The organism is Thermopetrobacter sp. TC1 (genome assembly GCF_000746275.1).
Lineage (GTDB): Bacteria > Pseudomonadota > Alphaproteobacteria > Rhizobiales > Aestuariivirgaceae > Thermopetrobacter.
This window is the reverse complement of record NZ_KN050828.1, coordinates 933727-991397: the sequence shown is the minus strand read 5'-3', so window position 1 is coordinate 991397 and position 57671 is coordinate 933727. Positions and strand designations below refer to the sequence as shown.

Sequence of the window (57671 nt, the reverse complement as noted above, 5' to 3'; positions counted from 1 at the left end):
ATGTAGGGCAGGATGCCGTCGTTGAGGTAATAGTCGAGCTCATCCTCGGTATCGATGCGACAGAGCACGCGGGTACGCTTCTCCGTGCCATCGGGCGCGGTGAAGGTCACGGTGAGCTCCGCCCCCGGGCGCAGGCCTTCCGCGATGCCGGTGATGCTCACGGTCTCCGCGCCGGTCAGCCCCAGCGTCTTGCGGTTCTCGCCATTCATGAACTGCAGGGGCAAAACACCCATGCCGATGAGATTTGAGCGGTGAATGCGCTCGAAGCTTTCGGCAATGGCGGCGGCTACGCCCAGAAGCTTGGGGCCTTTCGCCGCCCAGTCGCGGGAAGAGCCCGTGCCGTATTCCTTGCCGGCGATGACGACAAGGGGCACGCCTTCCTGGCGATAGCGCATGGCGGCATCGAACATGGTCATGCGCTCGCCGGAAGGATAATGCACCGTCCAGCCGCCGCGCACATCCGGCGTCATCTCGTTCTGCAGGCGGATATTGGCGAAGGTGCCGCGCATCATAACCTCGTGATTGCCGCGCCGCGCACCGTAGGAATTGAAGTCCTTCGGCTCAACGCCATGCTCGATGAGGTATTGACCCGCCGGGCTGTCCACGGGGATGGCGCCGGCCGGCGAGATGTGATCAGTGGTGATGGAATCGCCGAACAAGCCGAGGATGCGGGCGTTCGTGATGTCCGCTGCCGCGGGCACCTCGCGCGACATGCCGTCGAAATAGGGCGGCCGGCGGATGTAGGTGGACGCCTCATCCCAGGCATAGGTCTCGCCACCGCCAGCGTCGATGGCCTGCCAGTCCTCATCGCCGGAAAAAACATCGGCATACTTCTCCTGAAAGGCCTCGCGGGTGACGGACTGGCGGATAGCTTCCCGCACTTCGGCGCTGCTGGGCCAGATGTCCCTGAGATAGACGGGATTGCCCGCCGCGTCGGTACCGATCGGGTGGGTGGCGAGGTTGACCTTCAGCGAACCGGCGATGGCATAGGCCACGACCAGGGGCGGCGAGGCGAGCCAGTTGGCCTTCACCAGCGGGTTGACGCGGCCTTCGAAATTGCGGTTGCCGGACAGCACCGAGCAGGCGACGAGATCGTTTTCCTCAATAGCCCTGGCCACGGGCTCCGGCAGGGGGCCGGAGTTGCCGATGCAGGTGGTGCAGCCATAGGCAACAACGGCAAAGCCCAGCTTCTCGAGATCATCGAGCACGCCGGCGCGCTTCAGATATTCGGTCACCACCTGCGAGCCGGGCGCCAGCGAGGTCTTCACCCAGGGCTTGACCTTCAGCCCCTTCTCGGCCGCCTTGCGGGCGAGAAGGCCGGCGGCCAGCATGACGGAGGGGTTGGAGGTGTTGGTGCAGGAGGTGATGGCGGCGATGACCACATCCCCGTGACCAAGGTCGAAATCCGCTCCCGGAGCGGCCATTCGCGCCTCGTCCTCGGGCTTGCCGAATTCCTCCTTCATGGCGCGGGCGAAGGCGGCCGGCGCCTCGCTGAGCAGAACGCGATCCTGCGGGCGTTTCGGCCCGGCGATGGAAGGCTGCACGGTTGAGAGATCCAGTTTCAGGCACTTGGTGAATTCGGGCACGGGCATTCCCGCCTCCCGGAACAGCCCCTGGGCGCGGGCGTAGGCCTCAACGAGCGCAATCTGCTCCTCGCTGCGGCCGGTCACGCGCAAATAGTCCAGGGTTTCCCGGGAAATGGGGAAGAAGCCGCAGGTAGCGCCATATTCCGGTGCCATGTTGGCGATGGTGGCCTGATCCTCCAGCGAGAGATGATCCAGACCATCGCCGCAGAATTCCACGAACTTGCCAACCACGCCCTCCTCGCGCAGCATCTGCACGATGGTGAGCACCAGATCGGTGGCGGTTACCCCTTCGGGCAGCTCGCCCGTAAGCTCGAAACCGACCACCTCCGGGATCAGCATGGACACCGGCTGGCCCAGCATGACCGCCTCGGCCTCGATGCCGCCCACGCCCCAGCCGAGCACACCAAGGCCGTTGATCATCGTGGTGTGGGAATCGGTGCCGACCACGGTGTCGGGGAAGGCAAGGACGCTGCCGTTTTCCTCGCGCGTCCAGACCGCGCGGGCCAGGTATTCGAGATTGACCTGATGGACGATACCCGTCTCCGGCGGCACCACCGAGAAGTTGGAGAAGGCCTGCTGCCCCCATTTGAGAAAGGTGTAGCGCTCGCGGTTGCGCTCGTATTCGCGCTTGCGGTTGAAGGCGAGGGCATCGGGCGTGCCGAAGCGGTCCACCATCACCGAATGGTCGATGACGAGATCGACCGGCGAGAGCGGATTGATGCGCTTTGGATCACCGCCGAGATCGCGCATGGCATCGCGCATGGCGGCGAGATCGACCACGGCGGGCACGCCGGTGAAGTCCTGCATCAGCACACGCGCCGGGCGGAAGGCGATCTCGCGCTTCTCCTTTGTGCCGCGATGATCAAGCCAGCCGACAAGAGCGCGGATGTCATCCGCGGTGACCGTGCGGCCATCCTCATGGCGCAAGAGGTTTTCCAGCAGCACCTTCAGGGTGAACGGCAGGCGGGAGATGCCGGACAGGCCGTTTTCCTCCGCCGCCGGCAGGGAATGGATGACATACTCGCGGCCGTTCACCGCAAGGGTTGTGCGGCTGTTGAAGGTGTTCGCCGTCTGCGTCATGAAAGGTCCTCCCATCCTTCATGGCGCAAGGGGACGGTGGAGAGTGCTCCGGTGGCTGCAGGATGGCCTGCGCCGCCTTCCGCCTCGCGGCCCGTTGAACTGTAGCATGCATCGCAGTTGCGCGGCCCGAGTGATAGCAGACAAGCCTGCATGTGTGCCACACTCCCTTTGCCGCAGGGGAAAAGCCAAGCCTTTTTCGCCTCAATCGCCGCCCATGTCACGGCTGAAAGCATGCGCATATGTCAGGGACGAAGGATGTTTTTTCAGTCCGAGTCTTGTCATGATCGGGCGGGCGGCCGATATGGCGGACAGGACATGCCCAGAGGAAAATCCTTTCAGGGAGTGATGCCGATGAATGATGCACAGGACGGCACGGTGCGCCCGGCGCGGGCTGAGATGGGAGACAATCTTGTCCTGCCCTTTACCGTGGATGCGCTGGATGTGCGCGGGCGCGTGGTGCGCATGGGCGAGAGCGTGAATGAGGCGATTGTGCGCCATGCCCTTCCCGAGCCGCTCGCACGGCTGCTGGGCGAGATCATGGCGCTGGCGGCGCTGATCGGTTCTTCGCTGAAATTTGAGGGCAAGCTGATCGTGCAGGCGGAGACCGACGGGCCGGTGCGTCTGCTGGTTGCCGATTTTTCAACGCCGCGGTTTGTGCGCGGGCTTGTGCGCTATGACAAGGCCCGCGTTGACGAGGTCCTGGCCCAGGGTGGAGACGAGCGCGCGCTTTTGGGAGAGGGGCGGATGGTCTTCACCATCGATCAGGGCGCGCACATGCAACGCTATCAGGGCATGGTGGCGCTCACCGGCACCCTTGCGGAAGCGGCGGAAACCTATTTCTCGCAGTCCGAACAGATCCCCACCCGCGTGAAGCTGGCGGCGGGCACCGTGCAGAACGATGGCGGGCCGCAATGGCGGGCCGGCGCGATCATGATCCAGCACATGCCGCCGGCCTCCGGCGAAAGCAGCGAAGAGGACGCCGCCGCAAAAAGGGAACAGAACGCGGAAAACTGGCGGCGGGCGGAGGCGCTGTTTGACACGGTGGAGGCGCACGAGCTGCTTGATCCCTCCCTCTCGCCGGAACGGCTGCTCTACCGGCTGTTTCATGAGGACGGCGTGCGCGTCTTCGAACCGCAGCCGCTGGAATGGCGCTGCGGCTGTTCGCGCGAGCTGCTGCATGGTCTCATCTCTCGCTTCTCCCCGGAGGAACGGGCGGAGATGGTGGAAGACGGGCGCATTTCCGCCCGCTGCGAGTTTTGCGGGGAAGAATACGTCTTCTCCCCGGAGGAGTTCGAAGGCGGCGATGAGGGGGGCGAAAAGGCATGAATACGGTGCGCGTGAAGGTGATGCGGCTTGCGCATGCGCAAGGCCTGCCCCTGCCCGCCTATCACAGTTCAGGTGCGGCGGGGATGGATCTGCGTGCGGCGGTGGCCGAGGATGCGCCGCTGGAACTGGCGCCGGGCGCGCGGGCGCTCATTCCCACCGGGATCGCCATCGCCCTGCCGGAAGGGTTCGAGGCGCAGGTGCGGCCGCGCTCCGGTCTGGCGCTGAAGCATGGCATCACCTGCCTGAATGCGCCGGGCACTATCGACAGCGACTATCGCGGCGAGATCGGGGTCATTCTCGCCAATCTCGGTGAAGCGCCCTTCGTTGTGAAACGGGGCATGCGCATCGCGCAACTGGTGATCGCCCCGGTGACGCGCGCATGCTGGGCGGAAGTGGATGATCTTGACGCCACCGTGCGCGGCAGCGGCGGCTTCGGCTCCTCGGGCACGCACTGACCCGTGCCAGGCCTTATCCCCGCAAAAATCTGGCTTCAGGACGTTTTGTCTTCCCCCTGCTTCTTTTCTTGTCGGGGCAGCAGGCCGGCCTGAATCAGGGCCTCTTTCTGGCGCTCGGCGATCTTGTCGGCGGGCTTGCGGCTCATGGCCGACATGAAAAGGCGATGGAAATTGAGCCGCGCGCCCAGGTGAATGAACACCGCGCCAAGGCCGATGGCGGCGCGATCCATGAAGACGAATTCGCGCGGGATGGTCACCGGCCCCTTCTCGCGCAAGAGCCGGTGCACCTTGAAGGCCTCCTGACGGCCGAACTGGATGGGATCGACACCATCGGCCATGGTGCGCACGCGATCCTCCAGCACCGGACCGTAGATGAAACGGGCCCAGATGTTGAGGATTTCGATGAGCTCGCGGTTGAGGCCCTTGAAGCCCCAGATGTCATAGGCATGGGCGCAACGGTCCAGGTCACCTTCCTTCAGGCCGTGATAGAGCTCCACAACCCCGCCAACGAGATGGGGCGGGAAGATGCGGATACAGCCGAAATCCAGAAGATTGAGGCCCGTTACCTCGCCTTTTTCCTCGCGGGCGGCGTAATTGCCGAGATGGGGATCGCCGTGAATGACGGCGTAAGCATAGAACGGCTCCCACCAGGCGCGAAACAGCATTTCGGCCAGACGATTGCGCACGTCTTCCGGTGCATCGCGATAGGTCAGCAGGCCCTTGCCTTCCAGCCAGGTCATGGTGAGCAGGCGGCGGGTGGAGAGCGCTTCGATGGGCTCGGGCACATGCACCAGCGGATTGTCCGCCAGCATGTGGCGATAGAGCTTCATGTGCTTCAGCTCACGCTCATAGTCGAGCTCCTCGCGCAGCCGTTCGGTGATTTCTTTCAGCACCTCGCGGGTATCGATGGCGGGATCAAGCCGGCGGTGAATGGCGAAAATGACCTTGAGCTGCGCAAGATCGGCCTCCACCGCCGAGGCCATGTCCGGATACTGGAGCTTGACGGCGAGCAGCCGGCCGTCATGCGCGCGCGCCTTGTGCACCTGCCCGAGCGAAGCCGCCGCGGCGGCATCGAGATCGAATTCGGCGAACTTCTCCCGCCAGTCGGGCCCCAGCTCCGCCGCCATGCGCCGCCGCACGAAAGGGCGGCCCATGGGCGGGGCGTTGCTCTGCAGCTTGGCCAGCTCGGCCGCATATTCCGGCGGCAGAACGTCCGGCACGGTGGAAAGCAGCTGGGCCACCTTCATCAGCGGGCCCTTGAGATTGCCCAGCGCCTCGCGCAGGGCGCGGGCCTCCGCTTCGCGGTCGCCACGGCCGACAATGCGGGCGCCCCCAACGCGGGCGGCAATGCCACCGAGCGCGGCACCAACACGGGCATAGCGGGCCACGCGGCGGCTGAGGCGGCTGTTTTCCTCATCCCGCGCGTTCTGCGGTTCTCGTGTTTGTTTTTCGTCGCGATTCATGAAACCGCCAGGTCCTTCATTCATTCTCGCCATGACGGCCTTTTCATTGCGCCGCCTTGTTCTTCATGCCGAAAGGACTTTCAAGACGCTGACGACTTTATCCGAGTTTACCGCTTCCTGGCAGGCGTTTTCTTTCAAGGCGCCTTCCCAAAATCCGTTACAGAATACAAACCCCGTCAATCCGTTGTCCGGCCTGTATCTTGAGCCGCAAATGCATGTATTCAGGGGGGCGACCCCGGCTGACCTACAGGGTGATGAGTATGGCGGCGGCAGCGTGTCGTGTGATGTTCTCCGCGTGGCGATGCATGGCATCAAGCATTTGAAATTATTCAAAAAGCATGAGAAATATCAGATGGCCGACAGGCGGCACTCACGGAACCGGCACTCTTCGTTCTCACAAGTTCTGGCACCGAGAACCTGAATTTCATGCTGGCAAGCACATGCACATGCCATGTCCACAGAATTCGGACAGGACACCATGCTGCGGATATGCTGAAACAATAGTCCAGGAAAGACATCGCGGGCAGTGATCGCCAGCAAAAAACCGGGCTGGCATCACTGATTGCAGGTGCCATCGCCAAAGAGCTTGTTGAGCAGGCAGGAGCGCGAAATCATGCGTTTCCAGACGCTCTTGGTGGCGTCCTTGTGCGCCTGCAGCGCCTGCATGCGCTCGGCAAAGCTGCCGCCTTCTGGAATGTCCAGCTTCGGCGGATCGATCAGCCCGGCCACCTCGCCGAGATCCCGCCCCAGACCCACGAAATCGAGCGGGCAATTCTCGCTCATGGTGACCACGAACTGCACCATGGGGTTCTTCTCACGCGAAAAGAAGAGATTCACGACATTGCCTTGCCCGGCATTCCCGGCGCGTTGTTCCACCGGAGAAATCGTGCCTGTTGTGAGCGAGTCGGTCTTCTGCCCGGCTTCCGCCGCCTGCGCGCCTGCAACCGCCAGAAGCAGCGCACCGCCAATCAGAACCGAGGAAAGTGTCGCCTTCATCCGTTTCATCGTCGCTTCTGCCCCCGTGTCATGGAATCGCGGATAGTGTTTTAAACGGAACGTATACAGGTGCGCAACCATGAAGTAACAGACATTCCGTCGCACAGTCATGAGTATATTATGATGTTGTCATAAAAGATGCGCGTGATTGCGAAAATCACAACCCCATGATCTTGAAGAAATTTTTCAAAGTCAGAGAAAAGGCCCGCCACGATCCGTGACAGGCCTTGATACATATCTGAGGACCATTCAGCGGCAATCAGGGCCGGTGGCCTTATTTGTTACCGCCCTTCTTGGTCAGATCCTCGCCGGTCTTCTGGTCCACCGCCTTCATCGACAGGCGCACCTTGCCGCGCGGATCGATGCCGAGAAGCTTCACCTTCACGACATCGCCCTCCTTGACCACGTCAGTGACCTTGGAAACCCGCCGCGGCGCCAGCTCGGAGATGTGCACCAGTCCGTCCTTGGAGCCGAAGAAGTTCACGAAGGCGCCGAAATCCACGATCTTCACCACGCGGCCTTCATAAATCGCACCCACTTCCGGCTCCTCTGTGAGGCTCTTGATCCACTCGATGGCCTTGCGGATCGCCTCGCGATCGGTGGATGCCACCTTGATGGTGCCATCATCGGCGATGTCGATCTTGGCGCCGGTCTTCTCCACGATCTCGCGGATGGTCTTGCCGCCGGCACCAATGACATCGCGGATCTTGGCCACCGGAATGGTGATCACCTCGATCTTCGGCGCACGCTCGGTCAGCTCAGGCCGGCTCTCGGCCAGCGCCTCCTTCATCTTGGCAAGGATGTGCGCCCGCCCCGCCTTGGCCTGATTGAGCGCGGTGCGCATGATCTCCTCGGTGATGCCGGTCACCTTGATGTCCATCTGCAGCGAGGTGATACCCTCCTCGGTGCCGGCCACCTTGAAGTCCATGTCGCCCAGGTGATCCTCATCGCCGAGGATGTCGGAGAGCACGGCAAAGCGATCACCCTCCAGGATCAGGCCCATGGCGATGCCGGACACCGGCCGCTTGATGGGCACGCCCGCGTCCATCAGCGACAGCGAGGCGCCGCAGACCGTGGCCATGGAGGACGAGCCGTTGGACTCGGTGATCTCCGACACCACGCGCACCGTATAGGGGAATTCGGTGTCGGACGGCATCACCGGATGAATGGCGCGCCAGGCCAGCTTGCCATGGCCGATCTCGCGCCGGCCGGTGAAGCCCACACGCCCCGTCTCGCCCACGGAGAACGGGGGGAAGTTGTAGTGCAGCAGGAAGTTTTCGCGATAGGTGCCTTCAAGCGCGTCGATGAACTGTTCATCCTCGCCCGTGCCCAGCGTGGTCACCACCAGCGCCTGCGTCTCGCCGCGGGTGAACAGGGCGGAGCCATGCGTGCGTGGCAGCACGCCCACTTCGGCGACAATGGGCCGCACCTCATCCAGCTTGCGGCCGTCAATGCGCGTGCCGGTCTCCAGGATCTGACCGCGGACGATCTCCTTCTCCACCTTCTTGAAGGCTTCAAGAACATGGCCGGGATTGCATTCGCCGGCCTCGGCCTTTTCCTCCGGGCAGAGCGCCTCCAGCACCTTCTGGCGCACGGCATCCACCGCATCGCGCCGCGCCAGCTTCTCGGTGATGGAATAGGCCTCCTTCAGCTCCGCACCGGCCATCTCCCGGATCTGCGCCACCAGATCGGAGAGATCCACCCGCTCGATCTCGCGCGGCGGCTTGGCGGCCTTTGCGGCCAGGCGCTCGATCGCCTCGATCACCGGCTGAAAGCCCTCATGACCGAACATCACCGCGCCCAGCATGTCATCCTCGGAGAGCTCCTGCGCCTCCGATTCCACCATGAGCACGGCCTCCTTCGTGCCGGCCACGACGAGATCCAGCTTGCTGTCATCCATGTCCTCAAGAAGCGGATTGAGGACATATTCGCCGTTGATCAGCCCGACGCGGGCGGCGCCGATCGGCCCCTTGAACGGCAGATTGGCAATGGCCAGTGCCGCGGAAGTCGCCACCATGGCCACGATATCGGGATCGTTCTCCAGATCGTGGGAAAGCACGGTGGCAATGATCTGGGTCTCGCACTTGAAGTCGGGATCGAACAGGGGGCGGATCGGCCGGTCGATCAGGCGCGAGACCAGCGTCTCCTTCTCGGAGGGGCGCCCCTCGCGCTTGAAATAGCCGCCCGGGATCTTGCCGGCGGCATAGGTCTTTTCCTGATAGTTCACGGTGAGGGGGAAGAAGTCCATCCCCGGCTTCGGCGCCTTTTCCGCCACCACCGTGGCCAGCACCGTGGTCTCACCATAGGTTGCGAGCACCGCACCGTCTGCCTGACGGGCGATGCGGCCGGTTTCCAGTTTCAGCGGCCGGCCTGCCCACTCGATTTCTTCTACGTGAATGTCGAACATGGCTTTATCTTCCTGCATGTCTTCGCATGTGCAGGAAGGGGATGGATTTTCTTCACCCCGCGCCCCATTCCGACCGTCCTTCATCCTGCAAGGATCGGTTCCCTATCAGGAGGTCGGGAGGAGGCCCGGGGCGAACGCATGAACATCCCCGTCCTGCCGTTCTTGGCGGGCCTTTCCGCGCTGCCAATGCGGCAAGGGCGAAAAGCCCGGGGCTTTTGACCAATGCCGTCGCCGGTCTTTGGCCCCTTAAGTCCGTCCTGTCCCGGCGACGGTCCGCAAACCCGGGAATAACGCCCTTCACCCGGGCGATCACGGCATGAACGGCCAGAGCCGTAATCGTGCGCAACGCACTGTCCATGCCGTTATCGGACAGGAAGGAAACAGGCATGCCGCCCTTGAAGGCAGAAACTGCATCTGCCCCAGGGGCGACATGCGAAAACGCGATCAGTGACGCAATCCCAGCCGGTCGATGAGCTTCTGGTAGCGGTCAAAGTCCTTGCGCTTCAGATAGTCCAGCAGCTTGCGCCGCTGCGAGACCAGCATCAGAAGCCCGCGGCGGGAGTGATTGTCCTTCTTGTGCACCTTGAAGTGCTCGGTGAGATTCTTGATCCGCTCGGTGAGAATGGCCACCTGCACCTCGGGCGAACCCGTATCGCCCTCGTGCGTGGCGAATTCCTTGATCAGTTCCTGCTTGCGCTCTGGCGTAATCGACATCTGCCTCTCCTTGGATATCACTGTTGGCAAGAGTTCTCGCCCGGCCCCTTCAATCACCCGGAAAAAAGCCGATGCGGAGGGTGAACCCTCAGTCCAGATTGAACACCCGTTTCGGCTTGAGCATTCCGCCTTCCACCGTACAGATGGCGACGGGCTTGCCCTTCCATGTGGCCAGCACCGTCTCTTCCGAAACCGGGGCATTTGCCCCGCGCAGAATGACCGGCTGACCACGCACGATGCGGGAAGCCTGATTGCCGTTCAGGGCCAGCGCCGGGATGTCGGCCAGCGCGGTCTCGACCGGCAACAGAACGGCCCGCAGGGCCGCGCGATCGGCGTCCTTATGGCGCAATTCCTCGAGTTTTTCCAGAGAAATCGCATCCTTTTCGCTGAAAGGGCCCACGCGCGTGCGGCGCAACTGCGCGATATGACCGAAACAGCCCAGCCGCTCGCCGAGATCACGCGCCAGCGCCCGCACATAGGCGCCCTTGCCGGTCACGGCGCGAAACACGGCGTGATCGGCATCGGGCATGTCCACAAGCTCAAGCTCGTGAATGACCACCCGGCGCGGCGAGAGCCGCACCTCCTCGCCGTCTCGGGCGAGATCATAGGCCCGCTCACCGTTGATCTTGATCGCCGAGAACCGCGGCGGCAGCTGCTCGATCTCGCCAATGAAGTCATCGAGCACTGCCTCGATCTCTTCCCGCGTCGGTCGCTTCTCTGAAGTGGTGATCACTTCACCTTCCGCATCGTCGGTGTCGCGGGCCTCACCCCAGCGCACGGTGAAGGTATAGCCCTTCTCGCCTTCCATCACCCACTGCACCGTCTTGGTGGCCTCGCCAAAGGCGATGGGCAGAATGCCCGTCGCCAGCGGATCCAGCGTGCCGCCATGGCCCGCCTTGCGGGCATTGAACAGCCGCTTGGCCTCCGCCACCGCCGCGGTGGAAGTCATGTCGAAGGGCTTGTCCAGCACAAGCCAGCCATGCACCGGCTCGCCTCTCGGTCGTCTGCGACCCATCGTTTTTCGTCTCTCCCGTTCACATTATTCATCGCCTGTCCGCCTGTGCCCGTCCTTCGTTGTCATGGACGATGCGCATCCAGACGATCGCTACATTTCATCCTCGCCTTCTTCGCCCTGCTCGCGCCGGCGCGCCGCCTCGATATCGCGCTGCACCCGCGGATCCTTGAGCAGCGCATCGATGCGCGCCGCCTTGTCCTGCAGGGTATCCAGCCGGAAGTGCAGCCGCGGCATGTATTTCATGCTGCGCAACGCCGGAGAGATCAGGCCGCGAATGCGTCGGGCATGGGCATTCAGGGCCTCTTCCAGCCCCGCCTTTTGCGTCTCGAGAAGCGGACGCACATAGACGGTGGCATGCCGCAGATCCGGCGAGACCGTCACCTCGGTGATGGTGACCGTGCTCGTGTCCAGATCGGGCTCGTCCAGCCGGCGGGCAACGAAGACCTCGCCAAGGGCATGGCGAATGGCCTCGCCCACCCGCAACTGGCGCTGCGTCGGGGGTTTGCGTCCTCTGCTCATGGGTCTTTCACTGAATTGCCGGAATTGGAGCAGCCGCCGCAAGCAACCGCCGGGCAGCAGCCGCTCCCAACCGACCGGGGAATGCCAAATGTCCTTCAGGCCTTACAGGCTGCGTTCCACCTTCTCCACGCGGTAGCACTCCACGATGTCACCCGGCTTGATGTCCTGCCAGTTCTCGAAGGCCATGCCGCATTCCTGTCCGGCCTGGACTTCCTTCACCTCGTCCTTGAAGCGCTTCAGCGAGGCAAGCTTGCCCTCGTAGATCACCACATTGTCGCGGATCAGGCGCACACCGGCCCCGCGCTCGACCACGCCTTCCGTAACCCGGCAGCCGGCCACGTTGCCCACCTTGGAGATGCGGAACACCTCCAGCACCTCGGCATTGCCGATGTGGGTCTCGCGGATCTCCGGCTCCAGCAGGCCGGACATGGCCTGTTTCATGTCGTCCACGAGGTCGTAGATGATGTTGTAGTAGCGGATCTCGATGCCTTCCCGCTCCGCCAGCTCGCGGGCCTTCTTGTCGGCGCGCACGTTGAAGCCGAGGATGACCGCGCCCGTCGTCGCCGCCAGCTGCACATCCGATTCGGAAATGCCGCCGACACCATAGTGCACGATGCGCGCGCGCACCTCCTCGTTGCCCAGCTTCTGCAGCGCCTGCACGATGGCCTCCGCCGAGCCCTGCACATCCGCCTTCACCAGCACGGGGAACTCCTTCAGCTCCCCTTCCTTCATCTGGTTCATCAGCTGCTCAAGCGAGGCCTTGCGCAGAGCCGCACCCTTCGCCTCGCGCTTCTTGCGCTCGCGGTATTCGGTCACCTCGCGCGCGCGCGCCTCCGATTCCACAACGACAAGAACGTCGCCGGCCTCCGGCACCGAGTGGAATCCCAGAATCTCCACCGGCATGGAGGGCCCTGCCTCCTTCACCTTGCGGCCGGTATCGTCGATGAGCGCGCGCACACGGCCCCAGGCCGTGCCGGCCACCACGATATCGCCCACGTGCAGCGTGCCGCGCTGAACCAGAACCGTGGCCACCGGCCCGCGCCCCTTGTCCAGCTTGGCCTCGATCACCAGGCCTTCCGCGCTGCGATCCGGATTGGCCTTCAGCTCCATCAGCTCGGCCTGCAGGTGAATGGCCTCGAGAAGCTCGGGGATGCCCTGGCCGGTCAGCGCCGAGACCTCGACATCCAGCGCATCGCCGCCCATGCTCTCCACGAACACCTCATGCTGCATCAGCTCGGAGCGCACCCGGTGCGGATCGGCCTCCGGCTTGTCGATCTTGTTGATGGCGACGATGATCGGCACTTCCGCCGCCTTGGCATGATTGATGGCCTCCACCGTCTGCGGCTTCACGCCATCATCTGCCGCCACCACCAGCACCACGATGTCCGTGGCCTTGGCGCCGCGGGCGCGCATGGCGGTGAAAGCCTCATGCCCCGGCGTGTCAAGGAAGGTGATCTTGCCTTCCGGCGTCTCCACCTGATAGGCGCCGATATGCTGCGTGATGCCGCCGGCCTCCTGCGCCGTCACCTTGGTCTTGCGGATGGCGTCCAGCAGCGAGGTCTTGCCATGGTCGACGTGGCCCATGACCGTCACCACCGGCGGCCGCGGTTTCAGGGTCTCTGGCGCATCTTCCGGCCCGATGAGGCCTTCCTCGATGTCGGCCTCCGAAACGCGCTTGACCTTGTGGCCGAATTCGATGGCAATGAGCTCGGCGGTGTCGGCGTCGATGACGTCGTTGATCTTATGCATCTGCCCCTGTTTCATCAGGAACTTGATGACGTCCACCGCCCGCTCCGCCATGCGCCGCGCCAGCTCCTGGATGGTGATTGCCTCCGGAATCACCACCTCGCGCGAGATCTTCTCACGCTGTGCGCTTGCGGCCTGCTGCTGCTTCTTCTGGCGCTCCATGCGCCGGCGGAAGGCCGCTAATGAGCGTGCGCGATCCTCTTCCGTCTCCCCGGAAAGCGCCTGGGCGATGGTCAGCTTGCCCCGCCGCCGCTCGCCACCGCCGCGCACGGGCTTCGGCGCAGGCCGCGCTTCGCGTTTCTTCTTCGGCGCCTCCTCGGCGGCGCGCTTGGGCGCGGCCGCTTCTGTCTTCGCCTTGGGCTTGGCCCCGGCCTCCTCGGCCTTGCGCCGGGCGGCCGCCTCCGCCTCGGCCTTGGCGGCCTCTTCTGCCAGCCTGCGGGCCTCTTCCTCGGCCTTGCGTTTTTCCTCTTCCGCCTTGCGCTTCTCTTCCTCCACGCGGCGGCGCTCTTCCTCGGCCTTGCGCTTCGCCTCCTCTTCGCGGCGGCGCTTCTCTTCCTCGGCCTTGCGCTTTTCCTCCTCAATGGCGCGCTGGCGCGCAAGCTCCAGCGCCCGCTCGCGGGCGGCACGCTCTTCCGGAGTCAGCTTCTCCCAGGCAATGGCCGATTCGCGCTCCTTGCTCTCGGGCGCTTTCGGCGGCGCCTTTTCCGCAGGCGCCTTTTCCGCGCCGGTCGCGGCACGGGCAGTGGCCTCAGGCTTCTTCTCCTCCCGCGGCTTTAGGCCCGCCTTCGCCTTCTCCGGCGGCAGGATCACGCGCTTGCGCTTGGTTTCCACCACAACGGTCTTGGAGCGGCCATGCGCGATGTTCTGGCGCACACGCCCCATTTCCGTGGTGGTGCGCCTCAGACTCAGCGTCGGCTTGCCGCCCTTTTTGTCAGAATTGCTCATCGTCCGCTCTGCTCACCTTGGTGTTTCCGGGCCGGCCGGTCCTCGCCGCTGTGCCCTTCCAGCCCCGCCAGCTTGCGCGCCAGCTTCAGGAAGGTCTTGCTCAGACCACCGCCCTGCATGGCAGCATGTATCACATTTGGCCGTGAAAATGCCAAACTCAAATCGTCCGAAGACAGAATATCGACGATTTCCGCCCGGATTCCCGCCCGTTTCAGCCGCGCAACCAGCTTGCGCCGCCCGTCACGGGCGCCTTCACGGGCCTCGATCAGCACCTTCACGCGCCGTTTGTCGATCCAGGCCGCCACCCGGTCGAATCCGCTTGTCGCCACGCCGGCCTTGCGCGCCAGGGACAGCGTCTGCACCATGGCCTGACGCAGCTGTGCCCGCACCTGATCGGCCAGGTCCGGCGGCACCGTCACCTTGCGCCGGAAGGCGCGGGCGAAGAGATTGCGCCGGATTGCCTCTTCCAGCACCGCCCGTTCCGGCTTTACCCATGCGCCGCGCCCCGGCAGCGCCGCCTTGATGTCAAAGACGACACGGCCTTCCGGATCGAGCACGAAACGCAGCAACCGATCGCGCGGCAGCACCTCGCGCGTGACGATGCAGGTGCGCATCGGCTCCGCCCGGGCGCGCCGCCCCTTCGGTTCCTCCACGGCCTCGGGCACCTCATCCGCCCCCGCAGCCTCTGCCGCGGGCGCAAGGGGGCCTTCAGCCGCCGTATCCGTTTCCTGCCGCGTTTTCGTTTTCTCATGCGTCATGGGTTTCCATACGCCCTTTCCGGGGGCAAAGGCAATGCCGCCTCAGCTCTCCCCGGCGGTCTCGGCCTTCTCCGTCTCGGCCTCCTGCTCCTCCGCGGCCGCCTGCTCCTCCTCATCAGGGATGAGGCCGATCTTGCGCCGCGCCTGCATGATGATCTGCTCCGCCTCCTGCGCGGAGAGATCACCGGTGAGGATGCCTTCGTGGAAAATGCTCTCGCCATCCTTGCGCTCACGCCAGCCCACCAGGTCGTCAGTGGCGCAATAGGCGAGATCTTCCAGGGTCTTCACCCCTTCCTCACCGAGCTTGACCAGCATCGCCGGCGTCAGCCCCTCGATCTCGAGAAGCTCATCGGAGACACCAAGCTCCTTGCGCTTCTCCTCCAGCTCGCGGGATTCGCGCTCCAGATACTCGCGGGCGCGGTTCTGGATCTCTTCCGCCACCTCCTCATCAAGGCCCTCGATGCTGGCGATCTCGGAGAGATCCACATAGGCAAGCTCCTCAACCGAGGTGAAACCTTCCGAAGCCAGAAGCTGCGCCAGCATCTCGTCCATGTCCAGCGCCTCCATGAACTGCTGGGTGCGCTCGGCAAATTCCTTCTGGCGCCGCTCGGCCTCCTGCTCCTCGGTCATGATGTCGATGTCCCAGCCGGTCAGCTGCGAGGCCAGACGCACGTTCTGCCCGCGGCGCCCGATGGCCAGCGACAGCTGATCCTCCGGCACCACCACCTCGATGCGCTTGGCATCCTCGTCCAGCACCACCTTGGACACCTCCGCCGGCGCCAGGGCGTTGACGATGAAGGTGGCGGCATCGGGCGTCCACTGGATGATGTCGATCTTCTCGCCCTGCAGCTCGTTCACCACCGCCTGCACGCGCGAGCCGCGCATGCCGACGCAGGCCCCCACCGGGTCGATGGAAGGATCGTTGGAGCGCACGGCGATCTTCGCCCGCGAGCCCGGATCACGCGCCACCGAGACGATCTCGACGATGCCGTCATAGACCTCCGGCACCTCCTGCGCGAAGAGCTTGGCCATGAATTCGGGCCGCGTGCGCGACAGGAAAATCTGCGGCCCGCGCTGTTCCCGCCGCACATCATAGATATAGGCGCGGATGCGATCGCCGGGCCGGAAGCTCTCGCGCGGGATGCTCTCATCCCTGCGCACGATGGCCTCGGCGCGGTTGGCCAGCTCCACGATGGTGTGGCCGAACTCGTTGCGCTTGACCACACCGGAAGCGATTTCGCCCACGCGGTCTTTGTATTCCTGATACTGCCGCTCGCGCTCGGCCTCGCGCACCTTCTGCACGATCACCTGCTTGGCGCTCTGCGCCGCCACGCGCCCGAACTCGATCGGCGGCAGCGGCTCGGAGAGCTCATCCCCGATCTGGGCCTCGGGATCGATCTTGCGCGCCTCTTCCAGCGAGATTTCGCGGTTGTCGTCCTCCACGTTCTCCACCACGGTCAGCACGCGCCTGAGCGTCGTCTCGCCGGTCTTGGGGTCGATATGTGCGCGGATGTCCAGCTCCGATCCGTAACGGGAGCGCGCCGCGCGCTGGATCGCCTCTTCCATGGCCTTCAGGACCACGGCCTTGTCGATGCCCTTCTCGCGGGCCACCGCATCGGCGATCTGCAGAAGTTCCAGTCTGTTGGCACTGACCGCACCTGCCATCGTTCTCTCTCCTGATCCTCGTTCCTAAAAACCCTGAAATTCCCGAAGTCCCGATACCTCACACCTCACATGCGCTACCGCCGCAATCCTGTCACTCGGCACGACAGACCGCAGCGGAATGAGGCTTTACCGTTTCCGGCGCGTGCGCCGTTTTCCGCTTTTCTCTTCGCCTTCCTCGCCGCCGGCGTCCATGGCCGCACCGTCCTGCGGGCCCTTGCCGCCCCGCGCCATGGCGCGCCGGCCGGCCTCTTCCAGCAGGGCATCGCTCATCACCAGCCGCGCCGAGGCGATGTCGGAAAAGGCAAGCCCGATGAGCACATCCTCCTCGCCCTTCTCCCCGCCGGCCTTCTCCGCCGGGATGAAGAGACGCACCTCATCACTCTCCGCGTCATAGCCTTCCAGCACACCGCGGAAGCGCTTCTGGCCCTCAATGGGCGTTTCCATCTCGATCTTGGCCTCGAAACCGGCCCAGCGCTCGAAATCCTCCGGCCGCACCAGGGGGCGGGCCACACCCGGCGAGGAAATCTCGAGATTGTAGGAGCCGGGAATGGGATCCTCCACATCCAGCACAGGCGACAGCGCACGGGTGATGGCCACGCAGTCGTCAATGGTCAGCGATCCGTCAGGGCGCTCGGCCATGACCTGCAAATCCTTTCCCGCCATGCGCACCCGCACCAGACGATAGCCCATATCCTCAAGCAGCGGCTCGGCGATGCGCGCCACGGCCGCCGCGGGCCCTGTCTCCCGCGCGATGCGTTTGTCCTTGTTTCTGCGCGCCTGCATTTCGCCTCGTCCCTGCACTCAGCATTCTGTGTCCGTCCTTCACGCCCCCGGCCTTTCCCCGCGGGCGAAAACGACGCCGGGGCTGCCGGTAACCGGCATGAAGGATAACAAAAAGAGCGGGCCCCGCGGGACCCACTCTCCCAACGTCCGTCTGCCTCACATTGAAGCTAAGGCATCCAGCTATGTGGAGAATGACCTCTGCCACCTATATAGGGCGGCGGCCGCCATGTTGCAAGCCAAAGCACACAGGCCAGCGCGTGTGCCCTTACGAGGCCTTTTTCACGTCGATGCCCAGCGCGCGGATCTTGCGATAGAGCGTGGAACGGCCGATGCCCAGCTTGCGCGCCACTTCCGACATCTGCCCGCGATAGCGCTTCAGCGCCAGGCGGATCATGTCGGCCTCCACCTCTTCCAGAGTGCGGATGTGCCCGCCCTCGGTCACCACCGGCACCCCCAGCGCCATGCCGTCGGCCACCGTGTCGGAAGACGCGGCCATGGGCATGCCGGCGCCGATGAGGCCCTGACGCGCCTGCGGCTGCGGCATGGTATTCTCTCCGCCACCGCCTGTTTCGCCCTCCGTTTCGGGCGCGCGCACGTCATAGCCCTCCACCAGCGAGGCGATCTGCGGAAAATCGTTCACCGTCAGCATATCGCCTTCCGCCAGGACAATGGCGCGAAACACCGTGTTCTCCAGCTGGCGCACGTTGCCGGGCCAGTCGTATTTCATCAGCATCTCAAGCGCCCGCCCGTCAATGCCGCGCACCTTGCGCCCTTCTTCCGCGGCGAAGCGATGGATGAAGTGATCAACAAGCGGCGGGATGTCCTCCACCCGCCGGCGCAGCGGCGGCACCATGATGGGAAAGACATTGAGGCGATAGAACAGATCCTCGCGGAACTGGCCCTCGCGGGTCATGGTGATGAGATCGCGGTTGGTGGCGGAGATCACCCGCACATCCACCTTCACCGGCCGGCGCGCGCCCACCGGATCCACCTCGCCCTCCTGCAGCGCGCGCAGAAGCTTCACCTGCATGTCCAGCGACAGCTCGCCCACCTCGTCAAGGAACAGCGTGCCGCCGGAAGCCTCCTGAAACTTGCCAAGGTGCTTGCTCACCGCCCCGGTGAACGCACCCTTCTCGTGACCGAACAGCGTGCTCTCCACCAGGGTTTCCGGAATGGCGCCGCAGTTGACGGCGACGAACGGTCCGCCGGCGCGTTTCGATTCGCCATGGATGGCGCGCGCCACCATCTCCTTGCCAACGCCGGATTCGCCTTCGATCAGCACCGGAATGTTCGATTCCGCCGCCCGGCGTCCCAACCGGATCACCTGGCGCATGGCCGGGCTTTCGGCAATGAGATCATCGAAGGTGAGCTCGCCCTTCACCTTCTTGTTCAGCCGCCGCACCTCCTCGGTCAGCGCATTCACCTTCAGGAGATTCTGGATGGAAACCCTCAGCCTCTCCGGGTTGACCGGCTTGACCACGAAATCATCCGCCCCGGCGCGCATGGCCTTCACCACCGTTTCGATGGAGCCTTCCGCCGTTTCCACGATCACGGGCAGCTCCCTGCGGCGGGCCGAGAGGTGTTCGAGAAATTCAAGACCCGTCATGCCGGGCATGTAAAGATCAAGAATGATGAGCGCGATGCGCTTGCCTTCTGGTCCGGCGAGGATTTCAAGCCCCTTGATGGCGTCTTCGGCCGGAAAGGGCTCATAGCCGAACTTGCGGACCAGCTCTTCCAGAATGCGACGCTGCGTGGGATCGTCCTCGACGATGAGAATGCCGGTAGCCATGAACTGCCGTCCCGTCTCTTGTTCTCTGCCGCGGCGAAACGCCCGCGGTATGGAAACTGACTTCCTGGCGGATGCAGCCCCCGGCCTCGTTCCAAATCTTCAAAACACCCGCCGCTGCCTGAACGCTGCCACATTGACACGGAACGGTTACCCAGCGGTTAAACACAAGCCCCCATTCGGGATGCACCCTGCGAAAAACCCCAGGCAAACGGGGAAAATCACAACCTGCCGGCCATCCCCTGCGCAAGAAATGTATGTATGCTTGTTATCGCTGCGAGATTACCAGCCTTGGACGCATCCGTTTGTGGCTTGAAAAAATTGATTCCCGCCGGCAGCCCATGGCGGGTCATGGACCATGAAATATTTGAGGTGAAAATGCAGGGGAATGGATGAAACTCAATAACTTCCCTGCCTCACTCCGCCGCTTCGCGCCGGATGGACCACAGGGGGGCCAGACGCTCGGGCAGGGCGGCCAGCACCGCATCGATGATGGTCTTTAAGGTCGCAAATCCTTCCGTGGTCTCACAGCGGCCTTCTTTCATGTAGAGCGTGCGGGAAATCTCGATCTGAATGGCCTGAAAGCCCAGGCCGCCCAAACCATAATGCCGGGTGATGAACCCGCCGGAATACACCCGGTTGCGCGAAACGTTCAGCCCGGCCTCCGAGAAAAGCGCCTCCAGCACGTCGGTAAGCAGCCGCGCACAGCTTGTGCCTTCGCAATCGCCAAGAATGATATCCGGCGGCCGGCTGCCCAGAGGCGTCATTGCCCGCACCGCCGTGGCCGGCATGGAATGACAGTCGATGAGAACGGCCTGCCCGTGTTGCCGCCGCAAGCTCTCCAGCAGGTTTTTCAGGCCGAGATGCCAGGGGAAATAGCCCTCTTCCAGCCGCCGCTTCGCTTCCGCCGCCGGGATCCGGCCGGCATAGATGCGCCGCCCCTCGCTGACCACCTCCGGAATCACGCCAAGGCCGGAGCGCACCCGCTCGCTGTCCATCAACGGCCCAAGCGCAAGCTCCCCCTCGAACATGGCCGGATCGAGCTCCCGCGCATCGCGGTTGAGGTCCAGCCAGCTGCGCGGCCGCTGCGCCGCATAGAGCCAGAAGCCCTTCTCCGGCGCGGCGGAAAAGAGCCGGTCCACCAGATAGTCCTCCGACAGGCGCAGTTCCTGCAGGGTAAGACACGTCTGTTTGACAAAGGAAACAGAATAGCACCGTCCCGAATGCGGCGAGCTGAACACCACGGGAAAAGCCGGCCGCTTTGGCGGCACAAGCCGCGCCACCTGGGCGCACGCCTCCCCGCCCTCCAAAGCCTCCGGCATAAAGAGGACCTTCTTTTCCGCGCTGTCCGCCTGCCGCCCGGTCATGGTCAGCCCATTATCCGTCTCTCATGCGCTCTTGCCTTGCGCATCCTTCGTGAAGAACAATTGCAGCAGCAGGTTCAGCCGTCAATTGCAGAATGCAGGAGGTGCCGCATGACGAAAGTGCAGCTCTGCAAGGGCGACATCACGAAACTTGACGTGGATGCCATCGTCAACGCCGCCAATGAAAGCCTGCTCGGCGGGGGCGGTGTCGATGGCGCCATTCATCGCGCCGCCGGCCCCGAGCTTTTAGAGGAATGCCGCACCCTTGGCGGCTGTCCCACCGGCGAGGCCCGCATCACCAAAGGCCATCGCCTGCCGGCGAAACATGTCATTCACGCCGTCGGCCCCGTCTGGCGCGGCGGCACGGCCAATGAAGACGCCCTGCTCGCCTCCGCCTATCGCCATTCCCTGAATCTCGCCCGCGAGCACGGGCTGCGTTCCATCGCCTTTCCCGCCATCTCCACCGGCGCCTACGGATTTCCCAAGGACAGGGCCGCGCGCATTGCCGTAACCACCGTGCGCGATTTCGTGCGGGAATATCCGGATGCCCTTGATCTTGTCATTTTTTGCTGTTTCGACGAAAGTTGCATAAAGGCACATGAAGAGGCCCTGTCCGAAATCTGGCCAGACAGGGATCAGCAGACGGCGGCATGAATGACAGCCCTCAAAAAGACAGCCGCCGTCCGCCCGCCGGAATGACTGCTTAAGGCGTCACCGCCGGCGGAAGGCATAATCGCCTGCGGTTTGATTTGAGAAAAGACCGGCGCGCTGAAACGTGAAAACGCGGCTGACAAGGAGGGGGGAAGGAAACCATGGCCTTATGGATCATCACCGGTGCCTCGCGCGGCATCGGTCTTGAGATGGTGCGTCAGCTCACCGCCCGCGGCGATGACGTGATCGCCGCCTGCCGCACCCGCACTGAGGACCTCGCGGCGGTGGGCTGCGAAATCGTGGATGGTGTTGATGTCACCAGCGACGAAGGCGCAGCCCGGCTGGCCCAGGCTGTGGGCGATCGCACCATTGACGTGCTTGTCAACAATGCCGGATTGCTGATTTCCGACAATCTCTCAAGCCTGGATTTCGACAATGCCCTGGCCCAGTATCAGGTGAATGCCTTGGGCCCCCTGCGCATCACCCGCGCCGTGCTTGACCGCCTGCAGGAAGGCTCCAAGATCGGCATCATTACCTCCCGCGTCGGCTCGCTGGGTGACAACAGCACCGGCGGCAATTATGGCTATCGCATGTCCAAGGCCGCCGCCAACATGGCCGCGCTCAACCTCAGTATCGAGCTGCGCGCCCGCGGCATAGCCGTCTTCGCCCTGCATCCCGGCTATGTGCGCACGGAGATGACCCGCCATCATGGCAACATCGACCCCGATGTCGCCGCCCGCGGCCTCATCATGCGTCTGGACGAACTGGGCATGGACCAAAGCGGCACCTTCTGGCACGCGGAAGGCTACCCCCTGCCGTGGTAATAACCAGTTCTCACATACCAGCCAGAAATACGGCCTTTGGCTCTTCACCTGTTCATGAATGGATGGGCGCGCCATAGGCGGCGGCCATGGCCGCTTCCCGCACCGCTTCCGACAGCGTGGGATGCGCATGGCAGGTGCGGGCCAGATCCTCGGCCGAGCCGCCGAATTCCATCAGCACCGCAATCTCGTGAATCAGCTCTCCGGCCATGGGGCCGACGATATGCGCCCCCAGCACCCGATCGGTTTCCGCATCGGCGAGGATCTTCACAAATCCCGCCGCCTGTCCCATGGCGCGCGCCCGGCCGTTGGCCATGAAGGAGAAATTGCCCTTTTTGTATGTAACACCGGCCTCCTTCAGAGCCTCCTCGCTTTGCCCCACGGCCGCCACTTCCGGCGCGGTATAGACCACGGCCGGAATGACATCGTGATTGACCTCGCCCGGCAGCCCCGCCAGGATTTCCGCCACGGCAACGCCCTCTTCCTCCGCCTTGTGGGCAAGCATGGGCCCGGCAATGACATCGCCGATGGCATAGATGCCGGAAATCGCCGTCTCGAAATTCTCATCCACCGGGATGCGGCCCTGCGCATCGGTCTCAAGGCCGATGTCTTCAAGCCCCAGCCCCTCGGTGAAGGGCCGCCGCCCGATCGCCACCAGAACCTTCTCCGCCTTCAGCGTCTCTTCCGCGCCCTCGCCCGCAGACGGCACCATGGTGAGGGACACGCCGCTCTTCATCACCTTCGCCGCCGTCACCTTGCGGCCGAGGCGGAAGGCAAATCCCTGCTTCTTCAGCTCCCGCTGCAGAACCTTGCCCACCTCGCCATCCATGCCCGGCAGGATGCGGTCGAGATATTCAATGACGGTCACCTCCGCTCCCAGCCGCCGCCAGACCGAGCCCAGCTCAAGCCCGATGACCCCGGCGCCGATCACCGCCAGTGATTTCGGCACCCGATCCAGATCCAGCGCACCGGTGGAAGAAAGAATGGCCTCCTCGTCAATGTCGATGCCCGGCAGCGGCGCCACGGTGGAGCCTGTGGCGATCACGATCGCCTCGCCTTCAAGCGTGATCTGCGCATCATTTTCCGGCGAGACCAGAACCCGCCCCGGCTCTAGGATGCGCCCCACGCCCTGATAGGAATCAATGCCGTTCTTGCGGAAGAGAAAGGCGATGCCCTTCACATTGGCCTCCACCACCGAGCGCTTGAACGCCTGCATGGCGGCAACGTCGATCTTCGGCTTGCCGCAGGAAATGCCGAAGGTGGCAAAGGCCTCCTTCGCCTCGTGGAATTTCTCCGAAACCGAAAGCAGGGCCTTGGAAGGAATGCAGCCCACATTCAGACAGGTGCCACCAAACGTGGGGCGCTTTTCCACCACCGCCACCTTCAGCCCCAGCTGGGCGGCCTTGATGGCGCAGACATATCCGCCCGGGCCCGAACCGATGATGATGACGTCATACGTCTTGGCCATGACCGGCACTCCCCATGATCAAAGATCGAGGATCAGGCGCTTGGGATCCTCCAGAAACTCCTTGACCCGCACCAGGAAGGTCACCGCCTCGCGCCCGTCGACAATGCGGTGGTCATAGGTGAGGGCCAGATACATCATCGGCCGCGCCTGAATGGAGCCATCGGGCATCACCATCGGCCGCTGCTGGATCCGGTGCATGCCGAGAATGCCTGACTGCGGCATGTTGAGAATGGGCGTGGACATCAGCGAGCCATAGACCCCGCCGTTGGTGATGGTGAAGGTGCCGCCCTGCATCTCCTCCATCTTCAGCTTGCCGGCCCGGGCCCGTGCCGCGAAATCGGCGATGGCCTTCTCGATCTCGGCAAGAGAGAGCGTGTCGGCCTCGCGCACCACAGGCACGACCAGCCCCCGTTCCGTGCCCACCGCCACGCCGATGTGATAGTAGTTCTTGTAGACGATCTCCTCGCCGTCCACCTCGGCGTTGAGAATGGGGATCTCCTTGAGCGCCTGGGTGACCGCCTTCACGAAGAAGCTCATGAAGCCCAGCTTGATGCCGTGCTTCTTCTGAAACAGCTCCTTGTAGGCATTGCGCAGCGCGATCACCTCGCTCATGTCCACCTCGTTGAAGGTGGTGAGCATCGCCGCGGTGTTCTGCGCCTCCTTCAGCCGCCGGGCGATGGTCAGCCGCAGACGCGACATCTTCACCCGCTCTTCACGCGCCGCATCCTCCGGCGGCACCGGCATCCGCGCCGAGACCACCTCGCTCGGCTGCGGCTGCGGCCGCGCCTGCTCGGCGAGATAACGCAGGATGTCCTCCTTCAGGATGCGCCCGCCCTTGCCCGTGCCACGCACCCGCGAAAGATCCACGTTCTTCTCCGCCGCCAGCCGCCGCACCGCCGGGGAAAGACCAGGGGCTGCCTTCCGGGCCGCAGGTTTTTCAACACCGGCCGTAGGCGAAGCCGCCTTCTCGCCCGGGGGAGAAACCGGCGCCTTCGGCTCCTGAACGGCCGCCGCCGCTTGCGAAGGCGCGGCCTTTTGCGCAGCAGCAGGTTGAGATGCACCCATTCCTTCCGCAGAGGACGGCTTGGCGGAGGCCTGGGCAGCCTGGGCAGCAGAGGATTCGGCAGCGCCCGCCGCGCCCTCCTCGATCACGGCAAGCACCGCGCCCACCTCCACCGTCTCGCCCGGCCTGGCCTTGATCTCCTTCAGAACGCCGCTGACCGGGCTTGGCACCTCAAGGGTCACCTTGTCCGTTTCCAGCTCCACCAGGGGCTCATCGGCCGAAACCGCCTCCCCTTCCTTCTTGAACCATTGCCCGATGGTCGCCTCGGTCACCGATTCCCCGAGCGTGGGCACCTTCACTTCCGTCGTCATGCCGTCCTCCCGGACCTGCCCCGGTTGATCATGGAATATCGATCTTCATCACGCCCTTAAAGCTCATGGCACTTCCGGCACGTCCGTCCAGCGCCAGGCATCGCCAACAAGCCGATCAGGCGAGAGCGCCTCGTCCACTAACCGGGCCTGCTCGGCCAGATGCTTGCTGAGAAGCCCCGTCGCCGGCGCGGCGGACGGCGGCCGCCCCACGTAGAACGGGCGCTTCTGATGCGCGCCGATCGTGGTGAGCGCCCATTCGATATGCGGCTCCACGAAACTCCACGCCCCCATGTTGTAGGGTTCTTCCTGACACCAGACGAACTCCGCCTCGGCCGGAAAACGCGAAAGCTCCTGCGCCAGAAGCCTGTGCGGGAAGGGATAGAGCTGCTCCAGTCTTAAGATATAGATGTCGTCGATGCCGCGCCGGGCCCGCTCCTGATAGAGGTCATAGTAGACCTTGCCGCTGCACAGGATCACGCGCCGGATCTTCTCCGCGGGCTTCAGCTTCAGCGGCGCGTCTTTCCTGCGCTCGGCATCGTCCGCCAGGATGCGGCAGAAATGCGTGCCCGGCCCCATCTCGTCGAGATCGGACACACACAGGCGATGCCGCAGCAGGGACTTCGGCGTCATCAGGATCAGGGGCTTGCGGAAATCCCGCTTCATCTGCCGGCGCAGAATGTGGAAGTAATTGGCCGGCGTGGTGCAGTTGGCCACCTGCATGTTGTCCTGCGCGCACAGTTGCAGATAGCGCTCCAGCCGCGCCGAGGAATGCTCAGGCCCCTGCCCCTCATAGCCATGGGGCAGAAGGCAGGTGATGCCCGAAAGCCGCTGCCACTTGCGCTCCGCCGAGGAAATGAACTGATCGAACACCACCTGCGCGCCGTTGGCGAAATCGCCGAACTGCGCCTCCCACATGACCAGCACGTTGGGATCCACCAGCGAATAGCCGTATTCGAAGCCGAGCACCGCCTCCTCGGAGAGGATGGAATTGATGAAATCGGCCCTGGCCGGCTGATTGGGATCGATGTGATTGAGCGGCACATAGGCCTCGTCGGTGAGCTGATCGATCCATACCGCATGCCGCTGTGAGAAGGTGCCGCGCCGCACATCCTGCCCGGAAAGACGCACGCGATAGCCTTCCAGCAAAAGCCCGCCCCAGGCCAGCTGTTCCGCCGTCGCCCAGTCAATCCCCCGGCCGGATTCGATCGCCTCGCGCCGGGCATCGATGATGCGCTTCAGGGTGGGGTGGATGTTGAAGTTCTCCGGCACCGTCGTCATCGCCCGCCCCACCTTGCGCAGGGTCTCGATGGACAGCGAGGTCTTGCCGTGGCGCGGATCCTCGATGGTGGAAAAGGACGGCGGCTTGAAGTTCTTCCAGTAGCCGGAAAGCCAGTCGGCCTTGGCCGGCTTGTAGGTGGTGGCCGCCTCGAATTCCGCCTCGAGAAGGTTGCGATAGTTCTTCTCGATGGTGCGCACCTCCTCCTCGGTCACCACGCCCTCGCGGATCAGCTGCTGGGCATAGATCTGCACCACGCTCGGATGTTCGCGGATGCGCCGATACATCAGCGGCTGGGTGAAGGAGGGCTCATCCGCCTCGTTGTGGCCATGGCGGCGATAGCAGAACATGTCCACCACCACCGGCTTGCCGAAGATCTGACGGAATTCGGTGGCGATGCGCGCAGCAAAGACCACCGCCTCCGGATCGTCGCCGTTCACATGAATGATGGGCGCGCCTACCATCTTGGCCACATCCGAGGGATAGGGCGAGGAGCGCCCCCAGATCGGCGAGGTGGTAAACCCGATCTGATTGTTGATGATGAAATGCACCGAACCGCCGAACCGGTGACCGGACACGCCCGAAAGCGCAAAACACTCCGCCACCACGCCCTGACCGGCAAAGGCGGCATCGCCATGCAGCAAGAGCGGCAACACCCGCTTGCGCTCCACATCACCGCGCCGGTCCTGCTTGGCCCGGGCCTTGCCCAGCACCACCGGATCGACGATCTCCAGATGCGAGGGATTGGCCGACAGGGAAAGATGCACCCTGTTGCCGTCGAACTCGCGGTCGGACGAGGCGCCGAGGTGATATTTCACATCCCCTGAGCCTTCCACCTCTTCCGGCGTTGAGGATCCACCGCGGAATTCATGGAAGATCGCGCGGTAGGGCTTGCCCATCACGTTGGCCAGCACATTCAGCCGCCCGCGGTGGGCCATGCCGATGACGATTTCCTCAACCCCCATCTGCCCGCCACGCTTGATCACCTGCTCCATGGCAGGGATGATCGACTCCGCACCCTCCAGGCCGAAGCGCTTTGTGCCGGTGTATTTCGTGTGCAGGAACTTCTCGAAGGTTTCCGCCTCGATCAGCTTGGCGAGAATGGCCTTCTTGCCCAGCGTGGTGAAGGCCACTTCCTTGTCCGGGCCCTCGATGCGCTCCTGAATCCAGGCCTTCTGGGCCGGATCGGAAATATGCATGAACTCATAGCCCAGATGCCCGCAGTAGGTGCGCTTGAGGATGGCGAGGATTTCCTCCACCGTGCCCCATTCCATCCCCAGCACGCCATCGAGAAAGATGCGCCGCTTCCTGTCCTTTTCCGTGCGGAAGCCATAGGTGGCGGGATCAAGCTCCGGATGCGGCTCCGGCTCGCGCAGCCGCAGCGGATCGAGATCGGCAGCCAGATGCCCGCGCACGCGATAGGCGCGGATCATCATCAGCGCCCGCACCGAATCCTTGGCCTTGGCCTTGATCTCCTCTTCCGAAAGCGGCATGCCCTTCTCGCCGCCCTTGCGCCTCAGGGCCTCGGCCTGTTTCGCTTCCAGCGCCGACCAGTCCTCCGTCAGCGCCGCCGTCAGCTCATCCACCGGCAGCTGCGGCCAGTCCGGCCGCTTCCAGGACGGCCCGGACAGCTCCTTCTCCACCGTCTCCGCATCATCGCCGAGAGCGGCAAACAGGGCCTGCCACTCAGCCGGCACAGAGGAAGGATCCTTCAGCCATTCGGCATAGAGCGCCTCGATGAACTGCGCGCTCGCGCCCGAAAGCAACGAGGCGCGCCGCAGAATGTCGCTATGGTCGATGGTGTTCATGGCTCACGTGCAACAGATCCGGCAGAACTCGAAGACGATCGGGATGGACGTCTCCTCGAATTCCGTGAACCTGCCTTCTCCCTGCCGTTGCGTGGAAACGAGCCTCTTGGATGCACATGCCCGGGCGAAACACGAAAGGAAACCGCCCAGGCCCTGTCGTTCAGCCTTTCACGAGAGCGGCCATGGCCTCGCCAATCTTGGCCGGATTGCGCACCACGGTGACACCGGCCGCCTCAAGTGCCGCGATCTTGGCCTCCGCCGTGCCCTTGCCGCCGGAAATGATGGCACCGGCATGCCCCATGCGCCGGCCCGGCGGGGCGGTCACGCCCGCGATATAGGCCACCACCGGTTTTGCGCCGTTCTGCGAGCGGATGTATTCCGCCGCCTCTTCTTCCGAGGTGCCGCCGATCTCGCCGATCAGCACGATCTGCTCCGTCTGCGGATCGTCGTAGAACAGCTCCAGACAGTCGATGAAATCCATGCCCTTCACCGGATCGCCGCCGATGCCGATGCAGGTGCTCTGCCCCAGGCCGACGTCCGTGGTCTGCTTCACCGCCTCGTAGGTGAGCGTGCCGGAGCGCGAAACGATGCCCACCGTGCCCGGTTTGTGAATGTGCCCGGGCATGATGCCGATCTTGCACTGCCCCGGCGTGATGATGCCCGGGCAGTTAGGCCCGATCAGGCGCGATTTCGAGCCGGAAAGCGCCCGTTTCACCCGCACCATGTCCAGCACGGGGATTCCTTCCGTAATGCAGACGATGAGCGGGATTTCCGCATCGATGGCCTCGAGAATGGCATCGGCGGCAAACGCCGGCGGCACATAGATGACCGTGGCATCCGCACCTGTGGCCGCCTTGGCCTCGCGCACCGTGTCGAACACCGGCAGGCCCAGATGCTCAATCCCGCCCTTGCCCGGGGTCACGCCGCCCACCATGCGCGTGCCGTATTCTAGGGCCTGCTGGGTATGAAACGTGCCCTGCGCGCCGGTGATGCCCTGGCAGATGACGCGGGTTTCCGAATCGATGAGCACAGCCATGGTTCACGCCTCCCTGCCCGCGGCCGCCACGGCCTTGCGCGCCGCATCGTCCAGATCGTCGGCCGGGATGATGTCCAGCCCCGAATCGCGAAGGATGGCCTTGCCCTTGTCCACGTTCGTGCCCTCCAGGCGCACCACCAGCGGCACTTTCAGCCCCGTTTCGCGCACGGCCGTGACCACGCCCTCCGCGATCACGTCGCAGCGCATGATGCCGCCGAAGATGTTGACGAGAATGGCCTGCACGTTGGGATCGGAAGTGATGATCTTGAAGGCCGCGGCCACCTTCTCGGCAGTGGCGCCGCCGCCCACGTCGAGGAAATTGGCGGGCTCCCCGCCATGCAGCTTGATGATGTCCATCGTCGCCATGGCCAGCCCGGCGCCATTGACCATGCAGCCGATATTGCCTTCCAGCGCGATGTAGTTGAGGCCGTATTCCGCCGCTTCCCGCTCCTTGGGATCCTCCTCATCCGGATCGCGCAGCTCCTGCACGTCGGGATGGCGGAACAGGCCATTGTCATCGAAGTTCACCTTCGCATCCAGACAAATGAGCCGCTCATCGGCCGTGATCACCAGCGGATTGATCTCCAAGAGGCTCATGTCCTTTTCGGTGAAGGCGCGATAGAGCGCGGCAACGAGCTGCACCGCCTGCTTGAACAGCGCCCCCTTCAATCCCAGCGCTGCCGCCACCGCCCGGCCCACATAAGGCGAGAAGCCCGCGGCCGGATCCACCGTGATGGTGAAGATCTTCTCAGGCGATTCCTTCGCCACCTCCTCGATGTCCATGCCGCCGGCGCGCGAGGCAATGAAGGCCACCCGCGAGCTTGCGCGATCCACCAGACAGGAGAGATAGAGCTCCTGTTCGATCTGCGTGCCTTCCTCGATCAGCAGCCGCCGCACCACCTTGCCCTTGGGCCCGGTCTGCTTGGTAACGAGCACCGCGCCGAGAAGCGCTTCCGCCGCCGCCTTCACCTCATCGATGGAGCGGCACAGCTTCACGCCGCCGGCCTTGCCGCGCCCGCCGGCATGGATCTGCGCCTTGACCACCCACACCGGGCCGCCCAGACGCTCCGCCGCCGCCACCGCCTCTTCCACGGAAAAGGCCGGATGACCGGCGGGAACCGGCACGCCGTAATCGGCAAGCAGGGCCTTGGCCTGATATTCATGGATGTGCATGCCTGCATCCTCCGGAAACGTCTCCGCGCCTCGCGCCCGCCATGGGCGAAAAGGCCTATGCCAGATCCGGCGCGATCGCCTTGGCCGCCTCGATCAGCCGCTCCACATGCGCCACCGATTTGGCGAAAGCGTCCTTTTCTTCCGAATTGAGGTTGATCTCCACCACCTTCTCGACACCATTGGCGCCGATGATCACCGGCACGCCCACATAGAGATCGCGCACGCCATACTCGCCGGTGAGATGCGCCGCACAGGGCAGGATGCGCCGCTGGTCCTTGAGATAACTCTCGGCCATGGCGATGGCCGAGGAGGCCGGCGCATAATAGGCGGAGCCCGTCTTGAGCAGGCCGACAATCTCCGCACCGCCGTCGCGCACCCGCTGCACGATTTCGGCGATGCGCTGCTCGCTGATCCAGCCCATGTCGACAAGATCCGGAAGCGGAATGCCGCCCACCGTCGAATAACGCGGCAGCGGCACCATCGAGTCGCCATGACCGCCGAGAACGAAGGCCGTCACGTCCTTGACCGAGACATTGAACTCTTCCGCCAGGAAATAGCGGAATCGGGCGGAATCGAGCACGCCCGCCATGCCCACCACCCGGTGATGCGGCAGGCCGGAATATTTCTGCAGGGCCCACACCATCACGTCCAGGGGATTGGTGATGCAGATGACGAAGGCATCCGGCGCATACTTGGCAATGCCGGCGCCCACCTGATTCATCACCTTCAGATTGATCTCCAGAAGATCATCTCGGCTCATGCCGGGCTTGCGCGGCACCCCCGCCGTAACGATGACGACATCGGCCCCCTCGATCGGGGCGTATTCGTTTGTGCCCTTGAAGGCGATGTCGAAGCCCTCAACCGGCGAGCTTTCCGCAAGATCGAGCGCCTTGCCCTGCGGCAGGCCTTCCACGATGTCGAAAATGACGACATCGCCCAGTTCCTTCATGCCGATGAGATGCGCCAGCGTACCCCCGATCATGCCGGCGCCGATGAGTGCGATCTTGTTGCGGGCCATGGAAGTCATCCCCGTGTTGGCGATGCGCGCCGTGTGCCGGCGCCCTTGCGGGACTTTTTCAAGACACCCGGCGGCGAAAGGATCTTTCTGCCGCCTCCTGTCGGTGAGACTTTTTGCCGCATGCGGCAAAATGCTCCGGCAGGATCAGCTCAAGAAGTAGCCTCTCCTTGCGCCGGGCGCAACCAAAAATGCTTTACGTTAACGTAAGCGCCATATGCGACATTGGATCAATATCCACGTATTTTTGACAGAAAGACCACGGGTGTCTGGCATGCCCCTGACATGATCACGCCGAAATCCCCGCAGAGAAATTCAGGCCCGGTCATTCATTTTCCGTGAAACTTTTCACATCCTGCACACAACCGCCTCGAACAAGGTGTGCACACTATGGCCGAATGACCAGTCATTATTGCCCGCCAATACGTTAGATTTGCGAAAATCGAAACGGGACGTTTCGGCCATGTCCATGCTGAAAAGGGAGGTGGACAGGTCAGTCGAGACATCAGCAACGGCGTGGGATTGGCGGGTGTCGAATAACGCATGAGCCCGCTGCCTTGCGCTGCATCGGATAATGACGGCGCGGACCGGTCGCCCCGCTTTTCGATGGTTAAGGACATCGATGATGTGGATGGGGCAGAATCGGCAGCCGAACGAGGCGGGAAAGCATGCCATGAACAGGCTCGCGGAATTCCATCTGGCGAGTGACCTTGATGAGCCGCTCTTCCACCTGCTGAAGCGCGTTGTGCAGCTCGCGGCGGATCTTCATGCCGCCCGCGGCGGCCGCAAGGGCCTGACCGAGCGTCAGTTCACCGTACTCTCCTCCCTCTCCGAAAACGAGGGAACGAGCCAGGCCGATCTCGTCCGCCGCACAGGGATTGATCGCTCCACCCTGGCCGATCTCGCCCGGCGCCTGGAGAAGAAGGGGCTGCTCACCCGCCGCCGCTGCCGTCATGATCGCCGCGCCTATCAGCTCTTTCTCACCGCGCAGGGCCGCAAGGCGCTGGGTTCCATGGCGCCGCTGATGGCAGAGGTCGATGCCCTGCTCCTCTCCGCCTTGCCGCGGGATCAGGCCCTCGTTTTCCGCGAATCCCTGCGGCTGCTCGCCAGCGAGGACACCGCCCGCCGCCTCATCCGCAAGGCCCGCGATAACGCCGAGACCAAGGCCCGCCCGCAGAACGGCAAGACGCATCTGCCCAGTGTGGAAATGCAAACGACGGCCCTTTTCCGGCCGCGCAACGCCCTGCGTCACAAACCCTCGCTGCAACGCGTGAAGCTGGATGGCTCCACCGCCCGCTGATCATCCGCAGCATCGCCGGGCCGGAAATTTGAATGAGCAGATCATCATGCTCTCGGCAGGGATGTCGCAGGTCTTCTCCCGCGCCCGGGCTTTCGCCGCCGCTTGTGCGGATGCGCTGTTGCCGCCTGCCTGCCTCTCCTGCGGCACACCCATCGCGCGGGCGCATGATCTCTGTGCCCGCTGCTGGTCGGATCTGCGCTTCATCGAGCCGCCCTTCTGCCCGATCACCGGCCGCCCGCTCGCCTATGAAGGCGAGGAGCTGAAAACACCAGACGCCTTCCTGCACGATCCGCCCTGGAATACCCTGCGCGCCGCCGTCGCCTATGAAGGACCGGCAAGAGATCTGGTTCGGCGCCTGAAGTTTCATGACCGGCATGATCCCGCCGCCTTCATCGCCCGCTGCCTGCACCGGGCGGGTCAGGCGCTGATCACGCCGGAAACCCTCATCGTTCCCGTGCCTTTGCATCCTTGGCGGCTCCTGCGCCGGCGCTATAATCAGTCCGCCGAGATCGCCCGCCACCTCGCCCGCTTAAGCAGCGGCATCTATCGCCCGGATCTGCTCCGGCGCCATCGGCACACCCGGCCGCAGACCGGCCTGGACGGCAAGGCGCGCCGCCGCAATGTGCGCCGCGCCTTTTCGGTTCCGGAAAAGAAGGCCCCGGTCCTGCTTGGCCGCCATGTCGTGCTTATCGATGATGTGCTCACCACCGGCGCCACCGCCGCCGCCTGCTGCCGCGCCCTGTTGAAGGCGGGAGCGGGCAGGGTGGATGTGCTCGTCTTCGCCCTTGCAGGACGCTCCGAGCCCCTTCATATTTGATGCGCCCCGGGCAAAAGGCTTCGAAAAGGCTTCAAGGAACAAGGGCTGATCGGCAATTTGCCTGCGTGAACCGAGGGAGGAGGAAAGATCGTCCATGGCCGAGGTCATCATCTATGCCACGCGCTTCTGCCCCTATTGTCATGCCGCCAAGCGCCTGCTGCGTGACAAGGGCGTCGAATTTCAGGAAATTGACGTGACCTTCGATCCCAAGACGCGCCGGAAGATGACCGAGCTGGCCGGCGGCCGCCATACCGTGCCGCAAATTTTCATCAACGGCCACCACGTGGGCGGCTATGATGATCTTTCCGCCCTGGACAAGGCCGGCAAGCTCGATCCTCTGCTCCGTGGCGAAGCCGCCGGCTGAAGAGACCGGCAAGCCCACTGACGAAAACAAGGAACCCGCGCGCCATGGCCAGGGGTGAAACGTTGCATGCGGCCTGTGTTCAGCTGTGTTCAGGGCTTGATATCGCCCGCAACATCCGCGCCGCCACCGCGCTGATCCGCGAAGCGGCCGGCAACGGAGCGCAATATGTGCTCACGCCGGAGAACACCGCCCTCATGGACGAGGACAAGGAGCGGGTGCGCGCCCTCGTCGGCACCATGAAGACGGACACCGCCGTTCGCGCTTTTGCCGATCTCGCCGCGGAGCTGAACATATGGCTGCATATCGGCTCGCTGGCCCTGCGCCCAGAAGAGGGCGATGCGAATGACACCCGCCTTGTCAACCGCTCCCTGCTGTTCACGCCACAGGGACGCCTGCACGCCTGGTATGACAAGATCCACCTGTTTGACGTGACCCTGAAGCGGGAGAAGGCCTATCGCGAATCCGCCTATATCCGCCCCGGTCAGGTGGCGGTGCTCACCGACGTTGCGGATTGGCCGCTCGGAATGAGCATCTGTTACGATGTGCGCTTTCCCGCCCTGTACCGCCGCCTTGCCAGGGCTGGCGCCATCATGTTTTCCGTTCCGGCCGCCTTTACCGTTCCCACTGGCGAGGCCCACTGGCATGTGCTGCTGCGGGCCCGCGCCATTGAGAATGGCGCCTGGGTCCTTGCCGCCGCTCAGGGCGGCAGCCATGAATCCGGCCGGCGCACCTACGGGCACAGCCTCATCGTCTCCCCCTGGGGCGAGGTCATGGCCGAATGCGGCTCCGAGCCGGGCGTGATATACTGGAAATTAGCCAAAGATGCGGTAGAAGAGGCAAGAACGCGCATTCCGGTGCTGGAGCATGACCGCGCGTTCGACCTCGTGCGGCGGCCCTGACTTGCCCCGATTGTCTGCCCGAACCAACGCCGCCTGCACGAGCTTCAAGGAGGAAACGCGAACGGCCGAGAGGCATAGGCGCATGATCCGTTATGATTTGACATGCAGCCGCGGCCACGAATTCGACGGCTGGTTTTCCGATTCCGCATCCTTCGAGGCCCAGCAGGCGCAGGGGCTGATTGAATGCCCCATCTGCGGGGATACGAACATCCGCCGCCAGCTTGCTTGCCCCGGCATTCCCGTCAAGGGCAATCGCCGGCCCGAGCCACAGCCGCGCCCCGCAGGCCAGGCGGCGCAAAAGGCCCCGCAGGCGCCCGCACCCCTCAGCGAGGGCGAGGCGGCACTCCTGCGTCAGTTCGCCCGTGAAATCAACACCCTGGTCAGGGAGCGCGCCGAATACGTCGGCGATCGTTTCGCCGAGGAAAGCCGCCGCCGCCATGCCGAGGGCACCGCTGCGGAACAGCCCATCTGGGGCGAGGCCTCGCCACAGGAAGTGCAGGAACTGCGCGAAGAGGGCATCGAGGTCATGCCTCTGCCGCCCATGCCCGATGAAAAGAACTGATCACCACGATCTGCAAAGCCACGAGAGAGAATTAAACCAGAGAGATTCAAAACTTCCGCAAGGGAACGAAAAACAGCGCCCCTGGTGGAGCATCCTTTCCATCCGCCCTCTCACGATGGTTGCGCCCGAATAAAGAAAAACGCCGCGAGCGGAAGCATCCGCGCGGCGTCTTTTCGTTTGTGCGTCAAGCGTCGGCTTCTTAGGCCGCCTTGCTCTCCTTGCCTTCCTCGGCCGGTTCAGCCTTGGCCTCCACCTCCTTTTCTACCGTGCCTTCGATGGTCTTCAGGCGGGCGGAGGTCTTGATCGGGATCTGCTTGGGCTTCATCGATTCGGGCAGCTCCCGTTTCAGCGAGATGTGCAGCAGGCCGTTCTCCAGCTCGGCATCGACCACTTCCACGTAATCGGCCAGCTGGAAGCGCCGCTCGAAGCTGCGCGCGGCAATGCCCTGATGCAGCACCTCGCCCTTGGCGAATTTCTCGGGCCGCCGCCCGGAAACGATCAAGGTGTTGTCCTTCACCTCGATCTTCAGATCCTCGGGCCCGAAACCGGCCACCGCCATGGTAATCCGGTACTCGTTCTCGCCCAGCCGCTCGATGTTGTAGGGCGGCCAGTTGGGCGCATTGTCACCGGCCATTTCGGCAAGGAGCTGCGCCAGCCGATCGAAGCCGACCGTCGTGCGATACAGAGGCGACAGATCGAACATGGCCACATCCTCCTTTCCAGTCCTGAGCAATGTGCCAACCCGCTTCTTGGAAGCCGGGTCATGCTTCCGCACCCGCCAGCGGACCCTTAAAAAGCGGCATCCGCCGCACAGACAGCACGGAAGCCCGCCTCACCCGAAGGTGAGGGCTCAATCCACCAAAGAGATAGGAATCATTTCCGCCATTTCAAGACCGCACTGCTTGCGCTATCACCGCAAGTATAGGAGCAAACGAAGGCATCATGACCACGCTCTATGAGACAGAATCCTTAAAGGCCCCGCCGGGCCTGTGTGCCGGGCGCCTGACCACGCCGGACGGCGCCATCTTGCGCTATGCCCTTGCCCGTCCTGAAAGGCGGCCCTTGCGCGGTACGGTCACGCTGCTGCAGGGTCGCGCCGAAAGTATTGAGCGCCATTACGAAACCATCAGTGCCTTGCTTGATCGCGGCTATGCTGTCGCCACCTTCGACTGGCGTGGTCAGGGCCTCTCCTCCCGCCTTGCCCGCAACCATTTGCGCGGACACATCCGTGCCTTTCGCCAGTATGACCAGGACCTCGCCACCTTCATGCGCCGGATTGTCTTGCCTGACTGTCCGCCGCCCCATTATGCAATGGCGCATTCCATGGGCGCGCATATTCTCTTGCGCAGCGCCTGGCACCATCCCTGGTTTGAGCGCGCCGTGCTCACCGCGCCCATGATCCGCATCCGCCCGCACCGCTTTGGCGAAGGCACCTGGCGCCTGCTGGCCCGTCTCGCCCATGTTACGGGCACAGGCCGCCTCTTCGCCCCCGGCGTACCAAAGCGCCTACCCGATCCCGAGGAAAGCACGGGCAAGGCCTTAACCCACGATCAGGCCCGCTTCCGCGCCATATTGGAGCTTCTGCATGCGCATCCGCAGCTGGCCACGGCCGGGCCAACCCTGGGCTGGATCCACGCCGCCTTGCGTTCCATGGACAGGCTGAACAAACGGGCAGACACACACATCCCGCCCCTTTATCCCATGCTGGTGATCGCCGCCGGAGATGACCGTCTTGTGGATCGCGAAGCCGCCCGGCGCTTTGCCGCCGCTGTGGGCGATATGGCCTTTCTCGTTCTCCACGGCGCCCGGCATGACCTGTTCATCGAGGCCAACCGCTACCGCAAGGCTCTCTGGGCCGCCTTCGACAGCTTCATGAACATTCAGCCGCCTCAGACAGACGTCACAGAGTCCCTGAAAAGCGATACGGATCGAAACGGTTCCGGAGATTCTTCAAGGACAGCTCAGCGCAGCCCGGCGGCCTTGAGCGCCTGATCCAGCAACGCCTCATTGGCGGCGGCGATGACATCGCCCTCTAGAGCGTCAGGAGCACCATCCCAGCCACAGAAAACGCCGCCCGCACCGCGCACGATGGGAATCAGCGCCGCCGTGTCGAAAATGTGCATCTCCGTATCGAAGGCAAGCTCCATGTGCCCGGCCGCCACCATGCAATAGAAATAGGCATCCGCATCATAGCGCAGCTCCCGCACACGGCTGCGCACACCATGGATGAACCGCTTCTGCACATCACTGCGGTAAATGTCGGGCAAGGTGGTTCCCGCCCGTGCACAGGCAAGATCCGTCACCGCAGACACCTGCAATACATCCCGCGCGCCATCACGATCGATCCGCCAGGCAGCAGAGCCTGTGCCGAGAAAGCTTTCGCCCACGAAGGGCTGATGACACACGCCAAGAACCACCCGCCCTTCATGTAGCAGGGCCACCAGCGTCATCCATGTCGGCAATCCGGTGACAAAAGCCCGCGTGCCATCAATGGGATCCAGCACCCATTCAAAGGCGGCCTCTCCTTTCGTGTCGGCCATTTCCTCGCCGCGCACGCCATGATCAGGAAAACGTGCCGCGATCATGCGCCGCATCACCTCTTCCGCTTCACGATCCGCCGCCGTCACCGGATCATAGGGCTGACCGGAATCGCCCGCGCCCTTGTTGGTCACGGCAAGCTCCCGTTTGCGGAAATGGGCAAGCGCCGCCGCGCCCCCGGCCTGTGCAAGAGCAAGGGCAAAATCCGCAAGCGTCTCGATCCGCTCTTCAGAAAGAGGCATCAGGGTCCTAAATCCATCGGCGGCCATGACCGGGACGCACGTTCATGCATCAGCGGCCAAAGCCAGGATCAGCCGGTCAGGCGATGCATGCAAGCCTCACCAGACGAAAGCACACGGGATCATGCCGCCTGTTTCTGCAGCACACCAGCGATGGAATCAACCACATCCCGGATCAGGCGCGAGTCGTCGCCCTCTGCCATGATGCGAATGACCGGCTCGGTTCCGGAAGGACGGATCACCAGCCGCCCCTTGTTTTCAAGGGCTTTCTCCGCCTCTGCGATGGCGGCCTGAACGTCAGCGGCATCCAGCGGATTGACGCCCGCATAGCGCACGTTGCGCAAAACCTGCGGCACCGGGTCAAACAGGTGGCACACCTCGCTCACCTTCTTGCCCTTTTCCCCCCCCACCGCCAGCACCTGCAGCGCCGCAATCAGGCCATCACCCGTGGTGGTGTGATCGGAAAGAATGATATGCCCGGACTGCTCGCCGCCCAGGTTATAGCCGCCCTCGCGCATGCGCTCCATTACGTAGCGATCGCCCACGCGGGTGCGCTCCAGCTTCAGGCCCAGACCATTGAGATAGCGTTCAAGCCCCAGGTTGGACATCACCGTGGCCACCACGCCGCCGCCAGCAAGCTGGCCCTTCTCCAGCATGGACGTGGCAATCAGCGCCAGCAGCTGATCGCCGTCGATCACCCGCCCCTTCTCATCGGCGATGATCACGCGATCGGCGTCGCCATCCAGGGCGATGCCGATATCGGCGCGCATCTCGCGCACCTTCTCGCACATGCGCTCCGGCGCTGTGGAACCGCACTTGTCGTTGATATTGTAGCCGTTGGGCTCCACCCCGATCTTGACCACTTCCGCGCCCAGCTCCCACAGCGCCTCCGGCGCCACGCGATAGGCCGCACCGTTGGCACAGTCGATCACCACCCGCAGGCCATCCAGACGCAATGCGCGCGGTAGCGTGCGCTTGGCAAACTCGATATAGCGTGCCTGTGCATCATCGATGCGCTTCGCCCGTCCCAGCTTTTCCGAAGGCGCCGCCAGCTCGGCAGGATCGGCATCCATCAGCGCCTCGATGCGCGCCTCCTGTTCATCGGATAGCTTGTAGCCATCAGGCCCGAAGAACTTGATGCCGTTGTCATGGAACGGATTGTGCGAGGCGGAGATCATGATGCCGAGATCCGCCCGCAGCGAGCGGGTCAGCATGGCCACCGCCGGCGTCGGCAATGGCCCGAAAAGCAGCACATTGGCCCCGGCCGAAAGCAGGCCCGCCGTCAATGCCTGTTCCACCATGTAGCCGGAAAGGCGCGTGTCCTTGCCGATCACAACGCGCGGCGCACCGCTTTCGCCCCTGAACAGGTGCCCGGCCGCCAGCCCGCAGCGCATCACCGTCTCGGGATCCATGGGCCGCGCATTGGCCCGCCCCCGGATGCCATCGGTCCCGAAATATTTCCGTTCCATTGGCGCGAAACTCCCCATCGAAACGTGCTCTCATCCTGCCCGTTTATCATGAAAGCCGCCACAAGGCGAAGGCCGGCGTGCGGTTTCAGTTAAGCACCTCTTCGCAAAAAAGGCATGTCCAACGCCGGCCCAACCAGTTCATGAATGGAAAACAGGCTGAAAATCAGGCATGAAATCGCTTCATCCCTCAGCAGGACTGTCTTTCCAGTGCCTCAATCATCCGCGCCATCTGCACTGTCTCTGCGACATCATGCACCCGCACGATCTGCACGCCCTGCCGCAAACCCTCCTGCGCCACCGCAAGCGAGCCAGCCAGCCGCTGATCCGCCTGCTCCACATCCGTAATCGCGCCAATGAAGCGCTTGCGCGAGGCCCCGAGCAGAAGCGGTCGTCCCAGCTGATGAAACAGGGCAAGGGATGCGATCAGCTCCAGATTCTGCGCGCACGTCTTGCCAAAGCCGATACCGGGATCGAGGATGATGTTCTCCTCCCGCACACCGGCCCGCACCGCCTGTTCCTTGGCCGCGGCCAGCCAATCGAACACATCCAGCACCACGTGCTCGTATGTGCATGGATCATCGGGATCAACCGGCGTGCCCCGCGAATGCATCAGCACCACCGGCACGTTCAGTTGCGCCGCCCGTGTCGCCGCATCCGGCGCGTAGTGCAAGGCCGCCACGTCATTGATAATGGCCGCACCAGCCTTCACCGCCGCTTCCATCACCTCGGGCTTGCGCGTATCCACGCTGACGATGAATCCTTCCGCCGCCAGCCGTTCGATGACGGGAATGACGCGCGCAAGCTCCTTCTCCACCGGCACCTCTTTCGCCCCCGGCCGCGTGGATTCGCCGCCCACATCGAGAATGTCCGCCCCGGCCGCCGCCAGCGCCCGCCCATGCGCCACCGCCGCCTCCGCATGCGCATGGCGCCCGCCGTCGGAAAAGCTGTCCGGCGTGACATTGACAATACCCATGATCAGGGCCGGCTTCTCAGGCAATGGCGCAGGCATTTCCCGCCGCCGAGCAAGCGCGGAAACAGCCGCGGCAATGGCTTCTGAACGCTCCGCCGCTTCCCGCAATGCGCGCACGCCCATCCACCGCCGCGAAATTTCACCAGTCGCTGCGCAGCGATGGAAAACACACGCAACCGTGTAGGCAAGGCGCTTCTCTCCGGCAAGCGGCAAGGCACACGAGGCGGCAATGGCCTCCTGCGCCGCCTGCCCATGCAGCAACCCGGCAGGCAGGATGTAGATGTTCTCCTCTTGCGCCATGCGAGATCCCCCGATCGAAAAGAGCCCAACCGAAAATCCAACTAACCGCCCCGTGTCCCCACCCAAGCACCTCGGTTAGGCATAATATCGGGTGGCCCAAGTGGGGGCGCGGGGCGGTGGATGGTGCGAAAATTCGCCTTCCGGCGAATTTTCGTTTGGACTCTAAGAGAGAATGGCGAGACATGCATTTATCATGCCTCGCCATTCCCGATGGGTCTTCGTTCACGCCCGCCCGTGCCGCGGCTCATTTGGCCCGCCATATCCGGGCACGGAACACGTGCCGTTCAGCAGCCGGGCCTTCAGGCCTGCGGCTGCGGCTCCAGCCCTTCCGCCCCGTCATCACCGGCATCCTTGGGCTTGGTCACCGGCACGATGGGCGATTTCTTCTTCGATTCGGACGAGCCATCGTCATCCCGGCGCGGCGGCTTGCCGTTCAGAAGATCGCGGATTTCATCGCCGGTCAGCGTTTCATACTCCAGAAGCCCCTGCGCCAGCGTCTCCAGATCCTTGCGCTTTTCGGTCAGGATCTTCTTCGCCGTCTGATAGGCCTCATCAAGAATGCGGCGCACCTCCGCATCGATCTTCTGCGCCGTGGCCTCGGAGATGTTGCGCTGCCGCCCCATGGTCAGGCCGAGGAAGACCTCATCCTGGTTCTCCTCATAGGCCACAAGCCCCAGCTCCTTGGAGAAGCCCCAGCGCGTGACCATGGCGCGGGCGAGTTTCGTCGCCTGCTCGATGTCCGACTGCGCGCCGGACGTGACGTTCTCCGGGCCGAACACCAGCTCCTCGGCCACGCGCCCGCCCATCATGATCGCCAGCCGCGAGGTCATCTGCCGGTATTTCATGGAGTAGCGATCCTCTTCCGGCAGCTGCATGACCATGCCCAGCGCCCGCCCGCGCGGGATGATGGTGGCCTTGTGCACGGGATCGGCATCCGGCACGTTCAGCGCCACGATGGCATGCCCGCCCTCGTGATAGGCGGTAAGCTTCTTTTCCTCCTCGGACATGGCCATGGACTTGCGCTCGGCGCCCATCATCACCTTGTCCTTGGCGTCCTCGAAGTCCTTCATCGTGACCATGCGCCGGTTGCGCCGCGCCGCCAGCAGCGCCGCCTCGTTCACGAGGTTGGCCAGATCCGCGCCGGAAAAGCCCGGCGTGCCGCGCGCCAGCACCTTCACATCCACATCCGGCGCCAGCGGCACGTTGCGCATGTGCACGCGCAGGATCTGCTCACGCCCCTTGATATCCGGGTTGGGCACGACAATCTGCCGGTCGAAGCGCCCCGGGCGCAACAGCGCCGGATCGAGAACGTCCGGACGGTTGGTGGCGGCGATCAGGATGATACCCTCGTTGGTCTCGAAACCGTCCATTTCCACCAGCAGCTGGTTGAGCGTCTGCTCGCGCTCGTCATTGCCGCCGCCCAGCCCGGCGCCGCGATGGCGGCCCACGGCGTCAATCTCGTCGATGAAGATGATGCAGGGCGCGTTCTTCTTCGCCTGTTCGAACATGTCGCGCACGCGCGAGGCGCCAACGCCCACGAACATCTCCACGAAATCGGAACCGGAGATGGTGAAGAAGGGCACACCCGCCTCGCCGGCAACCGCGCGCGCCAGCAGCGTCTTTCCCGTACCCGGCGGGCCGACCAGCAGCGCACCCTTGGGGATCTTGCCGCCCAGCCGCTGGAACTTCTGCGGATCCTTGAGGAATTCCACGATCTCCTGCAGCTCTTCCTTGGCTTCGTCCACACCGGCGACGTCATCGAAAGTGACCTTGCCGTGCCGCTCCGTGAGCAGCCGCGCCTTGGACTTGCCAAAGCCCATGGCCTTGCCGGAGTTGGACTGCATCTGCCGCATCAGGAAGATCCACAGCCCGATGAGCAGGATCATCGGGAACCAGGAGATCAGCAAAGAGGGCAGAAGCCCCGCGTCCTCCTGCGGCTTGACGCGGATCTCCACCTTCTTTTCGCGCAAGGTGCGGATCACGTCCGGATCATTGGGCGGCGCATAGGTGACGAACCCGCGCCCGTCGGCAAAACGGCCGGTGATCTGACCATCCTGGATGGTGACCGATTTCACCTCGCCCTTTTCCACCTGCTCCAGGAACTTGGTATAGCTCACCTCCGCCGATCCCCGCCTGTGGCCGGGGTTGCTGAAGAGGTTGAACAGGGCGAAGAGCAGTATGGCGATAACCGCCCAGACTGCGAAATTCCGAATGTTGTTCAAGGGCCGACCTCTGTCCTCTGTCCGTTTCGTCCTTTGGGGAGATTGCCTTCAAGCCGGTTGTAACCTGCGGCATCCATGCCTTTTCGCCCCCTCCCCTTCGGGGGAGGAAATCATGAAAGAATGGCCGGGTTATGAAACGCTCTTAACCCACGGTCAAGCAGCCATGCCCATTGCGGTAAAGATGACTGCCTTGGGAGCATGCGGGCCATCCGGTCACACGCTCCGGTACGTCTGCAAAGATAGGAGAATGCCGCCCCTTTGCCAAGCGCTCAGGACGTAACGGAGCGCGAACAGCCCATGAAAAGTTTTTAATCATTCCAATTTTCATATCTGTCATGCCCCCAGGCCGCATCCGGCTCCGCTTTGCGCACAAACCGGCAGAACACTGTTTCAAACGGCCGCTGAGGCAAAATCCGCCCTGCGGCAGGCAGCGCCACGATCTGAGCATTCCACACCACCGCCGGCTGCGACAGCCAGATTTCAACCGGAACCGCGCGCGGACGCTTTAACAATGACTCATGGCCTTCTTCTCCTGCCCTTTCCGGCAGGGGCACCGCTCCGAGCGCGCGCACTTCAACCGGCGCCTTAAGGCCCGCAAACGTTATGTCAAAACGTCTGTCCCACACCCCATGCGGCATATCGGGCGAAAGTTTCAGCACATCCGTTATGCGCCCCGTCTCCCGGCCAAAGATGAGATTTTGCCGCCGCAGAAGCACCACCGCACCGCCCAGCGTAAACCCGCCCGCAGAAAGGCTTGCATTTTCAATGCGCTGTTGCAGCCCGTGCCCCAGCCGCTCGATGTCGGCAAGGGAAGCGCCCTGCCCATGGCCATACAGCCGGATCACGAAGGCAAGAAAGCGCACGCGCAAGGCCTCATCCAGCGCATGAAATGCCTCACAAGGCAGCAGCCCCCAGCCAAGATCGGCATGATGAATGAAGCGCCCCGCCATTACCTCTTTCAGGCAGCGGTTCATGCTGTAGCGCACCATCTGCAAGCGCCGCATGGACCGCGCAATGGCCTCCGCGGACAGCCCCGCTTTTTCAAGCTGCGGCAACAGGGCGCGCATGCGCACCCTCTCAAACCGCACATCGCGGTTGGAAGGATCCTCCACCCAGCTCAGTCCGGCCGCCTTCACCGTTGCCGCCAGCCGCGCCCGCCGCACCGAAAGCAAAGGCCGCAAAAGCGGCACAAATCCTTCCAGAAACGGCACGGCGCCTTCAGCCGCCATGCCTGAAAGCCCGTCGATGCCGGAACCCCGCGCCAGCCGCATGAGAAAGGTCTCCGCCTGATCCTCCAGTGCATGCGCCGTGGCCAGAGCCGCGCCATGCTCGAAACACCATTGCCCGAGCAGGCGATAGCGCGCCCGCCGGGCCCGCTCCTGAATGCGGCTTGCCTGCGCCCCCAGCCCCTGCACACGCAAAATCGTGCAGGAAAATCCAAGAGCCTGCGCCTGTCTTTGCACCAGCGCCACTTCTTCCGCAGCTTCAGGACGCAATCCGTGATCCACGGTAAGAACGGTCATCCGGGGGGCATCCGCTCTCAGATCCGCAAGGCGCCGGGCGGCAATCATCAGGGCGGTGGAATCCGGCCCGCCGGAGACGGCCAGCGCCACGTGTTCATGCGCACAGAACGGAGAAAGCAGAGAAAGGATCTCTTCATCAGTGAGCGGGGCCAGGCTGGTGTTGCTTGCATCCGCCGTCATCCTATCCCCGGCATTTGGCCCGCCGCATTTCCACAGGCGCCAGCAAACGCGCAGCCCGTGAATCCGCATACCGCCCCTGCAAGAGCTTCCAGGTCTTGCAGGCCTGCTTCTTCTGGCCCAGCCGTTTCAGGCTGAGCCCCAGCTTGTATAAGGCCATTGGCGCCACGCGGCTGTTTTCATTCGTCTTGTAGGACTGCAGATAGGCCTTGCCCGCCTCGCGATAGCGCCCTTGCAGATAAAGCGCCTCGCCAAGTTCATATTCCGCCTCCGCCCGGGCCGGATGATGACCGGCCTGCCGCAGGAAGTCCTCATAGGCGGAAACGGCAAGCCCATACCGGCGGGCAAGAAAGGCATCACGCGCCCGTTTCAGCAAAGCATCGGGATTGACCCGCGCCACCTGCACCGACGGCGGCGTGAGCGGCGCTGCCTTCACCGGCGGCGGCACAAGATCGTTTGTCCGGGACGCATTCGCCGCCCCGTCCCCGCTCATGCCAGCGCCTTTGTTGCGGGCGCCATAAATACCGCGCACACCGGGCAGGGCCCGCGGTCCGCCCGAGCGAGATGAAGGCCTTTCCGCCCCGCTCCCGGAGGCTGGCGGCAGCGGATTGCCCGCATCATCCACGCGCAGGCGCCCGAGAAGCTGCTCCTTCTCCCCCTTGTCCGGGTAAGAAGGGGAAATCGTGGTCGTCATGCGCGGCGCGTTGGCGGTTCCGGCAAAGAGATCGGGATCATAGGCACCAGCACTCCCAAGACCATAGGCGCCCTCGTCAGTTTGATAGGTCTCCGTTCCGGCCAGACCGGAGGACGGCGCCTCGGCGCCACGCCCAACCCTGTTCCGTCGCGGCGTTTCTGGCAGAGGGGCTATGGCGCCCGCCTTCATGCCACGCTGCTTTTCCAGCCGCCGCAGCCGCGTATCGAGGGCCTTCAGCCGGCGGTTCATCACCCGGCGCAGGCTGGCGATTTCCGCTTCCAGGGCCTTCAGCCGCCCTTCCAGCCGCACGCTGCCCGCACCCGCAGCCGGCACGGCACCATTCTTGCGCAAGGCACGCACTTCATGCTCCAGACGGATCAGGCGATCGAACAGGGCATTCCAGCGCGCATCACTCGCCCCTTGCGCAAGAGCAAGATCGCTTCCGCCGGCAAGAATGCTCCATGCCAGCAACCCGGCGCATGCAAGGCCCAACCATTTCCCAGGCTGCCGCATGGTTTTCCTCCCTCGCATACGCGCCATGTCAAACGGCACCATCAACCCGCACACACACCAACAGACCATCGCCCGGCGGATGCCCCGATGACACTGACATCCGAGGACATCCGCCGATCGCGATCAGCCGGAAACTGCCCCGCCGGTGATCACCGTCACCGCGCGGCGGTTCTGCGACCAGCATTCTTCAGCATCACACAGGGCCACCGGCCGCTCCTTGCCATAGCCGATGGTGGAAATGCGCGACGGTGAAATGCCCTGCGACACCAGGAAGTTCTTCACCGCCACCGCGCGACGCGCCGAAAGGGCCAGGTTGTATTCACGGGTGCCGCGCTCGTCGGCATGGCCCTCAATCTGCACCGTCACATTGGGATACTGCTTCAGCCACGCCGCCTGCCGCATGAGGATCTGCTTGGCCTCCGGGCTTAAGGCCGCGCTGTCCACGGCGAAGTGCACCCGATCACCCACGTTGAGAATGAAATCCCGCTCCGATCCCGGGATGATCTTTCCCTGCCCGACGCCGGCACCCTGGCCGTCCAGGCTCGGCTTGTCGGACTGCGAACACGCAGCCAGCGCCAACACCCCCATCAGAGCCAGCACAAGTTTCAGTCGCCCCAGTAAGTGCATCATCGCTTCGTCCCGTTCATGGTTGAATTATTGGCTGTCCTGAAGTGTTCACTCCGAGATCACTCCGAAAAACGTGCACACCGGCCCGGGCGCCCATGGCGTCACCTGCCCTGGTTTCTAAGCCTTCCGTTCCGATTCACCCCGTTGCACGCAAGTCTTGACTGCAAATCTGACGACAATGGGCCCGCCCCTTTTGAGATGAAACCGCAAGGCCATGCGGCGAGAATAGGCAAAACCGCCTCATTTCAGCAAGGGCGACCAGGCCGGATCGGAGGCAAAATTGGGCGTGGGCACCCTGCGCTCGTTATAGCCGGTGATGTCCACGGTGTAGAGATGCGGCCCGCCATTGGGTCCGCGCGATTCCCTGAAGAACATCAGCACCCGTCCGTTCGGTGCCCAGGTTGGCCCCTCGTTGTGATAACCGGAGGTGAGAATGCGCTCGCCGCTGCCATCGGGGCGCATCACGCCGATGGAGAAACGCCCCTTGTACATCTTGGTGAAGGCGATGTAGTCCCCACGCGGCGACCACACCGGCGTGGAATAGCGCCCCGGGCCAAAGCTGATCCGCCGTACGCCGGAACCGTCCCGCGCCATCACGTAGATCTGCTGGCTGCCGTCACGGTCGGATTCGAACACGATCCAGCGCCCGTCCGGCGAATAGGAAGGCGCGGTGTCGATCGCCGGCGTGTCCGTGAGCTTGCGCAGGGCCCGCGTGCGCAGATCCAGCTCGTAGATGTTGCTGGCGCCGCCTTCCTGCAGGCTCATGATCACCTTCTGCCCGTCCGGCGAGAAGCGCGGCGCAAAGCTCATGTTGGGAAAGGTGCCGATGATCTCCCGCTGCCCCGTCTCGATATTGTAGATGTACACGCGCGGCTTGCCGTTGGTATAGGCGATGTAGGTGATCTCCTGGGCATTGGGAGAAAAGCGCGGCGTCAGCACCAGCGTGCGCCCGTCGGTAAGGCGGCGCAGGTTGTAGCCGTCCTGATCCATGATCGCCAGCCGCTTGATTCGCTTGTTCTTCGGCCCCGTTTCCTCGATGAAGACGATGCGGGTGTCGAAATAGCCCTCCTCACCGGTTACCGCCTTGTAGATGGCATCAGCGATCATGTGGCCGATGCGCCGCCAGTTGCGCGGCGTGGTCACGAATTGCAGGCCGACGATCTGCTTCTGGGCAAAAACGTCCCACAGCCTGAACTCCGCACGCAACCGCCCGTCCGGCTGCAGCACCACCCGGCCGGTGACCAGCGCCTGCGCCTTGATCACCCGCCAGGAGCCAAACTGCGGCACGGCATTGAAATCCCGGATCTGCTCGATGAACGAGGCCGGATCAAGCGGCCGGAACAGGCCGGAACGTTCCAGATCCGCCCGCACCACCTGGGCGATATCGGCACCAAAGCCGGATTCCCGCTCGCTGGCACCAAGAAAATCGACGATGGCAATCGGCATCGGCTCCACGCGGCCGCGGGTGATGTCCACCTCCAGCACCGCTGCTGCGGGCAACACCTGAATGACCGCCCCCAGCAGCAGGCCCAGCAGCGCAAGCCACCGCCGCCAGCTTCGGGCGATCATGCCTCTTTCTTTGCTCAGCGCCGTCATCCGCTCTGTTTTCGTCATGGTGCCCGTAATCCTGTCGTGCATCGCCTTTCAAGCATTCCGTCAATTGGTGGCCAGCATCCGCGCCGGATCGAAGTTCAGGATGACATCCTGCCACAGCTCATAATGCTCCGGCGGCAGAAAGTCATAGGGCTGACAGGCCAGCACCGCCCGCACCGCGGAATTGGCCGCTGCGTCGAAGGCAGGATGATTCATGCGGTTGAGCACCACCGGGCCGCCCACCACCTTGCCGCCCGGCCCCAGCTGAAACCGCACCTTCACTCTCAATCCTTGCGCATCCCGCACACCCACCGGCACATTCCAGCACTGCTCAATGCGGCTGCGCAGGGCATCCACCAGATCCGCCGCCAGCTGCGCATCCCGCCCGTCGATATCGGCCGGCCCCTTCATCGGCGTTCCTGCCCGGTCAACCGGCGTTTCCGGCGCTGCCCGCTCCTCATCCACCTTGTTGAGAAGGGCCGCAATCTCATCGATGGGATCCTGCGGTTTCTTCTGCGGTTTTTTCTCTTCGCGCTTCTGGCGCATCTGCCTGGCCAGCTGACGAATGGCCCGCGGACGCACCCGCGGACGCGGCGCCGGTTGTGTGCGTGGTTTCTCGGCTTTCTTTGGCTTTGTCTTCGGTTTTGGCTCAGGCTCCGGCTCAGGCTTCGCCGCAGCGGCCGCCAGCTTTTTCAGAGCGTCGGCATCAGGAAGCTCAGGCGCTTTCTTTGGCGCCGGTTCTGCCTTGGCCTTCTCAGCCGGTTGTGGTTTGGGCGCAGGAGCAGGCTTAGGCCTTGGCTTCGGTTCCGGCCGGCTTTCGCGCTTGGCCGGCTTGGGCGCGGGCTTGCGGGGCGTCTTGGCCTGTTTCTCGGGCTTGGGCGGGGCCGGTTTCTTCACTGGCTTCTCAGGCGCGCTTTTGCGCATGCTCACCCGCTTGGACACCTCCGTGATGTCCACGATCTCCACCGGCAGCGCCTCCTGCGGCTTGACACGAAAGGGATCGGGCCGCGGCAACACCACCACCGCCGCCAGCAGAATGGCCAGATGCATCAGGACCGATATGGGCAAGGACCAGCGCACGTTTCCTGTCTCAATGCTCCTTTTCTCAAACCGCTTTTGCCGCCGTATCGTTTTCCTTGCCGTCCGCGCCTCGCACCCCAGCATTCACATCAGGCACGGCATGAAAAGAGGCGCACAAACAGTCTGCAGCAGGCACATTCAGCGCCGCCTGTCGCTGCGGCCGCCCTTCTTGTTTCCCTTGCCGGAGCGACGCGCGCTCTTGCCGCCACCCGTATCATCGGCAGGCGCTGTCACCAAAGCCAGGCGCTTGAATCCGGCACCGGACAGCGCCCCCATCACCTTCATCACCGTGCCATAGTCCACATCCTTGTCCGCCCGCACATAGATGCGCTCGTCATAGCCGTTCTCGGCAATGGCCTTCACCTTGGCCGCCAGCGTCTCCGCATCCACGGGCGTATCCATGAGATAGACGGTGCCATCCTGCTTCACCGTCACCGTCACCGGTTCCTTCTCGCCCTGTAGCGGCTTTGCCTTTGTTTTGGGCAGTTCAATGGGCACCCCCACCGTCAGCATGGGGGCCGCCACCATGAAGACGATGAGCAGCACCAGCATCACGTCCACAAAGGGCGTGACGTTGATCTCGCTCATCGGCACGATGCGGGAGCGGCGCCTGCGGCCATTGCGCCTGCCGTTTCCCGGCATCAGCCCGGTGGTGTTCACGCCTGCGCCCATGTCTCACCCGCCTTCAAAATTGCTGCACCAAATGCCCGAAATGCCTGTCTCATCGCCTCTCGTCCGGGCGGCCGCACCTGCCCAGTTCTGTCCTATGTGCCTTTCTCCGCCTGTTTCAATAGGCCTCTTCCAGTTGCCGCGAGAGAATGGCCGTGAACTCCTCGATGAAGTTTTCCATCCGCGCGCCAATACGAGCGATGTCATTGGCAAACTTGTTGTAGAAGATCACGGCCGGAATGGCGGCAAGAAGGCCAAGCGCGGTGGCAAACAGCGCCTCCGCCAGACCCGGCGCCACCACCGCCAGGTTGGTGTTCTTGGAAATGGCAATGGCCTGAAACGAATTCATGATGCCCCATACCGTGCCGAACAGGCCGATGAAGGGCGAAACCGACCCCACCGTTGCCAGCACCATCAGCCGCTGCTCCAGCCGCGCGATCTGCCGCTGCAGCTCCACGTCCATCACCTTCTCGATGCGCTGCATCAGCCCGGCCACGCCGGCCCGTGCCGCCGCCGTCTGGGAGCGGCGCCACTCCTCCATCGCCGCCAGGAACAGCGCCACCGTCCCCACTCTTGGCCAGTGCAGCACCGCCGCCTCGATCTCATCAAGCGACTGGCCGGACCAGAACAGCTCCTCAAACCGGTCCATGGTGCGGCGTGCCTTGCGCAGGGCGGCGAATTTCTCAAAAACGATCGCCCAGCACAGGATCGAGGCGATAACGAGCCCGAGCATGACCAGCTTGACCACGAGGGTCGCGCGCATGAACATGCCGAAAAGGGAAAAATCGGGCGCGCCCGCCGGTGTTGCCAGTTCCACTTCCATGCCGCCCTCTCTGCCGGCCATGTCCGCGCCATCCGCCATGCACTTAGCCAGAGTGCCCTGTCAGGATGCGCGGCATGGACTTGCGCAATCATGTTGTCAAAACTGCGGCAGCGGTGCATCAGCGCCATTCGGCATCTCGGCATGATGCTAATGCCATCGGATACATGCCGCCGCCATCATCGCAGCATAAGGCCCCTTTTGGTTAACGCCCGGTTACGCGCCGTCTCAACAAGGGAAATTCGGCCATTCCGGCAAGAACACCCGGATGCCCATGCGTAAAAAATGACCGGTCTGCGGGTCAAACCAAAGTCTTTCTTGGGAGCGGCCTGAAGCCATTGCTAGCATCGGCTTATCACGAAATTCCCACGAAACAGAAAAACGGCAAGACCATGACCATCCGGCCACGCCGCTCCGTTCTCTACATGCCCGGCTCCAACACCCGCGCCCTTGAAAAGGGCCGCACCCTGCCCGTGGATGCCCTGATCCTCGATCTGGAGGATTCCGTCGCCCCGGACGCCAAGGACACCGCGCGCCAGCAGGTGCAGGACGCACTCGCTCAGGGCGGCTATGCTCCGCGGGAGGTCATCATACGCATCAATGCGCCGGATACCCCGTGGTTTGCAGACGATCTTGCCATGGTTGCCGCCGTCCGCCCCGATGCCGTTCTTCTGCCCAAGGTGCGAAACGGCGAGGATGTGCGCGCCATGAGCCGCGCCATGCGGGAAAACGGCCTTGGTGACACAGGCCTGTGGATCATGATGGAAACGCCGCTTGCCATCCTCAACGCCGGGGAGATCGCCGCAACCCGTAAGGAAACACCGCTTGCCTGCATGGTCATGGGCACCAACGATCTTGCGCGCGAAACCGGCGCTTCCCTTGCGCAAGAGCGGTTGGCCTTCCTGCCCTGGCTTGCAACCTGCGTTGCCGCGGCGCGCGCACATAACCTTGCCATCATCGATGGTGTTTACAACGATTTTCGCAACGAGGAGGGCTTTCGCGCGGAATGCCAACAGGGCCGCCTGATGGGCTTCGATGGCAAGACCCTCATCCATCCCGCCCAGATCGAGGCGGCCAACGCCATTTTCGCCCCGACGGAAGAGGATGTGGCCTGGGCGGAGGAGATCGTGAAGGCCTTCTCCCTGCCTGAAAACGCAGGCCGCGGCGCCATCTCCCTCAACGGCCGCATGGTGGAGCGGCTGCATCTGGAAATCGCCGAGCGCACATTGAGCCTTGCCCGCGCCATTGCCGAAAGACAACAGCACGTTTCGGGAGAGCAGTCATGAGCGAGACGGCCGGCAACTTTTTTGAGGATTTCAGCCTCGGTCAGGTGATTCGTCATGCCACGCCGCGCACCTTGAGCGAGGGCGAACGCGCGCTTTACACCGCGCTTTATGGCCCCCGTTTTGCCGTTCAGTCATCGGATGCCTTCGCCCGCGGCCTGGGCTATCCGGCAGCGCCGCTTGATGATCTCATCGTCTTTCACACCGTCCTCGGCAAGACCGTGCCGGACATCTCGCGCAACGCCATCGCCAATCTCGGCTATGCCGAGGGCCGCTTTTTAAAGCCCGTCTATCCCGGCACATCGCTCACAGCCACCAGCGAGGTCATCGGCTTAAAGCCCACATCCAACCGCAAGGCCGGCATCGTCTGGGTGCGCACCCGCGGCTATGACGAGGAAGGCGACTGTGTGCTCGAATACGCCCGCTGGGTCATGGTGGCACGCAAAATCCCTTTGCCCGAAGATGCGCCGCTGGAAGAGGCCACGGTGCCCACCCTTGCCGAGGCTGTCTCCCCGGAAGGTCTCGGTGCCGGCCTGCCGGAGGATTTCGATCTCTCCGCCTGGGATGATGCGCTTTCCGGCTCAGCCCGCCGCTGGGAGGACTATGAGGTGGGCGAATGCATCGATCATGTGGACGGCATGACCGTTCAGGAAGCCGAACACATGATGGCCACGCGCCTGTGGCAGAACACCGCCCGGGTGCATTTCGACGCCCTTCTGCAGAAGGACTCCCGCTTCGGCCGTCCGCTCGTCTATGGCGGACATGTCATTTCCATCGCCCGCGCCCTCAGTTTCAACGGGCTTGCCAATGCCTTTCACATTGCAGCCATCAATGGCGGCGTGCATGCCGCACCGGTCTTCGCCGGCGATACCATCTACGCCTGGTCGGAAATCATCGACAAGGCGCAGCTCCCCGAGAGAAACGATGTCGGTGCCCTGCGCATCATCACCTGGGCAGTGAAGAACCGCACCGCGGCAGATTTCCCCGGACATGCTCAGGAAGGCAAGGACTATGAGGATGGTGTGGTGCTGAAATTCGACTACTGGGCGCTGATGCCGAGAAGGGGCTGATGCCTTTTGCATTGCCGCCTGACCGGTTAGCCCCGTGCAACCACAGGCGGAAAAAGACGAATGGCCAACTGGAAGCCGGCGCCGCCATCGGATAAGTTCGCATGCGGGCATCGTTCTTGGGATGCCCGCGCCGTCAGACATCGGGAGCGACGATCATGAGCGACCATGATCCGCGACAGAACAGGCCTCTTTCGCCCCATCTGCAGATCTGGAAACCCAACCTCACCATGGCCATGTCCATCCTCCACCGCATCACGGGGGCGGCGCTTTATTTCGCCATGGTGCTGGCCGCCTGGTGGCTGGTGGCCCTGGCGTCCGGGCCGGACTATTTCGCCTTCGTGGACGGCATTTTCCGCTCCTGGTTCGGCCTGATCGTTCTTTTCGGCGCCAGCTACGCCCTGTTCCATCATGCCATGGGCGGCATTCGACATCTCGTGTGGGATACGGGCCGTGCCTTTGCCATTCCCGCCGCCGAGCACATGGCCATCATGTCGCTCATTCTCGCCGTCGCTTTCACGGTGATTCTCTGGCTGGCCGGGTTCGTCGCGTCATGACCGTGTATTCGCGCATTGAGGCATTGTTCTGTAAGGGAGCCGCAAGACCCATGGCCAGAAGCTTCGTCACGCCTCTTTCCCGCGCCCGCGGCAAGGGCAGCGCCCATGAAGGAACCCATCACTTCATCGCCCAGCGGGCCACCGCACTCGCCGCCATTGTGCTGACGCTTTTCCTGGCCGTGATCCTCGTCATGCTCGCCGGGCGCGATTATGCCGCCGCCCGCACCCTTATTGCCAATCCCTTTGTTGCCGCGGCCCTGACGGCCACAGCCGCCGTCTTCTGCTGGCACATGAAGCTTGGCATGCAGGTCATCATCGAGGATTACGTTCACGGCAGGATCCTGCGTCCCGCCCTGCTCTTTGCCAATGCCGCCTTCAGCGCCGCAATCTTCCTGCTGGTGGTGGTGGCCATCGGCAAGATCGCCTTCTCCTGAATTCCGATCGCAAGGAGCCCCAATCCATGGCCGACGCCGAATGGAAGAAGACCGTTGAGGGATCCCGCCCCGTCTTCGAGCTTCATGTCTCGGGCCGGGCCTATACCATCATCGATCACACCTATGACGTCGTTATCGTCGGTGCTGGTGGTGCGGGCCTGCGCGCCGTCGTCGGCTGTGCCCAGGCCGGGCTGAAAACCGCCTGCCTGACCAAGGTTTTCCCCACCCGGTCCCACACCGTCGCCGCCCAGGGCGGGATTGCCGCCGCGCTCGGCAACATGGGCCCGGATGACTGGCGCTGGCACATGTACGACACGGTGAAAGGGTCCGACTGGCTGGGCGATCAGGACGCCATCGAATATCTCGCCCGCAATGCGCCGGCTGCGGTCATCGAGCTGGAACACTGGGGCACACCCTTTTCCCGCACCGAGGAAGGCCGCATCTACCAGCGCGCCTTCGGTGGCATGACCACCCATTTCGGCGAGGGGCCGCCCGCGCAGCGCACCTGCGCCGCCGCCGACCGCACCGGTCATGCCATGCTCCACACCATGTATGGCCAGGCCCTCAAGCACAAGGCGGAATTCTTCATCGAGTATTTCGCGCTCGACCTGCTCATGGACGACGACGGCGCCTGCCGCGGTGTCATGGCCCTGTGCATGGAGGACGGCACCATTCACCGCTTCCGCGCCCATGCCGTCATTCTCGCCACCGGCGGCTACAACCGCGTCTATTTCTCCTGCACCTCCGCCCACATCTGCACCGGCGACGGCAACGCCATGGTCATGCGTGCCGGCCTGCCCGTGCAGGATATGGAATTCGTGCAGTTTCATCCCACCGGCATCTATGGCGCCGGCGTTCTCATCACCGAGGGCGTGCGCGGCGAAGGCGGCTATCTCACCAATGCCTTCGGCGAACGGTTCATGGAACGCTATGCCCCGCATGCCAAGGACCTGGCCTCGCGTGATGTCGTCTCCCGCGCCATGATGATCGAGATCCGCGAAGGCCGCGGCGTCGGCCCCAACAAGGATCATATCTATCTCCATCTCGATCATCTGGGCGCAGATGTCATCAACGAGCGCCTGCCCGGCATTGCCGAATCCGCCCGCATCTTCGCCGGTGTCGATGTCACGCGCGAACCGATCCCCGTCATTCCCACCGCGCACTACAACATGGGCGGCATCCCCACCAACTGGCGCGGCGAGGTCATCTGCCCGCGTGATGGCGATCCGGATGCCGTCGTCCCCGGCCTCTTCGCCTGTGGCGAGGCAGCCTGCGCCTCCGTGCATGGCGCCAATCGCTTAGGCTCGAATTCCCTGACCGACCTCGTCGTTTTCGGACGCGCCACCGCCCAGCGCGCGGCGGAACTCATCCGGCCGGGCGCGCCGCATCCAGACCTGCCAAAAGACGCCGGAATGCACGCCATCGAGCGCCTGGATGCCGTCCGCCATGCTTCCGGCGGCACCCGCACATCAGAACTGCGCATCGCCATGCAGAAGACCATGCAGCATGACTGCTCCGTCTTCCGCACCGGCGAATCTTTGAAAGAGGGCGTGCGCCGCATCACCGAGATCTGGAACGGGCTCGATGATCTCGCCATTTCCGACCGCTCCATGATCTGGAACACCGATCTCATCGAGGCCCTGGAGCTGCAGAACCTCCTGCTCAATGCGGCAGCCACCGTGGTCTCGGCCGAGGCGCGCACTGAAAGCCGCGGCGCTCATGCCCGCGAGGATTATCCGGAGCGCGACGATGCCAACTGGCTGAAGCACACCCTCGCCTTCGCCGATGCCGAAAAACGCAATGTGCGTCTCGATTATCGGCCGGTGCACACCTATACGTTGACCGACGAGGTGGAATACATTCCGCCCCAGAAGCGCGTCTACTGACAAAGATTAAGGAACGACGAGCGATGGTGCAGCTCACCTTGCCCAGAAAGTCCCGCCCTGTTCCCGGCCGCACCTGGCCGAAGCCTGAGGGCGCCAAGCGCATCAAGGAGTTCCGGATCTATCGTTATGATCCCGATGCCGGCGACAATCCGCGCATCGACACCTATTTCGTCGATCTGGACGCCTGCGGACCCATGGTCCTGAACGCGCTTCTCTGGATCAAGGACAATATCGATTCCACGCTCACCTTCCGCCGCTCCTGCCGCGAGGGCATCTGCGGCTCCTGCGCCATGAACATTGATGGGGAAAACACGCTCGCCTGCATCAAGCCCATCGACGAGATCAGGGGGGCGGTGAAGGTCTATCCCCTGCCGCACATGCAGGTCATCAAGGATCTCGTGCCGGATCTCACCCTTTTCTATGCCCAGCACCGGCTCATCGAACCCTGGCTGAAAACCGACACGCCCGAGCCGGACCGGGAATGGCTGCAGTCCAGGGAAGACCGGGCCAGGCTCGATGGCCTTTATGAATGCATTCTCTGCGCCTGCTGCTCCACCTCATGCCCCAGCTACTGGTGGAACGCCGACCGGTACCTCGGCCCGGCGGCGCTGCTGCAGGCCTGGCGCTGGATCTCCGACTCCCGCGATGAGGCCACCGGCGAACGCCTGGATGCGCTCGACGATCCCTTCCGCCTCTATCGCTGTCACACCATCCTCAATTGCGCCCGCGTCTGCCCCAAGGGCCTCAATCCCGCCCGCGCCATCGCCATGATCAAGAAAACCCTCGCCGAACGCACGTTGTGAATGCGGGTTATTTTCGCCGTTCGATGATGAAGCGGGCGGCTTCGCGCAGAAGATCGGCGCGCGGGCCGTAGGGATCCACGGCGGCGATAGCGCGCTCCACCAGCGCCTCGGCCCGCTTGCGCGCACCGTCCACGCCATAGAGATCCACAAAGGTGGCCTTGCCCGCCTCTGCGTCCTTGCCCGTGGCCTTGCCCAGCTCTTCCGGCGTGGCCTCCACATCGAGAATGTCATCGGCGATCTGAAACGCAAGCCCCACGGCATCGGCATAGTCCTGCATGCGGCGCCGATCCTCCGCGCCGGCCTGCGCGAGAATGGCGCCGGCCAAAAGGGCGAAGCGAAACAGCGCCCCCGTCTTCAGGCGCTGGATGCGCAGGACATCCTCTTCCGCGTGGGAAGGCGCCTCCTCCGCCTGCAGATCCAGCATCTGTCCGCCGACCATGCCCTCATGTCCGGCCGCCTGTGCCAGCGCCGCAATCAGCTCCGCGCGCACGGCAGCATTAGGATGGGTCTCCTCCCTGGCAAGGATGAAGAAGGCATGGGTCAGCAGCCCGTCACCGGCAAGAATGGCCGTGGCCTCGTCGAACTGTTTGTGCACTGTCGGCCGCCCTCGGCGCAGATCGTCATCATCCATGGCCGGCAGATCGTCATGCACCAGCGAGTAACAGTGCACGCATTCCAACGCCGCACCCGTGCGCAGCGCCGCCCGGTCATCCGCGCCCAGAATCCGCGCGCTTTCCCGCACGAAAAAGGGCCGGATGCGCTTGCCCGCCCCAAGGGCCGCATAGCGCATGGCCTCCACCACACGAGGCGCCGCCGCACCTTTGAGAGGAATCAGCTCATCCAGCAGCGTATCCACATCCCGCGCCGTCTTTTTCAAGGCCTCCAGAAAGCTCATGCGCACGCCCCGCGTTGGTTCACCGTCTTCCGATTGCGCCCCGCAGCCTTAAGATCATCCCTGCTCACCCTGAACGAGGTCGGCTTCTCCATTGGCAGCCATGTCGAACTGCAACCGCGCCAACCGCGCATAGAGCCCGC

50 protein-coding genes (2 of these 50 only partly in view) are annotated in these 57671 nt (G+C 63.6%); 17 read left to right on the top strand and 33 right to left on the bottom strand.

All coding sequences use genetic code 11. From position 1 onward, the window contains the following. Positions 1–2666 carry the 5' portion of an aconitate hydratase AcnA gene (acnA, locus tag EK16_RS08090; protein WP_038035767.1) on the bottom strand. It extends 28 nt beyond the left edge of the window, so only the first 2666 of its 2694 coding nucleotides appear in the window; its start codon is at positions 2664–2666; its stop codon lies beyond the left edge, outside the window. Positions 2667–3017: 351 nt separating this feature from the next. On the opposite strand from acnA, the gene EK16_RS08085 reads away from it, so the two are divergent. Beyond that, positions 3018–3992, top strand: a complete 975-nt coding sequence (locus tag EK16_RS08085; protein WP_038035766.1) for an Hsp33 family molecular chaperone — start codon at positions 3018–3020, stop codon at positions 3990–3992. Further along, a complete protein-coding gene (gene dut / locus EK16_RS08080) occupies positions 3989–4447 on the top strand; it encodes a dUTP diphosphatase (RefSeq protein ID WP_038035765.1) in 459 nt (152 codons plus the stop codon). Before EK16_RS08085 ends, dut begins: the two co-directional genes overlap by 4 nt. Before the next feature lie 35 nt (positions 4448–4482). Here dut and EK16_RS08075 read toward each other — a convergent pair whose 3' ends face one another. After that, complete coding sequence (locus EK16_RS08075) at positions 4483–5910, bottom strand: ABC1 kinase family protein (RefSeq protein ID WP_051929139.1); 1428 nt, start codon at positions 5908–5910, stop codon at positions 4483–4485. On the opposite strand from EK16_RS08075, the gene EK16_RS08070 reads away from it, so the two are divergent. After that, positions 5909–6331 (top strand): hypothetical protein, encoded by a 423-nt coding sequence (locus EK16_RS08070; RefSeq protein ID WP_156098530.1) that lies wholly within the window; start codon positions 5909–5911, stop codon positions 6329–6331. The genes EK16_RS08075 and EK16_RS08070 overlap by 2 nt on opposite strands. Positions 6332–6465: 134 nt before the next feature. Here the strand turns inward: EK16_RS08070 and EK16_RS08065 are convergent, their stop codons facing one another. From EK16_RS08065 to EK16_RS08015, 11 genes are all read right to left on the bottom strand, one after another. After that, a complete protein-coding gene (locus EK16_RS08065) occupies positions 6466–6915 on the bottom strand; it encodes a hypothetical protein (RefSeq protein WP_156098529.1) in 450 nt (149 codons plus the stop codon). 265 nt (positions 6916–7180) lie between these two features. Further along, the gene (gene pnp / locus EK16_RS08060; protein ID WP_038036330.1) at positions 7181–9313 is read right to left on the bottom strand and encodes a polyribonucleotide nucleotidyltransferase; all 2133 of its coding nucleotides are present in this window, start codon (positions 9311–9313) and stop codon (positions 7181–7183) included. A gap of 444 nt (positions 9314–9757) precedes the next feature. Then, on the bottom strand, positions 9758–10027 hold the full coding sequence (gene rpsO, locus EK16_RS08055; protein ID WP_038035761.1) for a 30S ribosomal protein S15: 270 nt from the start codon (positions 10025–10027) through the stop codon (positions 9758–9760). A gap of 88 nt (positions 10028–10115) precedes the next feature. After that, complete coding sequence (truB, locus tag EK16_RS08050) at positions 10116–11042, bottom strand: tRNA pseudouridine(55) synthase TruB (RefSeq protein ID WP_081910379.1); 927 nt, start codon at positions 11040–11042, stop codon at positions 10116–10118. Positions 11043–11132: 90 nt separating this feature from the next. Beyond that, positions 11133–11561: a 30S ribosome-binding factor RbfA gene (gene rbfA, locus EK16_RS08045; protein ID WP_038035760.1), complete on the bottom strand. Its 429-nt coding sequence runs from the start codon at positions 11559–11561 to the stop codon at positions 11133–11135. 102 nt (positions 11562–11663) lie between these two features. Beyond that, positions 11664–14252, bottom strand: a complete 2589-nt coding sequence (gene infB / locus EK16_RS08040; RefSeq protein ID WP_038035759.1) for a translation initiation factor IF-2 — start codon at positions 14250–14252, stop codon at positions 11664–11666. After that, complete coding sequence (locus tag EK16_RS08035) at positions 14249–15010, bottom strand: RNA-binding protein (RefSeq protein ID WP_051929091.1); 762 nt, start codon at positions 15008–15010, stop codon at positions 14249–14251. The genes infB and EK16_RS08035 overlap by 4 nt, the downstream gene beginning before the upstream one ends. A 42-nt stretch (positions 15011–15052) precedes the next feature. Next, on the bottom strand, positions 15053–16675 hold the full coding sequence (nusA, locus tag EK16_RS08030; protein WP_038035758.1) for a transcription termination factor NusA: 1623 nt from the start codon (positions 16673–16675) through the stop codon (positions 15053–15055). A 126-nt stretch (positions 16676–16801) separates the two neighbouring features. Continuing rightward, positions 16802–17458: a ribosome maturation factor RimP gene (rimP, locus tag EK16_RS08025; RefSeq protein WP_051929090.1), complete on the bottom strand. Its 657-nt coding sequence runs from the start codon at positions 17456–17458 to the stop codon at positions 16802–16804. Between the two features lie 265 nt (positions 17459–17723). Next, positions 17724–19247 carry a sigma-54-dependent transcriptional regulator gene (locus EK16_RS08020; RefSeq protein WP_038035757.1) on the bottom strand — a complete coding sequence of 508 codons (1524 nt, stop codon included), beginning with the start codon at positions 19245–19247 and terminating at the stop codon, positions 17724–17726. Positions 19248–19660: 413 nt separating this feature from the next. Then, positions 19661–20611 carry an N-formylglutamate amidohydrolase gene (locus tag EK16_RS08015; protein ID WP_051929089.1) on the bottom strand — a complete coding sequence of 317 codons (951 nt, stop codon included), beginning with the start codon at positions 20609–20611 and terminating at the stop codon, positions 19661–19663. A gap of 108 nt (positions 20612–20719) precedes the next feature. On the opposite strand from EK16_RS08015, the gene EK16_RS08010 reads away from it, so the two are divergent. Further along, entirely contained in the window at positions 20720–21262 is a 543-nt protein-coding gene (locus tag EK16_RS08010) for an O-acetyl-ADP-ribose deacetylase (RefSeq protein ID WP_038035756.1), read from the top strand. 158 nt (positions 21263–21420) lie between these two features. Continuing rightward, positions 21421–22083, top strand: coding sequence for an SDR family oxidoreductase (locus EK16_RS08005; RefSeq protein WP_038035754.1), 663 nt, complete (start codon positions 21421–21423; stop codon positions 22081–22083). A gap of 52 nt (positions 22084–22135) precedes the next feature. Here the strand turns inward: EK16_RS08005 and lpdA are convergent, their stop codons facing one another. The 6 genes from lpdA to mdh form a co-directional block, all read right to left on the bottom strand. Next, entirely contained in the window at positions 22136–23548 is a 1413-nt protein-coding gene (lpdA, locus tag EK16_RS08000) for a dihydrolipoyl dehydrogenase (protein ID WP_038035753.1), read from the bottom strand. Between the two features lie 18 nt (positions 23549–23566). Next, positions 23567–24922, bottom strand: coding sequence for a 2-oxoglutarate dehydrogenase complex dihydrolipoyllysine-residue succinyltransferase (odhB, locus tag EK16_RS07995; RefSeq protein WP_038035752.1), 1356 nt, complete (start codon positions 24920–24922; stop codon positions 23567–23569). A 63-nt stretch (positions 24923–24985) separates the two neighbouring features. Next, positions 24986–28006 carry a 2-oxoglutarate dehydrogenase E1 component gene (locus EK16_RS07990; protein ID WP_051929088.1) on the bottom strand — a complete coding sequence of 1007 codons (3021 nt, stop codon included), beginning with the start codon at positions 28004–28006 and terminating at the stop codon, positions 24986–24988. A gap of 160 nt (positions 28007–28166) precedes the next feature. Next, positions 28167–29042, bottom strand: a complete 876-nt coding sequence (gene sucD, locus EK16_RS07985; protein ID WP_038035751.1) for a succinate--CoA ligase subunit alpha — start codon at positions 29040–29042, stop codon at positions 28167–28169. Positions 29043–29045: 3 nt separating this feature from the next. Beyond that, positions 29046–30215 (bottom strand): ADP-forming succinate--CoA ligase subunit beta, encoded by a 1170-nt coding sequence (gene sucC, locus EK16_RS07980; protein ID WP_038035750.1) that lies wholly within the window; start codon positions 30213–30215, stop codon positions 29046–29048. A gap of 55 nt (positions 30216–30270) precedes the next feature. Continuing rightward, entirely contained in the window at positions 30271–31233 is a 963-nt protein-coding gene (mdh, locus tag EK16_RS07975; RefSeq protein WP_038036323.1) for a malate dehydrogenase, read from the bottom strand. A 670-nt stretch (positions 31234–31903) separates the two neighbouring features. On the opposite strand from mdh, the gene EK16_RS11545 reads away from it, so the two are divergent. The 5 genes from EK16_RS11545 (at position 31904) to EK16_RS07950 (ending at position 35172) form a co-directional block, all read left to right on the top strand. After that, positions 31904–32530 carry a MarR family winged helix-turn-helix transcriptional regulator gene (locus EK16_RS11545; RefSeq protein WP_197059653.1) on the top strand — a complete coding sequence of 209 codons (627 nt, stop codon included), beginning with the start codon at positions 31904–31906 and terminating at the stop codon, positions 32528–32530. 46 nt (positions 32531–32576) lie between these two features. Then, the gene (locus EK16_RS07965) at positions 32577–33347 is read left to right on the top strand and encodes a ComF family protein (RefSeq protein ID WP_038036320.1); all 771 of its coding nucleotides are present in this window, start codon (positions 32577–32579) and stop codon (positions 33345–33347) included. 94 nt (positions 33348–33441) lie between these two features. After that, positions 33442–33711: a glutaredoxin 3 gene (gene grxC / locus EK16_RS07960; RefSeq protein WP_038035749.1), complete on the top strand. Its 270-nt coding sequence runs from the start codon at positions 33442–33444 to the stop codon at positions 33709–33711. A gap of 44 nt (positions 33712–33755) precedes the next feature. After that, on the top strand, positions 33756–34610 hold the full coding sequence (locus EK16_RS07955; protein WP_038035748.1) for a carbon-nitrogen hydrolase family protein: 855 nt from the start codon (positions 33756–33758) through the stop codon (positions 34608–34610). Between the two features lie 82 nt (positions 34611–34692). After that, positions 34693–35172 (top strand): DUF1178 family protein, encoded by a 480-nt coding sequence (locus tag EK16_RS07950; protein ID WP_038035747.1) that lies wholly within the window; start codon positions 34693–34695, stop codon positions 35170–35172. Between the two features lie 199 nt (positions 35173–35371). Here the strand turns inward: EK16_RS07950 and EK16_RS07945 are convergent, their stop codons facing one another. Beyond that, positions 35372–35881 carry an Hsp20 family protein gene (locus tag EK16_RS07945; protein WP_156098545.1) on the bottom strand — a complete coding sequence of 170 codons (510 nt, stop codon included), beginning with the start codon at positions 35879–35881 and terminating at the stop codon, positions 35372–35374. A 233-nt stretch (positions 35882–36114) separates the two neighbouring features. Between EK16_RS07945 and EK16_RS07940 the strand changes: the two genes are divergently transcribed. Next, on the top strand, positions 36115–37164 hold the full coding sequence (locus tag EK16_RS07940) for an alpha/beta fold hydrolase (RefSeq protein WP_051929084.1): 1050 nt from the start codon (positions 36115–36117) through the stop codon (positions 37162–37164). Here EK16_RS07940 and EK16_RS07935 read toward each other — a convergent pair. The 11 genes from EK16_RS07935 to tolQ form a co-directional block, all read right to left on the bottom strand. Continuing rightward, positions 37134–37952 (bottom strand): inositol monophosphatase family protein, encoded by an 819-nt coding sequence (locus EK16_RS07935; RefSeq protein ID WP_038035746.1) that lies wholly within the window; start codon positions 37950–37952, stop codon positions 37134–37136. The two genes, EK16_RS07940 and EK16_RS07935, sit on opposite strands and share 31 nt — an antisense overlap. Positions 37953–38071: 119 nt before the next feature. Beyond that, entirely contained in the window at positions 38072–39418 is a 1347-nt protein-coding gene (gene glmM, locus EK16_RS07930) for a phosphoglucosamine mutase (RefSeq protein WP_038035744.1), read from the bottom strand. Between the two features lie 187 nt (positions 39419–39605). Then, the gene (gene folP / locus EK16_RS07925; protein ID WP_051929083.1) at positions 39606–40688 is read right to left on the bottom strand and encodes a dihydropteroate synthase; all 1083 of its coding nucleotides are present in this window, start codon (positions 40686–40688) and stop codon (positions 39606–39608) included. 299 nt (positions 40689–40987) lie between these two features. Beyond that, on the bottom strand, positions 40988–42910 hold the full coding sequence (ftsH, locus tag EK16_RS07920) for an ATP-dependent zinc metalloprotease FtsH (RefSeq protein ID WP_038035742.1): 1923 nt from the start codon (positions 42908–42910) through the stop codon (positions 40988–40990). A gap of 308 nt (positions 42911–43218) precedes the next feature. Next, entirely contained in the window at positions 43219–44613 is a 1395-nt protein-coding gene (gene tilS, locus EK16_RS07915) for a tRNA lysidine(34) synthetase TilS (protein ID WP_051929082.1), read from the bottom strand. 1 nt (position 44614) lies between these two features. Then, positions 44615–45817, bottom strand: a complete 1203-nt coding sequence (locus EK16_RS07910; protein ID WP_197059652.1) for a tetratricopeptide repeat protein — start codon at positions 45815–45817, stop codon at positions 44615–44617. 123 nt (positions 45818–45940) lie between these two features. Beyond that, entirely contained in the window at positions 45941–46444 is a 504-nt protein-coding gene (gene pal / locus EK16_RS07905; RefSeq protein WP_081910420.1) for a peptidoglycan-associated lipoprotein Pal, read from the bottom strand. Between the two features lie 240 nt (positions 46445–46684). Then, positions 46685–48013, bottom strand: coding sequence for a Tol-Pal system beta propeller repeat protein TolB (tolB, locus tag EK16_RS07900; RefSeq protein WP_051929138.1), 1329 nt, complete (start codon positions 48011–48013; stop codon positions 46685–46687). 87 nt (positions 48014–48100) lie between these two features. Then, positions 48101–49105: a TonB C-terminal domain-containing protein gene (locus tag EK16_RS12290; protein WP_156098527.1), complete on the bottom strand. Its 1005-nt coding sequence runs from the start codon at positions 49103–49105 to the stop codon at positions 48101–48103. 150 nt (positions 49106–49255) lie between these two features. Further along, the gene (tolR, locus tag EK16_RS07890; RefSeq protein ID WP_081910371.1) at positions 49256–49789 is read right to left on the bottom strand and encodes a protein TolR; all 534 of its coding nucleotides are present in this window, start codon (positions 49787–49789) and stop codon (positions 49256–49258) included. 115 nt (positions 49790–49904) lie between these two features. Beyond that, complete coding sequence (gene tolQ, locus EK16_RS07885; protein ID WP_038036302.1) at positions 49905–50630, bottom strand: protein TolQ; 726 nt, start codon at positions 50628–50630, stop codon at positions 49905–49907. A gap of 368 nt (positions 50631–50998) precedes the next feature. On the opposite strand from tolQ, the gene EK16_RS07880 reads away from it, so the two are divergent. From EK16_RS07880 to EK16_RS07855, 6 genes are all read left to right on the top strand, one after another. After that, entirely contained in the window at positions 50999–51892 is an 894-nt protein-coding gene (locus EK16_RS07880; RefSeq protein WP_038035735.1) for an HpcH/HpaI aldolase/citrate lyase family protein, read from the top strand. Beyond that, positions 51889–52959, top strand: a complete 1071-nt coding sequence (locus EK16_RS07875; protein WP_038035734.1) for a MaoC family dehydratase — start codon at positions 51889–51891, stop codon at positions 52957–52959. Before EK16_RS07880 ends, EK16_RS07875 begins: the two co-directional genes overlap by 4 nt. A gap of 155 nt (positions 52960–53114) precedes the next feature. After that, positions 53115–53513, top strand: a complete 399-nt coding sequence (gene sdhC, locus EK16_RS07870; RefSeq protein WP_038035733.1) for a succinate dehydrogenase, cytochrome b556 subunit — start codon at positions 53115–53117, stop codon at positions 53511–53513. Positions 53514–53563: 50 nt separating this feature from the next. Continuing rightward, positions 53564–53947, top strand: a complete 384-nt coding sequence (gene sdhD, locus EK16_RS07865) for a succinate dehydrogenase, hydrophobic membrane anchor protein (RefSeq protein WP_038035732.1) — start codon at positions 53564–53566, stop codon at positions 53945–53947. 26 nt (positions 53948–53973) lie between these two features. After that, entirely contained in the window at positions 53974–55833 is a 1860-nt protein-coding gene (sdhA, locus tag EK16_RS07860) for a succinate dehydrogenase flavoprotein subunit (protein ID WP_038035730.1), read from the top strand. 23 nt (positions 55834–55856) lie between these two features. Next, positions 55857–56636, top strand: a complete 780-nt coding sequence (locus EK16_RS07855; RefSeq protein ID WP_038035728.1) for a succinate dehydrogenase iron-sulfur subunit — start codon at positions 55857–55859, stop codon at positions 56634–56636. Between the two features lie 7 nt (positions 56637–56643). Here EK16_RS07855 and EK16_RS07850 read toward each other — a convergent pair whose 3' ends face one another. Continuing rightward, entirely contained in the window at positions 56644–57531 is an 888-nt protein-coding gene (locus EK16_RS07850; protein WP_038035726.1) for a polyprenyl synthetase family protein, read from the bottom strand. A gap of 54 nt (positions 57532–57585) precedes the next feature. Then, positions 57586–57671: the 3' portion of an ABC transporter transmembrane domain-containing protein gene (locus EK16_RS07845; RefSeq protein ID WP_051929081.1), read on the bottom strand. 1801 nt of this gene lie beyond the right edge of the window; only the last 86 of its 1887 coding nucleotides appear in the window; the start codon falls outside the window, past its right edge; its stop codon occupies positions 57586–57588.

Coding starts and splice junctions, on each gene's coding strand:
- EK16_RS08085 (WP_038035766.1), top strand. CDS start 3,018: ATGAATGATGCACAGGACGGCACGGTGCGCCCGGCGCGGGCTGAGATG.
- dut (WP_038035765.1), top strand. CDS start 3,989: ATGAATACGGTGCGCGTGAAGGTGATGCGGCTTGCGCATGCGCAAGGC.
- EK16_RS08070 (WP_156098530.1), top strand. CDS start 5,909: ATGAAACCGCCAGGTCCTTCATTCATTCTCGCCATGACGGCCTTTTCA.
- EK16_RS08075 (WP_051929139.1), bottom strand. CDS start 5,910: ATGAATCGCGACGAAAAACAAACACGAGAACCGCAGAACGCGCGGGAT.
- EK16_RS08065 (WP_156098529.1), bottom strand. CDS start 6,915: ATGAAACGGATGAAGGCGACACTTTCCTCGGTTCTGATTGGCGGTGCG.
- pnp (WP_038036330.1), bottom strand. CDS start 9,313: ATGTTCGACATTCACGTAGAAGAAATCGAGTGGGCAGGCCGGCCGCTG.
- rpsO (WP_038035761.1), bottom strand. CDS start 10,027: ATGTCGATTACGCCAGAGCGCAAGCAGGAACTGATCAAGGAATTCGCC.
- truB (WP_081910379.1), bottom strand. CDS start 11,042: ATGGGTCGCAGACGACCGAGAGGCGAGCCGGTGCATGGCTGGCTTGTG.
- rbfA (WP_038035760.1), bottom strand. CDS start 11,561: ATGAGCAGAGGACGCAAACCCCCGACGCAGCGCCAGTTGCGGGTGGGC.
- infB (WP_038035759.1), bottom strand. CDS start 14,252: ATGAGCAATTCTGACAAAAAGGGCGGCAAGCCGACGCTGAGTCTGAGG.
- EK16_RS08035 (WP_051929091.1), bottom strand. CDS start 15,010: ATGACGCATGAGAAAACGAAAACGCGGCAGGAAACGGATACGGCGGCT.
- nusA (WP_038035758.1), bottom strand. CDS start 16,675: ATGGCAGGTGCGGTCAGTGCCAACAGACTGGAACTTCTGCAGATCGCC.
- rimP (WP_051929090.1), bottom strand. CDS start 17,458: ATGCAGGCGCGCAGAAACAAGGACAAACGCATCGCGCGGGAGACAGGG.
- EK16_RS08020 (WP_038035757.1), bottom strand. CDS start 19,247: ATGGCTACCGGCATTCTCATCGTCGAGGACGATCCCACGCAGCGTCGC.
- EK16_RS08015 (WP_051929089.1), bottom strand. CDS start 20,611: ATGACCGGGCGGCAGGCGGACAGCGCGGAAAAGAAGGTCCTCTTTATG.
- EK16_RS08010 (WP_038035756.1), top strand. CDS start 20,720: ATGACGAAAGTGCAGCTCTGCAAGGGCGACATCACGAAACTTGACGTG.
- EK16_RS08005 (WP_038035754.1), top strand. CDS start 21,421: ATGGCCTTATGGATCATCACCGGTGCCTCGCGCGGCATCGGTCTTGAG.
- lpdA (WP_038035753.1), bottom strand. CDS start 23,548: ATGGCCAAGACGTATGACGTCATCATCATCGGTTCGGGCCCGGGCGGA.
- odhB (WP_038035752.1), bottom strand. CDS start 24,922: ATGACGACGGAAGTGAAGGTGCCCACGCTCGGGGAATCGGTGACCGAG.
- EK16_RS07990 (WP_051929088.1), bottom strand. CDS start 28,006: ATGAACACCATCGACCATAGCGACATTCTGCGGCGCGCCTCGTTGCTT.
- sucD (WP_038035751.1), bottom strand. CDS start 29,042: ATGGCTGTGCTCATCGATTCGGAAACCCGCGTCATCTGCCAGGGCATC.
- sucC (WP_038035750.1), bottom strand. CDS start 30,215: ATGCACATCCATGAATATCAGGCCAAGGCCCTGCTTGCCGATTACGGC.
- mdh (WP_038036323.1), bottom strand. CDS start 31,233: ATGGCCCGCAACAAGATCGCACTCATCGGCGCCGGCATGATCGGGGGT.
- EK16_RS11545 (WP_197059653.1), top strand. CDS start 31,904: ATGAACAGGCTCGCGGAATTCCATCTGGCGAGTGACCTTGATGAGCCG.
- EK16_RS07965 (WP_038036320.1), top strand. CDS start 32,577: ATGCTCTCGGCAGGGATGTCGCAGGTCTTCTCCCGCGCCCGGGCTTTC.
- grxC (WP_038035749.1), top strand. CDS start 33,442: ATGGCCGAGGTCATCATCTATGCCACGCGCTTCTGCCCCTATTGTCAT.
- EK16_RS07955 (WP_038035748.1), top strand. CDS start 33,756: ATGGCCAGGGGTGAAACGTTGCATGCGGCCTGTGTTCAGCTGTGTTCA.
- EK16_RS07950 (WP_038035747.1), top strand. CDS start 34,693: ATGATCCGTTATGATTTGACATGCAGCCGCGGCCACGAATTCGACGGC.
- EK16_RS07940 (WP_051929084.1), top strand. CDS start 36,115: ATGACCACGCTCTATGAGACAGAATCCTTAAAGGCCCCGCCGGGCCTG.
- EK16_RS07935 (WP_038035746.1), bottom strand. CDS start 37,952: ATGCCTCTTTCTGAAGAGCGGATCGAGACGCTTGCGGATTTTGCCCTT.
- glmM (WP_038035744.1), bottom strand. CDS start 39,418: ATGGAACGGAAATATTTCGGGACCGATGGCATCCGGGGGCGGGCCAAT.
- folP (WP_051929083.1), bottom strand. CDS start 40,688: ATGGCGCAAGAGGAGAACATCTACATCCTGCCTGCCGGGTTGCTGCAT.
- tilS (WP_051929082.1), bottom strand. CDS start 44,613: ATGACGGCGGATGCAAGCAACACCAGCCTGGCCCCGCTCACTGATGAA.
- EK16_RS07910 (WP_197059652.1), bottom strand. CDS start 45,817: ATGCGGCAGCCTGGGAAATGGTTGGGCCTTGCATGCGCCGGGTTGCTG.
- pal (WP_081910420.1), bottom strand. CDS start 46,444: ATGCACTTACTGGGGCGACTGAAACTTGTGCTGGCTCTGATGGGGGTG.
- tolB (WP_051929138.1), bottom strand. CDS start 48,013: ATGATCGCCCGAAGCTGGCGGCGGTGGCTTGCGCTGCTGGGCCTGCTG.
- tolR (WP_081910371.1), bottom strand. CDS start 49,789: ATGGGCGCAGGCGTGAACACCACCGGGCTGATGCCGGGAAACGGCAGG.
- tolQ (WP_038036302.1), bottom strand. CDS start 50,630: ATGGCCGGCAGAGAGGGCGGCATGGAAGTGGAACTGGCAACACCGGCG.
- EK16_RS07880 (WP_038035735.1), top strand. CDS start 50,999: ATGACCATCCGGCCACGCCGCTCCGTTCTCTACATGCCCGGCTCCAAC.
- EK16_RS07875 (WP_038035734.1), top strand. CDS start 51,889: ATGAGCGAGACGGCCGGCAACTTTTTTGAGGATTTCAGCCTCGGTCAG.
- sdhC (WP_038035733.1), top strand. CDS start 53,115: ATGAGCGACCATGATCCGCGACAGAACAGGCCTCTTTCGCCCCATCTG.
- sdhD (WP_038035732.1), top strand. CDS start 53,564: ATGGCCAGAAGCTTCGTCACGCCTCTTTCCCGCGCCCGCGGCAAGGGC.
- sdhA (WP_038035730.1), top strand. CDS start 53,974: ATGGCCGACGCCGAATGGAAGAAGACCGTTGAGGGATCCCGCCCCGTC.
- EK16_RS07855 (WP_038035728.1), top strand. CDS start 55,857: ATGGTGCAGCTCACCTTGCCCAGAAAGTCCCGCCCTGTTCCCGGCCGC.
- EK16_RS07850 (WP_038035726.1), bottom strand. CDS start 57,531: ATGAGCTTTCTGGAGGCCTTGAAAAAGACGGCGCGGGATGTGGATACG.